Annotated in this window: 57 protein-coding genes (1 of these 57 cut by a window edge); 41 read left to right on the top strand and 16 right to left on the bottom strand. The window is 62.4% G+C overall.

Annotated elements, in window-relative coordinates:
* The first annotated feature begins 396 nt into the window (after positions 1-396).
* Together MA04_RS02930 and MA04_RS02925 are read left to right on the top strand one after the other, a co-directional pair.
* Positions 397-867, top strand: a complete 471-nt coding sequence (locus MA04_RS02930; RefSeq protein ID WP_014993474.1) for a hypothetical protein — start codon at positions 397-399, stop codon at positions 865-867.
* 226 nt (positions 868-1,093) lie between these two features.
* Positions 1,094-1,807, top strand: a complete 714-nt coding sequence (locus MA04_RS02925; RefSeq protein WP_262459389.1) for a TorF family putative porin — start codon at positions 1,094-1,096, stop codon at positions 1,805-1,807.
* A gap of 115 nt (positions 1,808-1,922) precedes the next feature.
* Here MA04_RS02925 and MA04_RS02920 read toward each other — a convergent pair whose 3' ends face one another.
* Genes MA04_RS02920 through MA04_RS02910 form a run of 3 tightly spaced genes read right to left on the bottom strand, consistent with a single transcriptional unit; the run spans position 1,923 to position 3,916 of the window.
* Positions 1,923-2,891 carry an endonuclease/exonuclease/phosphatase family protein gene (locus MA04_RS02920; RefSeq protein ID WP_262459388.1) on the bottom strand — a complete coding sequence of 323 codons (969 nt, stop codon included), beginning with the start codon at positions 2,889-2,891 and terminating at the stop codon, positions 1,923-1,925.
* A 1-nt stretch (position 2,892) separates the two neighbouring features.
* Entirely contained in the window at positions 2,893-3,306 is a 414-nt protein-coding gene (locus tag MA04_RS02915; protein WP_262459387.1) for a copper chaperone PCu(A)C, read from the bottom strand.
* Between the two features lie 16 nt (positions 3,307-3,322).
* Complete coding sequence (locus tag MA04_RS02910; RefSeq protein WP_262459386.1) at positions 3,323-3,916, bottom strand: SCO family protein; 594 nt, start codon at positions 3,914-3,916, stop codon at positions 3,323-3,325.
* A 299-nt stretch (positions 3,917-4,215) separates the two neighbouring features.
* Here MA04_RS02910 and miaB point away from each other — a divergent pair, with 299 nt between their 5' ends.
* The 8 genes from miaB to MA04_RS02870 all read left to right on the top strand — a co-directional run bounded on the left by miaB (position 4,216) and on the right by MA04_RS02870 (position 11,941).
* A complete protein-coding gene (miaB, locus tag MA04_RS02905; RefSeq protein WP_163127795.1) occupies positions 4,216-5,553 on the top strand; it encodes a tRNA (N6-isopentenyl adenosine(37)-C2)-methylthiotransferase MiaB in 1,338 nt (445 codons plus the stop codon).
* 135 nt (positions 5,554-5,688) lie between these two features.
* A complete protein-coding gene (gene cysP, locus MA04_RS02900) occupies positions 5,689-6,690 on the top strand; it encodes a thiosulfate ABC transporter substrate-binding protein CysP (RefSeq protein ID WP_163127793.1) in 1,002 nt (333 codons plus the stop codon).
* Entirely contained in the window at positions 6,691-7,530 is an 840-nt protein-coding gene (gene cysT / locus MA04_RS02895) for a sulfate ABC transporter permease subunit CysT (RefSeq protein ID WP_163127791.1), read from the top strand.
* An 11-nt stretch (positions 7,531-7,541) separates the two neighbouring features.
* The gene (gene cysW, locus MA04_RS02890; RefSeq protein ID WP_163127788.1) at positions 7,542-8,342 is read left to right on the top strand and encodes a sulfate ABC transporter permease subunit CysW; all 801 of its coding nucleotides are present in this window, start codon (positions 7,542-7,544) and stop codon (positions 8,340-8,342) included.
* A gap of 14 nt (positions 8,343-8,356) precedes the next feature.
* Complete coding sequence (locus tag MA04_RS02885; protein ID WP_163127787.1) at positions 8,357-9,451, top strand: sulfate/molybdate ABC transporter ATP-binding protein; 1,095 nt, start codon at positions 8,357-8,359, stop codon at positions 9,449-9,451.
* Positions 9,452-9,568: 117 nt separating this feature from the next.
* Complete coding sequence (locus MA04_RS02880) at positions 9,569-10,558, top strand: PhoH family protein (RefSeq protein WP_262459385.1); 990 nt, start codon at positions 9,569-9,571, stop codon at positions 10,556-10,558.
* Positions 10,530-11,018 carry an rRNA maturation RNase YbeY gene (ybeY, locus tag MA04_RS02875; protein ID WP_163127783.1) on the top strand — a complete coding sequence of 163 codons (489 nt, stop codon included), beginning with the start codon at positions 10,530-10,532 and terminating at the stop codon, positions 11,016-11,018. Before MA04_RS02880 ends, ybeY begins: the two co-directional genes overlap by 29 nt.
* 47 nt (positions 11,019-11,065) lie before the next feature.
* Positions 11,066-11,941, top strand: a complete 876-nt coding sequence (locus MA04_RS02870) for an HlyC/CorC family transporter (RefSeq protein WP_014993462.1) — start codon at positions 11,066-11,068, stop codon at positions 11,939-11,941.
* Between the two features lie 175 nt (positions 11,942-12,116).
* Here the strand turns inward: MA04_RS02870 and cynS are convergent, their stop codons facing one another.
* The gene (gene cynS, locus MA04_RS02865; protein WP_163122206.1) at positions 12,117-12,557 is read right to left on the bottom strand and encodes a cyanase; all 441 of its coding nucleotides are present in this window, start codon (positions 12,555-12,557) and stop codon (positions 12,117-12,119) included.
* Between the two features lie 201 nt (positions 12,558-12,758).
* Here cynS and lnt point away from each other — a divergent pair, with 201 nt between their 5' ends.
* From lnt to MA04_RS02840, 5 genes are all read left to right on the top strand, one after another.
* The gene (lnt, locus tag MA04_RS02860) at positions 12,759-14,228 is read left to right on the top strand and encodes an apolipoprotein N-acyltransferase (RefSeq protein ID WP_262459384.1); all 1,470 of its coding nucleotides are present in this window, start codon (positions 12,759-12,761) and stop codon (positions 14,226-14,228) included.
* 327 nt (positions 14,229-14,555) lie between these two features.
* Positions 14,556-15,422 carry an MBL fold metallo-hydrolase gene (locus MA04_RS02855; RefSeq protein WP_262459383.1) on the top strand — a complete coding sequence of 289 codons (867 nt, stop codon included), beginning with the start codon at positions 14,556-14,558 and terminating at the stop codon, positions 15,420-15,422.
* A 15-nt stretch (positions 15,423-15,437) separates the two neighbouring features.
* Positions 15,438-17,111 carry a bifunctional protein tyrosine phosphatase family protein/NAD(P)/FAD-dependent oxidoreductase gene (locus tag MA04_RS02850; protein ID WP_262459382.1) on the top strand — a complete coding sequence of 558 codons (1,674 nt, stop codon included), beginning with the start codon at positions 15,438-15,440 and terminating at the stop codon, positions 17,109-17,111.
* A gap of 28 nt (positions 17,112-17,139) precedes the next feature.
* Positions 17,140-18,894, top strand: a complete 1,755-nt coding sequence (locus MA04_RS02845; RefSeq protein ID WP_262459381.1) for a SulP family inorganic anion transporter — start codon at positions 17,140-17,142, stop codon at positions 18,892-18,894.
* A gap of 76 nt (positions 18,895-18,970) precedes the next feature.
* Positions 18,971-20,428, top strand: a complete 1,458-nt coding sequence (locus MA04_RS02840; protein WP_262459380.1) for an SLC13 family permease — start codon at positions 18,971-18,973, stop codon at positions 20,426-20,428.
* A gap of 70 nt (positions 20,429-20,498) precedes the next feature.
* Here MA04_RS02840 and MA04_RS02835 read toward each other — a convergent pair whose 3' ends face one another.
* Positions 20,499-21,125, bottom strand: a complete 627-nt coding sequence (locus tag MA04_RS02835; RefSeq protein ID WP_163122218.1) for a YdcF family protein — start codon at positions 21,123-21,125, stop codon at positions 20,499-20,501.
* 159 nt (positions 21,126-21,284) lie between these two features.
* Here MA04_RS02835 and leuS point away from each other — a divergent pair, with 159 nt between their 5' ends.
* The 18 genes from leuS to lipA all read left to right on the top strand — a co-directional run bounded on the left by leuS (position 21,285) and on the right by lipA (position 40,329).
* The gene (gene leuS, locus MA04_RS02830) at positions 21,285-23,732 is read left to right on the top strand and encodes a leucine--tRNA ligase (protein WP_262459379.1); all 2,448 of its coding nucleotides are present in this window, start codon (positions 21,285-21,287) and stop codon (positions 23,730-23,732) included.
* Between the two features lie 70 nt (positions 23,733-23,802).
* Positions 23,803-24,306 carry an LPS-assembly lipoprotein LptE gene (locus tag MA04_RS02825; protein ID WP_163122222.1) on the top strand — a complete coding sequence of 168 codons (504 nt, stop codon included), beginning with the start codon at positions 23,803-23,805 and terminating at the stop codon, positions 24,304-24,306.
* A gap of 5 nt (positions 24,307-24,311) precedes the next feature.
* Complete coding sequence (gene holA, locus MA04_RS02820; RefSeq protein WP_163122225.1) at positions 24,312-25,316, top strand: DNA polymerase III subunit delta; 1,005 nt, start codon at positions 24,312-24,314, stop codon at positions 25,314-25,316.
* A gap of 239 nt (positions 25,317-25,555) precedes the next feature.
* A complete protein-coding gene (locus MA04_RS02815; protein WP_262459378.1) occupies positions 25,556-26,767 on the top strand; it encodes a Fic family protein in 1,212 nt (403 codons plus the stop codon).
* Positions 26,768-26,848: 81 nt separating this feature from the next.
* On the top strand, positions 26,849-27,706 hold the full coding sequence (locus MA04_RS02810; protein ID WP_262459377.1) for a class I SAM-dependent methyltransferase: 858 nt from the start codon (positions 26,849-26,851) through the stop codon (positions 27,704-27,706).
* A 73-nt stretch (positions 27,707-27,779) separates the two neighbouring features.
* On the top strand, positions 27,780-29,036 hold the full coding sequence (locus MA04_RS02805) for a glutamate-5-semialdehyde dehydrogenase (protein ID WP_022996038.1): 1,257 nt from the start codon (positions 27,780-27,782) through the stop codon (positions 29,034-29,036).
* Between the two features lie 79 nt (positions 29,037-29,115).
* On the top strand, positions 29,116-29,898 hold the full coding sequence (gene nadD / locus MA04_RS02800) for a nicotinate-nucleotide adenylyltransferase (RefSeq protein ID WP_163122235.1): 783 nt from the start codon (positions 29,116-29,118) through the stop codon (positions 29,896-29,898).
* Positions 29,888-30,262: a ribosome silencing factor gene (rsfS, locus tag MA04_RS02795; RefSeq protein ID WP_163122238.1), complete on the top strand. Its 375-nt coding sequence runs from the start codon at positions 29,888-29,890 to the stop codon at positions 30,260-30,262. Before nadD ends, rsfS begins: the two co-directional genes overlap by 11 nt.
* Positions 30,263-30,343: 81 nt before the next feature.
* Entirely contained in the window at positions 30,344-30,814 is a 471-nt protein-coding gene (gene rlmH, locus MA04_RS02790) for a 23S rRNA (pseudouridine(1915)-N(3))-methyltransferase RlmH (protein ID WP_262459376.1), read from the top strand.
* Between the two features lie 104 nt (positions 30,815-30,918).
* The gene (gene mrdA, locus MA04_RS02785; RefSeq protein WP_262459375.1) at positions 30,919-32,850 is read left to right on the top strand and encodes a penicillin-binding protein 2; all 1,932 of its coding nucleotides are present in this window, start codon (positions 30,919-30,921) and stop codon (positions 32,848-32,850) included.
* The gene (gene rodA / locus MA04_RS02780) at positions 32,847-33,992 is read left to right on the top strand and encodes a rod shape-determining protein RodA (RefSeq protein WP_205475339.1); all 1,146 of its coding nucleotides are present in this window, start codon (positions 32,847-32,849) and stop codon (positions 33,990-33,992) included. The genes mrdA and rodA overlap by 4 nt, the downstream gene beginning before the upstream one ends.
* A gap of 124 nt (positions 33,993-34,116) precedes the next feature.
* Positions 34,117-35,163 (top strand): lytic murein transglycosylase B, encoded by a 1,047-nt coding sequence (gene mltB, locus MA04_RS02775; protein ID WP_163122244.1) that lies wholly within the window; start codon positions 34,117-34,119, stop codon positions 35,161-35,163.
* Positions 35,163-36,113: a septal ring lytic transglycosylase RlpA family protein gene (locus MA04_RS02770; RefSeq protein ID WP_262459374.1), complete on the top strand. Its 951-nt coding sequence runs from the start codon at positions 35,163-35,165 to the stop codon at positions 36,111-36,113. The genes mltB and MA04_RS02770 overlap by 1 nt, the downstream gene beginning before the upstream one ends.
* Positions 36,114-36,245: 132 nt before the next feature.
* Positions 36,246-37,412, top strand: coding sequence for a D-alanyl-D-alanine carboxypeptidase family protein (locus tag MA04_RS02765; protein WP_163122250.1), 1,167 nt, complete (start codon positions 36,246-36,248; stop codon positions 37,410-37,412).
* Positions 37,412-38,275 (top strand): D-amino acid aminotransferase, encoded by an 864-nt coding sequence (locus MA04_RS02760; protein WP_262459373.1) that lies wholly within the window; start codon positions 37,412-37,414, stop codon positions 38,273-38,275. Before MA04_RS02765 ends, MA04_RS02760 begins: the two co-directional genes overlap by 1 nt.
* A gap of 27 nt (positions 38,276-38,302) precedes the next feature.
* On the top strand, positions 38,303-38,575 hold the full coding sequence (locus tag MA04_RS02755; protein ID WP_163122256.1) for a DUF493 domain-containing protein: 273 nt from the start codon (positions 38,303-38,305) through the stop codon (positions 38,573-38,575).
* A 19-nt stretch (positions 38,576-38,594) separates the two neighbouring features.
* A complete protein-coding gene (lipB, locus tag MA04_RS02750; protein WP_262459372.1) occupies positions 38,595-39,251 on the top strand; it encodes a lipoyl(octanoyl) transferase LipB in 657 nt (218 codons plus the stop codon).
* Positions 39,252-39,324: 73 nt separating this feature from the next.
* A complete protein-coding gene (lipA, locus tag MA04_RS02745; protein WP_262459371.1) occupies positions 39,325-40,329 on the top strand; it encodes a lipoyl synthase in 1,005 nt (334 codons plus the stop codon).
* Positions 40,330-40,410: 81 nt separating this feature from the next.
* On the opposite strand, the gene MA04_RS02740 is transcribed toward lipA, so the two are convergent.
* Complete coding sequence (locus tag MA04_RS02740; protein ID WP_163122265.1) at positions 40,411-40,770, bottom strand: DUF6164 family protein; 360 nt, start codon at positions 40,768-40,770, stop codon at positions 40,411-40,413.
* 643 nt (positions 40,771-41,413) lie between these two features.
* Here MA04_RS02740 and dacB point away from each other — a divergent pair.
* The 7 genes from dacB (at position 41,414) to MA04_RS02705 (ending at position 47,069) form a co-directional block, all read left to right on the top strand.
* Positions 41,414-42,901 carry a D-alanyl-D-alanine carboxypeptidase/D-alanyl-D-alanine endopeptidase gene (dacB, locus tag MA04_RS02735; RefSeq protein WP_240342669.1) on the top strand — a complete coding sequence of 496 codons (1,488 nt, stop codon included), beginning with the start codon at positions 41,414-41,416 and terminating at the stop codon, positions 42,899-42,901.
* A gap of 68 nt (positions 42,902-42,969) precedes the next feature.
* On the top strand, positions 42,970-43,635 hold the full coding sequence (locus tag MA04_RS02730) for a glutathione S-transferase (protein WP_022996022.1): 666 nt from the start codon (positions 42,970-42,972) through the stop codon (positions 43,633-43,635).
* A gap of 384 nt (positions 43,636-44,019) precedes the next feature.
* On the top strand, positions 44,020-44,451 hold the full coding sequence (locus MA04_RS02725) for a copper resistance protein NlpE (RefSeq protein WP_163122274.1): 432 nt from the start codon (positions 44,020-44,022) through the stop codon (positions 44,449-44,451).
* Positions 44,452-44,694: 243 nt separating this feature from the next.
* The gene (locus MA04_RS02720; protein ID WP_262459370.1) at positions 44,695-45,384 is read left to right on the top strand and encodes a MotA/TolQ/ExbB proton channel family protein; all 690 of its coding nucleotides are present in this window, start codon (positions 44,695-44,697) and stop codon (positions 45,382-45,384) included.
* Positions 45,374-45,757: an ExbD/TolR family protein gene (locus MA04_RS02715; RefSeq protein ID WP_022996018.1), complete on the top strand. Its 384-nt coding sequence runs from the start codon at positions 45,374-45,376 to the stop codon at positions 45,755-45,757. The genes MA04_RS02720 and MA04_RS02715 overlap by 11 nt, the downstream gene beginning before the upstream one ends.
* Complete coding sequence (locus MA04_RS02710; RefSeq protein ID WP_163122280.1) at positions 45,754-46,254, top strand: ExbD/TolR family protein; 501 nt, start codon at positions 45,754-45,756, stop codon at positions 46,252-46,254. Before MA04_RS02715 ends, MA04_RS02710 begins: the two co-directional genes overlap by 4 nt.
* Positions 46,251-47,069: an energy transducer TonB gene (locus MA04_RS02705; RefSeq protein WP_262459369.1), complete on the top strand. Its 819-nt coding sequence runs from the start codon at positions 46,251-46,253 to the stop codon at positions 47,067-47,069. Before MA04_RS02710 ends, MA04_RS02705 begins: the two co-directional genes overlap by 4 nt.
* 192 nt (positions 47,070-47,261) lie before the next feature.
* Here the strand turns inward: MA04_RS02705 and MA04_RS02700 are convergent, their stop codons facing one another.
* Both MA04_RS02700 and mpl read right to left on the bottom strand, forming a co-directional pair.
* The gene (locus MA04_RS02700; RefSeq protein WP_022997503.1) at positions 47,262-47,873 is read right to left on the bottom strand and encodes a flavin prenyltransferase UbiX; all 612 of its coding nucleotides are present in this window, start codon (positions 47,871-47,873) and stop codon (positions 47,262-47,264) included.
* 15 nt (positions 47,874-47,888) lie between these two features.
* Complete coding sequence (gene mpl, locus MA04_RS02695) at positions 47,889-49,250, bottom strand: UDP-N-acetylmuramate:L-alanyl-gamma-D-glutamyl-meso-diaminopimelate ligase (protein ID WP_262459368.1); 1,362 nt, start codon at positions 49,248-49,250, stop codon at positions 47,889-47,891.
* A 203-nt stretch (positions 49,251-49,453) separates the two neighbouring features.
* Here mpl and MA04_RS02690 point away from each other — a divergent pair, with 203 nt between their 5' ends.
* Positions 49,454-49,912 carry a MaoC family dehydratase gene (locus tag MA04_RS02690; RefSeq protein ID WP_022997506.1) on the top strand — a complete coding sequence of 153 codons (459 nt, stop codon included), beginning with the start codon at positions 49,454-49,456 and terminating at the stop codon, positions 49,910-49,912.
* A gap of 167 nt (positions 49,913-50,079) precedes the next feature.
* Here the strand turns inward: MA04_RS02690 and MA04_RS02685 are convergent, their stop codons facing one another.
* From MA04_RS02685 to urtB, 8 genes are all read right to left on the bottom strand, one after another.
* Complete coding sequence (locus MA04_RS02685; RefSeq protein WP_262459367.1) at positions 50,080-50,412, bottom strand: FmdB family zinc ribbon protein; 333 nt, start codon at positions 50,410-50,412, stop codon at positions 50,080-50,082.
* A gap of 23 nt (positions 50,413-50,435) precedes the next feature.
* On the bottom strand, positions 50,436-51,665 hold the full coding sequence (gene fmdA / locus MA04_RS02680) for a formamidase (RefSeq protein ID WP_262459366.1): 1,230 nt from the start codon (positions 51,663-51,665) through the stop codon (positions 50,436-50,438).
* Positions 51,666-51,796: 131 nt separating this feature from the next.
* Positions 51,797-52,867 carry an AAA family ATPase gene (locus MA04_RS02675; protein ID WP_163125091.1) on the bottom strand — a complete coding sequence of 357 codons (1,071 nt, stop codon included), beginning with the start codon at positions 52,865-52,867 and terminating at the stop codon, positions 51,797-51,799.
* Positions 52,868-52,873: 6 nt separating this feature from the next.
* Positions 52,874-53,920 (bottom strand): aliphatic amidase, encoded by a 1,047-nt coding sequence (locus MA04_RS02670; protein ID WP_262459365.1) that lies wholly within the window; start codon positions 53,918-53,920, stop codon positions 52,874-52,876.
* A gap of 17 nt (positions 53,921-53,937) precedes the next feature.
* Positions 53,938-54,627, bottom strand: a complete 690-nt coding sequence (gene urtE, locus MA04_RS02665) for an urea ABC transporter ATP-binding subunit UrtE (protein WP_014993417.1) — start codon at positions 54,625-54,627, stop codon at positions 53,938-53,940.
* Positions 54,628-54,629: 2 nt separating this feature from the next.
* The gene (gene urtD / locus MA04_RS02660; RefSeq protein WP_163125095.1) at positions 54,630-55,376 is read right to left on the bottom strand and encodes an urea ABC transporter ATP-binding protein UrtD; all 747 of its coding nucleotides are present in this window, start codon (positions 55,374-55,376) and stop codon (positions 54,630-54,632) included.
* The gene (gene urtC / locus MA04_RS02655; RefSeq protein ID WP_163125097.1) at positions 55,373-56,524 is read right to left on the bottom strand and encodes an urea ABC transporter permease subunit UrtC; all 1,152 of its coding nucleotides are present in this window, start codon (positions 56,522-56,524) and stop codon (positions 55,373-55,375) included. Before urtC ends, urtD begins: the two co-directional genes overlap by 4 nt.
* A 9-nt stretch (positions 56,525-56,533) precedes the next feature.
* Positions 56,534-56,784, bottom strand: the end of a protein-coding gene (urtB, locus tag MA04_RS02650; protein WP_262459364.1) for an urea ABC transporter permease subunit UrtB. The gene runs 676 nt beyond the window's last position; 251 of the gene's 927 nt are visible here — the last part of the coding sequence; its start codon lies beyond the right edge, outside the window; its stop codon occupies positions 56,534-56,536.

The following is a 56,784-nucleotide window of genomic DNA, read 5'->3' as shown; positions in this document are numbered from 1 at the left end:
CCCCCTCCATCAAGCACAGCGGAACCGTGTTACGCCTTTACCGGACCCGGCTCCGCTTCAAGGTAATCGGCAACCATGGATGTCCTTTCAGCCGCTGCAGTCGCGTTACATCCCAAGCCTGTTGCGGGCCTTGGAGACATAAATTCGGAAGCCGCTGTGGGAGCTTGCCTGCAAGCGAATCCTGGGGCCCGGAAGCCCCTTCGCTTGCAGGCAAGCTCCCACAGCGGCTTCGTAGCCCCTTCCGTGCCAGCGGTCGCGAGGTTAACAGGCTGGCCCACAACGTCGGCGTCCTGACCTTTCCGGAGCGTGCGCCAAAGTGGCCCTGGTTTTGCATCATTTTGGGCACGCTTTATATTCGCCTGACGGCTTCGCCCCTATTTGTCATGAGGACCCACCATGAAATACTTGCTTCCCCTTCCCGCCCTTCTGCTCACCGGCTGCCAGATGCTCAGCTACACGGCGCCCACCGATGGGGACGTCGCCACCGTCACTTTCTCCAGCGACAACATCGCCGCCCAACCGGTGGTATGCGTACCGGGCAAGGGCTTTCAGTCCACACCCACTTCCCTGCAGCAGGTTCCCTTCGAGACCAAAGCCTTCGACGAACTGCTGAAAACCATGAAGAAAGCGCCGGAAGTCACCACCACCGTGCGAGCAGACGAGCAGGCGCGCATCGGTGTCATTTACCAGAAAGGTTCGGCGGGGAACCGGGATCTGTGCCGGGTGGCGGTGCAGTTCAATGCTCAACCCGGTGCCAGCTACAACGCCCACTTCACTTACAGCAACGGCCAGTGCGGCCTGGAAGTGGCCGGCGACAACAGCCTTCAGGCCGACGCCGTGGTGACGTCCTGGGAGTGCCCCAAATAAACGCACCAACTCGGTGCGGCGCACCAAGGCGGCGCACCGCTTCTCCACTCCTCGCCCCTATTTCCCCTTCCGCCCCAACGCCCTCATCACAACTTCTTGTTTTTTCTTGGGTTTTCCATTTTGGCACGGACCCTGCTTTGCAAAGTGACAAGCCTCCCAGGCCAGTGCGCCAGGAGCGCATAACAGGACACATTAGAACACTTGCCATTTGCAAAGAGGGTTGCACATGAAACACGCATTCGGGATGAAAAAAACCGTACTGGCCGCGGCGGTCGCCGCCGGCATGATCATGCCGGGCATGGCGGCAGCGGAAATCGGCGGTAGCCTGGGCATTTCCAACATGTACTTCTGGCGTGGTCAGGATATTTCCAACGGCGCGGCTCAAGTTTTCGGTAGCTTGGACTACAGCCACGCCTCCGGCCTCTATGCCGGCGTCTGGGGCAGCTCCGAAACCGATTCCACTGAATACGATTTGTATGTCGGTTACGGCGGCGCCTTTGGTGACCTCACCTACGACCTGTCCTACATCGACTACAACTACCCGAACGACACCGACTCCGATCTGGCCGAAATCGTTGCCAGCCTCGGTTACGCCGGGGTCACGTTCACCGGTTACTTCGGTGTGGGTGACTACGGCCACGGTAACGACGCTACCGATAACAAGGACCGCTACTACACCCTGGGCTACAGCTACGACAAATACGGCATTCTGGTCGGCACCTGGGACAACGACGCCGATGACACCAACTACACTCACTTGGACTTGAGCTACGCGCTCACCGACAACCTGAGCTTCACCGTGTCCAAAGTGATCTCCGCTGACGACTGCGCCATCAACAACAACGATGACGCTCTGTTCCTGAATGGGGAGTGTGTCGGCGACAAGGACGATGTGGACGACGATCTGCTGTTCGTCGTGTCCTACGCCTTCGAGATCTAACCGAACCGCGCTGGTTCCCGGGCGGCAACGCCGCCCACCGTTTTTCACCGTGGGGCCTTCCCTGGTCCTCGCAAACAACGCAAGCAGGCCCCACGGTGCTTTTCATTCTCTTCCGTTAATCCGCCAACGCCCCGGCTTTCAGATAAATCCCCAGCACATCATGATCGGACACCACCCGGGTACCGTCGTGATCGTAGAGCACATCGTAGCGTCCGGCATTGCCGCGGCTGACCGCCACTCTCTGGACATGCTGCTTTAGCGACGGGGAGAAAAAGATGTGATCCAACGCCTGCGGACGGCACTGATGCCGGAAGGAATAACGTTCTTTCTCGGGCAATCGCGACCAGGCACTGATCAGGTCCCCGTTCTCGAATTGCTCCAACGGCTCACTGAAGCGGCCACTGTCCGGCGCACTGTTGAAGTCCCCCGCCACCACCACGGGCCCAGCCTGATCCGCCGCCCAGCCAGCGATGGCCGCGGCCTGGCGCCGGCGCTTCGGCGCCACCCAGTCCTTCTGATTCAGATCCCGGGCACTGCGCAGATGAACCACCACCAGATCGAAGGCCACCGGGGTGCGCACCTCGACCTGCAAGGGAGGCCGGGTGAACAACGGCTGCCGCTGAAAACGGTCGTCGCCGAACAAGGCCTGGTGACCTCCCAGCGTGACCGGCGCCCGGTACAACAGGCCCACATCCATGCCCGCCGGGTCGTGCCCTTCCAGCAGCACCACCTTGTAGTCCGGCCCGCCCGCCGTGGAAATAGCCCGGCTCAGCGCCTTCAGCACCGTGGCGCTTTCCACTTCCTGCACCGCCAGCAAAGCCGGCGCCCGCAGCTCCCGGGTAATGTACCGGGCCACTGCCTCGAGGCGGGCCTGGTACACGGCTTTCGATAAGGGACGGTCGAGCGAGCTGTCCTTTCTGGCATCCCGCAGACGCCAGAGATTGAACGTGGCCAGACTGATCTGGCCGTCCTCCGCCGAGGGCAACGGGCGCGCCGGCGCCAGATCACGACAGTCCGCGAGTACCGGTCCGGTGACCAGTACCGCCGCGGCCAGAAGCCAGCACCGCCAGTATTGGCCGGTCATGTCAGGGCTCGTTGTGGCGCACCTGGAAGGCACCACACAGGTCAGCATGATTCTGGAAGGCCAGACACACCTTCGGGGTCTCTCCCGCCTCCGGCACCGGGTCCATTTTCATCAGCATCAGATGACGGCCACCGGGGGTAAAGGCCAGACTCTCACCGGCCGGGATGGTGACCTCCTTCAGATGGGACATGCTGCGGCGGCCCTCACCATCGGTGCTGGTGTCGTGCAACATGGCCATGCCGGCGAATTCCGCGCGGGCGCCGGTCAGCACCACCGGCTCATCGGTATCGTTCACCAGCACGAAATAACCGGCCATGGACGGCGATACCGGCGGTACCGCGCGCAGCCAGGCCTGCTCGATACGTACATCCGCCACGGCGCCGGCGCTGGCGGCCACCAACAGCACGGCACTCACGGTACGACTCACGGCACTAAAGAAGCGTTTTAACATCGGCTACCACCTCGTCGATATTGAAATCCGCCGGATACACCTTGCGCACCCGGCCCTGCTGGTCCAACAGGTAGATATAGTCACTGTGGGTAAAGTCCGCTTCCCCGCTGTCTCCATCCTCTTTGATGAACACCACCCCGTACTGTTCCGCCACCTTCTGGATCGCCGGCACGTCACCGGTCAGACCAATAATGTCCGCTTTGAACCAGGGCAGGTACTCGCGCAGATGTTCCGCGGTATCCCGTTCCGGGTCGAAGGTCACGAACACCGGCTGCACCCGATCCGCCTCCCCCTGCTCTTTCAGATTCCGGTACACCTGGGACACGCGGGCCAGCACCGCCGGACAAATATCCGGGCAGTGGGTATAGCCGAAAAACAGAATCACCACCTCGCCGTTCAGGGATGACAGACTGAACCGCTCCCCATTGTGGTCGGTCAGAGTGAAATCGCCGCCCAGACGGGTGTTGACCGGTAATTCCTTGGCCGGCTCGGAACAGGCCACCAGTAACAGCGCGGCGCCGGCGACCAGAATGCGGAAAAGGAATGCGCTTGTGAAACCGTCTTTATTGTTCATACCTGTTAGAGCCTGTTTATGATCTATACGCCGCCCGGGCCGATTTGCCCGGCTTTGCGGTGACGCCCAGGGACCATACCCCCGCGACCCGGCCGTTACCAAGCCCCGGCCCGACATTTTTGCCGCCACCATCTTTACAGCCGCGATGGTTCGCAGTTTGACCAGGGCGGCGGTATAATTCGCGCCCATTTTCCCGGAGTGCCGGTGGCGGCCCGTTGTAGTCCATTACGGCGCCCGGCACACCCCGATGCGGCAAAATGACGCACCGGAACCGATCCACAACCACGGTTGAGCGACCCATGGCACGCAAGCTGTTTATTCAGACCCACGGCTGCCAGATGAACGAGTACGACTCGTCGCGCATGGCGGATTTGCTGGAATCCAGTCATGGCCTGGAGCCCACCGACAACGCGGACGAAGCGGATGTGCTGCTGCTCAATACCTGCTCGATCCGCGAGAAGGCCCAGGAAAAGGTGTTCCACCAACTGGGCCGCTGGAAACAGCTCAAGGAGCACAAGCCGGACCTGATCATCGGCGTCGGCGGCTGCGTGGCTAGCCAGGAAGGCGAGGCGATCCGTGATCGCGCGCCCTATGTGGATGTGGTCTTCGGCCCGCAGACCCTGCATCGGCTGCCCGGGTTGATCCAGCAGGCGGCCACCACGCGGGAACTGGCCATCGATGTGACCTTCCCGGAGATCGAAAAGTTCGACCGTCTGCCCGAGCCCAGCGTGGACGGCCCCTCGGCGTTCGTCTCGATCATGGAAGGCTGCTCCAAATACTGCTCGTTCTGTGTCGTGCCCTATACCCGTGGCGAGGAAGTCAGCCGTCCAGTGCGTCCGGTGCTGGATGAGATCCGTCATCTGGCGGATCTGGGCGTGCGCGAAGTCAACCTGCTGGGCCAGAACGTCAACGCCTATCGGGGCCAGGGCGCCAATGGTGAAATCCTGGACTTCGCCGACTTGCTGCTGTTGATCCGGGATATCGACGGCATCGATCGTATTCGCTACACCACCAGCCATCCGGTGGAGTTCTCCGACGCCCTGATCCAGGTGTACGAGGAGGTGCCGGAACTGGTCAGCCACCTGCATCTGCCGGTGCAATCCGGTTCCGACCGCATCCTGGCGCTGATGAAACGCAATCACACGGTGCTGGAGTACAAGGCCAAGCTGCGCAAATTACGGCGTATCCGCCCGGATATCTCCTACAGCTCGGATTTCATCATCGGCTTCCCCGGCGAAACCGACGACGACTTCGAAGCCACCATGAATCTGATCGCGGATATCGGCTTCGACAATTCCTTCAGCTTCATCTACAGCGCCCGCCCCGGCACGCCCGCGGCGGATCTGCCCGATGATGTGCCCATGGCGGTGAAGAAGGAGCGCCTGCGCCTCCTGCAACAGCGGATCGCCCAGAATACCCAGGATATCTCCCGCAAGATGGTGGGCAGCACCCAGCGTATCCTGGTGGACGGCTTCTCCAAGAAGGATCCCGGCCAGCTCAAGGGCCGTACCGAAAACAATCGGGTGGTGAACTTCCAGACCGATGAGCTGGACCTGATCGGCCAGTTCGTGGACCTGACCATCCAGGAAGCGCTGCCCAACTCCCTGCGCGGCATCGACTATCGGCGGGTGGAGTGATCCCCGGGGGCTGAACGGCACCGGATACGATTAAACGCATATGCGAATGGCAATTTGGTATAACCAACCCTCTTTAACCTCAGGATTGGTTATATAAAATGAGCCCTTTATGACTCACCATTCAAGGAGCCCGAGATGCGCGTCTTGCTGACCGCCGTCCTGCTGTCCCTGGCCTCGCTGGGAACCGCGCAACAAACCCTGTTGAACAGTTCCTACGACATCGCCCGGGAACTGTTCGCCGCCATCAACCCGAAATTCCAGGAGCACTGGAAGGCGGAGACCGGCGAGGACGTCACCATCAAGCAGTCCCATGCCGGTTCCTCCAAGCAGGCCCGCGCCATCCTGCAGGGCCTGAAGGCCGATGTGGTGACCTTCAACCAGGTCACCGACGTCAATGTCCTGCACGATCTGGGCAATCTGATTCCGGCGGACTGGAATCAGCGACTGCCGAACAATTCCAGCCCTTACTACTCCACCACCGCCTTTCTGGTGCGCAAGGGCAACCCGAAGAACATCCAGGGCTGGGCCGATCTGGCCCGGGACAACGTCGATGTGGTGTTCCCCAACCCGAAAACCTCCGGCAACGGCCGCTACACCTATCTGGCCGCCTGGATGAGCGCGGTGGAACGTTTTGACGGTGACGAGGAGAAGGTCAAGGACTATATGGCCCGCTTCCTGTCCAATGTGTCGGTGTTCGACTCCGGTGGCCGCGCCGCCACCGTCACCTTCGCCGAACGGGAAATCGGCGACGTACTGATCAGCTTCGAGTCCGAGGTGAACAACATCCGCAAGGAATACGGCACCGGCGACTACGAAGTGGTGGTACCGAAGACCTCGGTTCTGGCCGAATTCCCGGTCACCGTGGTGGACAAGGTGGTGGACGAGAAAGGTACCCGCAAGGTGGCCACCGCCTACCTGGACTACCTCTACAGCGAAGAGATCCAGCGGCTGCTGGCGTCCTTCAACTACCGTGTGCACAACGAGAAAGTGGTGGAGGAAACCGCCGACCGCTTCCCGCCGGTGAAATTGTTGAAGGTGGAAGACTACTTCGGCTCCTGGGAAAAAGTGACCGATCAGCATTTCGCCTCCGGCGGCATCCTCGACAAGCTGCAAGCCCAGGCGCGGAGCCTGCGTTAATTGACCGCTCTGCTGCGCACCCGCCACTCGGTTCTGCCAGGTTTCACGCTCAGCTTTTCGCTGAGCGTGCTGTTTATCTGCCTGGTGATCCTGCTGCCCCTGTCCGGTCTGGCGGTACATGTGTCCGGCATGGGCTGGGATACCTACTGGAATGTGATCACCGATCCGCGCAGCATCGCCAGTTTCAAGGTCACAGTGCTTTCCGCCGCTGGCGCCAGTGTCATCAACGCCATTGTCGGCCTGCTGCTGGCCTGGGTGATCACCCGCTATCGCTTTCCCGGCCGGCGGCTGATGGAAGCGCTGGTGGATCTACCGTTCGCTTTGCCCACGGCGGTGGCCGGCCTGACCCTGGCCGCCCTGTTCGCCGATAACGGCTGGCTCGGTCAATGGTTTAGCCTGGCCGGCATCCAGGTGTCCTATACCTGGGTCGGTATCATGATTGCCATGAGCTTCACCAGCCTGCCCTTTGTGGTGCGGGCGGTACAACCGGTACTGGAAGACCTTACCCCGGATCTGGAAGAGGCCGCCGCCACCCTGGGCGCCTCACCGCTGGCGTCGTTCCGCAAGGTGATACTGGCCCAGGTGATGCCGGCTCTGCTCACCGGCACCGGCCTGGCCTTTACCCGCAGCCTGGGTGAATACGGCGGCGTCATCTTCATTGCCGGTAACCTGCCGTACGAGACCGAGATCGTGTCGCTGCTGGTGAATATCCGCCTGGAAGAGTACGACTTCGCCGCCGCCAGCGCCCTCGCCTCGATAATCCTGCTGGCCTCCCTGGTATTGCTGTTCGGCATTCAGGGATTGCAGGCCCGCTTGGTGAAACGCTGGCACGGACTGTGACGGGAACTCGCATGCCACGATACGCACATCAATGGCTATTGATCGCCGCCGCCTTCGCCACCGTCATTCTGATGCTGGTATTGCCGCTGCTGTTGATTCTGCATCAGGCCTTCGCCCATGGTCTGGCCCCGGTCATGGAGGCGTTGACCAGCAACGACATGGGTCATGCGATCCGTCTCACCGTGGTGGTGGCACTGATTACCGTGCCGGTCAATCTGGTGTTCGGCATCCTGTTGGCCTGGTGCGTAACCCGCTTTGAATTCCGCGGCCGCAAGCTATTGACCACCCTGATTGATATCCCCTTCGCCATGTCGCCGGTGGTGGCCGGCCTCTGTTACCTGGTGGTGTATGGCAGTCAGGGACTGCTCGGGGGATGGCTCGCGGACATCGACGTGCAACTGATGTTCGCCCTTCCGGGTATGGTCATGGTCACTATTTTTGTGTCCTGCCCCTATGTGGCCCGGGTATTGATTCCCCTGATGCAGTCCCAGGGCCCGGAGGAAGAGGAAGCCGCGGTGCTGATGGGCGCCTCCGGCTGGCAGGTGTTCTGGTACGTTACCCTGCCGAAGATCCGTTGGGCGCTGCTGTACGGGGTGATCTTGACCAACGCCCGGGCGGTGGGGGAATTCGGCGCGGTCAGCGTGGTGTCCGGCCTGATTCGCGGCGAGACCTTGACCCTGCCGCTGTTGATCCAGATGCTGCACGAGGACTACAACACCGTCGGCGCCTTCACCGCCGCCGGACTGCTGGCCGCCATGGCCCTGGTCACATTGTTACTGAAAACCGTGCTGGAATGGCGTCAACGCGTTTAAAGGAAAGCCAGAAAGTGAGCATTCAGGTCGAGAACATCCGCAAATCCTTCGGCGCCTTCACCGCCTTGCACGACATCTCCCTGGACGTGCCCACCAACCAATTGGTGGGGCTGCTGGGACCGTCCGGTTCCGGCAAGACCACGCTGCTGCGGATCATCGCCGGCCTGGAACGGGCGGACGGCGGGCGGGTGCTGTTCAACAATGAGGACGTCACTCATCTGGACGCACGCCGCCGCCGCGTCGGATTCGTATTCCAGCAATACGCCCTGTTCCGGCACCTCACCGTGGCCGACAATATTGCCTTCGGACTGCGCCTGTTACCGCGCGCCGAGCGCCCCTCCCGCAGGGACATTCGTGACCGGGTGCGGGAATTGCTGAGTCTGGTACAACTGGACAATCTGGCCGGGCGTTACCCCGCGCAACTGTCCGGCGGCCAGAAGCAGAGAGTGGCGCTGGCCCGGGCGCTGGCGCTGAAACCGGAGGTGCTGCTGCTGGACGAGCCGTTCGGCGCGCTGGACGCCAAGGTGCGCAAGGATTTGCGCCGTTGGCTGCGGCGTCTGCATGAGCAGATCTCGGTGACCAGCATCTTCGTCACCCATGACCAGGAAGAGGCCATGGAGGTCTCCGACAAGGTGGTGGTGATGAGCCAGGGCCGGGTGGAACAGATGGGGTCGCCGCTGCAGGTGTACGAGCAGCCGGCCAGCCGCTTCGTGTTTGATTTCCTCGGCCACATCAACAGCCTGGAAGGGCTCTACGATGGCCATAACTGGCGCTCCGGCGACGCTTTTCTGCGTCTCGATACCCAGGGCGCCTGCCCGGACGGCGCCCTCACGCTCTATCTGCGCCCCCACGAAGCGGAACTGGCGGCGGCGCCCACCGAAGCCGCTCATTTGCCGGTACGAGTGGCCGGACGCAGCGTGTTCGGCGGCACCGTGACGGTGGAGCTGGAACCCCAGGGCTGGGGCGCTGAAGTGCTTGAAGTGGAGCTGGACCGGGTGCGCTGGGACGCGCTCCAGCCTGACCGGCAGCCCGCCTTGTACCTGCTGCCCCGGCGGCTGCAAACGGTCACCTGCGACGGTGATCTGGGCCCCCAGGTGGCGCCGGCCTGAGTCCCTCTTGCCTGCCCCCCGGCGGGCAGGCTACAGTGCCGGGAAATCTTCCCCCGAAAGCGCTTTTCGGGGTATGCTGAATCCATCGCAACCGCCCGCGGGGCCTCGCTTCCCAACTTGGACACACCACTCGCTTCCCAGAAACTCCGTCTCGAACCCTACGATTCCCAGCGGCTCGCCAATCTCTGTGGCCGGCTGGACGAGCACATCAAGCAGATCGCCAAACGTCTGAGCGTGGATATCCACAATCGTGGCAATGAATTTCATCTGTCCGGTGACGAGCGTTCGGTAAAGGCCGCCAGTTCCGTTCTGCACGATCTTTACGATCAAACCGTGGACGGCACCGACATCACGCCGGAGCTGGTCCATTTGCATCTGCAGCAATCCGGTCTGACCGACAAGCTGGACAATACCGTGGCCTTCCCCAGTGACGAGATGGTGATCCGCACCAAACGCACTCGTATCCGGCCGCGTGGTGCCCATCAACGGGAATACGTGCGCAATATCCGCCGTCACGACATCAATTTCGGTATTGGACCGGCCGGCACCGGCAAGACCTGGCTGGCGGTGGCCTGCGCCGTGGACGCCATGGAGCGTGCCGAGATCCAGCGTATTCTGCTGGTACGGCCGGCGGTGGAGGCGGGCGAGAAACTGGGTTTTCTGCCCGGGGATCTGGCGGAGAAAATCGATCCTTACCTGCGCCCGCTTTACGACGCGCTCTATGAAATGCTGGGATTCGAAAACGTGGCCAAACTGATGGATCGCAACGTCATCGAAGTGGCGCCACTGGCGTACATGCGCGGACGCACCCTGAACGGCAGTTTCGTGATCCTGGACGAAGCCCAGAACACCACACCGGAACAAATGAAAATGTTCCTGACCCGGATCGGCTTCGGTTCCCGGGCGGTGATCACCGGTGACGTCACCCAGGTGGACCTGCCGCGCCACCAGCGCTCGGGGCTGGTCAACGCCCTCGAAGTGCTGGCCGATGAACAGGACATCGGCGTCACCCGTTTCGATAGCCGCGACGTGGTTCGCCACCCGCTGGTTCAACGTATCGTGGAAGCTTACGACCGTCATGAACGGAATACCGACCCCAACCGTTGATATCCAGTGGGCCACGGATGCCCCGGACGCACCGGACGAGAGCGACCTGCAACGCTGGGCTCTGGCCGCGGCGGAAGCGGCCGGCGGTGTCGTCGGGGATATCACTCTGCGGATCGTCGACGACGAGGAAATCCGCGTTCTCAACCGTGACTACCGGGGCAAGGACAAACCCACCAATGTGCTGTCCTTCCCCTTCGACATGCCCGAAGGCCTGCCCGATGACGCCATCGCCCCGCTGCTGGGGGATATCATTATTTGCGCGGACGTGGTCCGGCGCGAGGCCGCCGAACAAAACAAAACCGTGGAAGCGCACTGGGCGCATATGGTCGTCCACGGCGTACTCCATCTGCTGGGTTACGATCATATCGACGATGACGACGCCGAACAGATGGAATCCCTGGAAATTCTCGCTCTTGCCGGCCAGGGCTTTCCGGATCCGTATAACTCGTTGCCCCCATAATTCACAAACCGATAACATCGAAACCATAACATGGAGCATTACCCCTGATGTCGGACGACTATTCAGACCAGAACAACGGTCGAAGTTGGTTGGAGCGCGTTGGCCAGTTCTTCACTTCCACTCCCGGCTCCCGGGAGGAATTGCTGGATCTGATGCGCTCCATGCGCGACAGTCACGTCATTGACGGCGACACGCTTGGCATCATCGAAGGCGCTATCGGCGTCAGCGACATGCAGGTCCGGGAAATTCTCATCCCTCGCACGCAGATGGTCAGCATCCGTGCCAGCAGCGACCCCCGCGATTTCCTGCCCACCATCATCGAATGCGCCCACAGCCGCTTCCCGGTCATCGGCGACGATCCGGACGAAGTCATTGGTATCCTGCTGGCCAAGGATCTGCTGGCGTTGATTCTGGAGCCGGCCCGCATGGAGCGCTTCCAGATCAAGGATCATGTGCGCTCCGCCATGGTGGTCCCCGAGTCCAAGCGCCTGGATTCACTACTGCGGGAATTCCGTATCACCAAGAATCACATGGCCATCGTGGTCAACGAGTACGGCGGTATCGCCGGCCTGGTCACCATCGAGGACGTGCTGGAACAGATCGTCGGCGAGATCGAGGATGAGCACGACATCGAGGAAGACGATTACCTGATCAAGGATCTGGAGAACGGCGAGCACACGGTCAAGGCCCTGACGCCAATCGAGGATTTCAACGAACACTTTCAGTGCGAGCTCAGCGACGAGGAGTTCGACACCATCGGCGGTCTGGTGATGCACGCCTTCGGCCGCCTGCCCGGACGCGAAGAGTCCATCGATCTGGGGCCGTTCCAGTTCACCGTGCTAAGCGCGGACGGCCGCACAATCCGTTTGCTGCGGGTGACTCACCGGCAGGATGATCCGGCTCTGGACGCCTCACCGGAGTAATCCCCCCGCGCTCTTCCGGAACAAAGCGGAGCCACTGTGGGAGCTTGCCTGCAAGCGAATCTTGGGGCCCGAAAGCCCATTCGCTTGCAGGCAAGCTCCCACAGTGGCTTCGTAGCCCCGCCTCCGACGGAAAACCCCACCACCAGGCTCTTTCTTCGCCGACCGCGCCCCCTTATCACCAGTGCTTGTACGGCAGAAACTTCCCGTTCATGGTCACCACTACGCGGTCCCCCTTGGGGTCTTCCTGTTTGTCCACTTCCATGGTGAAGTCGATGGCGCTCATGATGCCGTCACCGAATTTTTCCTGGATCACTTCCTTCAGCGTGGTGCCATACACACCGGCGATTTCATAGAACCGGTAAATCAACGGGTCAGTGGGCACGGTCTGATCCCAGACCTTGGTGGGAAAGGCTTCCAGCGCCTTGGCCACGTCCTGATCCAGGCCCAGATACTCGGTGATCGCCCTGGCTTTTTCCGGCGGCGCGCCGTTCATGCCGAGGCAGGCGGACGCCAGCCACACCGGCGACATCCCCAGGTCCTCGCCCATTTTTTCCCATGTCAGGCCCCGGCCGGCTTTGGTGGTCACGATGATGCCCGTCATTTGCTGCTTATCCACGGTTCTCTCTCCTGTTAATTGAAAGCCCCTGTTAAATAAAATCGAGGTGCCCAACTCAATGACAAGCTTTCTCCCAAACTAAGCATTGCAAGCTCCATACCAACTCAGAGATATGAGCCCATGGCGCAAGGCGGTTAATTTGCGTATAACGTGGCGTCATCATGCTTGCCCTATGACCTTAGCCGGGAACCACGGATAGCCATGCCCAACCTGCTGCTCGCCCTGATCGCGGGGCTACTGTTTCCCCTCGCCTTTGCCCCCTACGATCTGTGGCCGCTGGTGTTGGTCAGCGCCGCTCTGGGTTATACGGCTCTGGTACGGTCGCCAACCCCGGGCCGCGCTTTCACCGCTGGCTGGCTGTATGGCGTCGGCATGTTCGGGTTTGGCATCAGCTGGCTGCACGTCTCGATGACCGACTACGGCTTCATGCCGTTGTCGATGTCGATTCCGTTCACCGCTTTGTTCGCCATGGGATTGGCGCTGTTTTATGGGCTGGCTTTCTGGTTCACCAAGCGGCGCGGCACCCGCGCCATGGTCTTCGCCGGTACCTGGTTGGTGCTGGACTGGGTGCGTGGCGGGCTGCTGACCGGCTTCCCCTGGCTCTATGCCGGTTACGCCGCCATTGATACGCCACTGGCCGGGCTGGCGCCACTGGGCGGCGTCTGGCTCCTGACTCTGACACTGGTACTGGCCGCCGCCACGGCGGTGGATCTGGCGCGGCCACGGGTAAGCGCCGGGGCGGCTCTGGCGGTGGTACTGATCCTGGTGACCGCGGGCCTGCTGGCCGGGCGCCATGCCTTCACCCACCCTTCCGGCCCTCGCCAACAGGTGGCGTTGGTACAGGGCAATATTCCGCAGGATCTGAAGTGGCTGGTCACCATGCGTGACGAGACCCAGGAGATTTATCACTCGCTCACCGCCAACCTGCCGGAGGACACCCTGGTGATCTGGCCGGAATCGGCGATGATCGAGTTCTATCAGGATATTCGCGGCTTCGTGGATGGCGAAGGCGAACGGATCGCCGCCAAAGGCGGGGCCCTGATCAGCGGTCTGCCCTGGCGCGACGCCAGCACCTATCCGCCGCGCTACCACAACAGCGTGGCGGTGGTGGGCTCCGGTCACGACGGTGTTTACCACAAACAGAAGCTGGTACCGTTCGGTGAATATGTGCCGCTGGAGAGCCTGATTCGCGGATGGATTCCGTTCTTCGATCTGCCCATGTCCAGCTTCACGCCCGGCAGCCCCGACCAGCCCAACCTTTTCGCCCTGGGCCAGGAGATCGCGCCGGCGATCTGCTACGAGATGCTCTATCCAGCCCAGGTAGCGCAGCGCACCGGCAATGCGGACGTGCTGCTGACCATCAGTAACGATGCCTGGTTCGGCCACTCCGCCGGACCCCTGCAGCATTTTCAGATGACCCGTTTGCGCGCCCTGGAAACCGGACGCTGGCTGTTGCGCGGCACTAATAACGGTGTCACCGCCGTAGTGGACGCGCGCGGGCAGGTACGCGACCGGTTGCCGCAATTTGAGCGTGGCGTCCTGATCAGCGAATACCAGCCGCGCCGGGGCCAGACTCCGTTCATGGTGGCCGGCGTCTGGCCCACGTTGCTGCTGGCGCTGGCCATGGCGGTGCTGGCTGGGGGGAAGGGAGGAAGACGGTCGGGTATCTGACGTCTTGCTGTCTCATCGTCGGGGGCAACCTGCTTGCACGCAACACGCAACACGCTTACACGCTTACACGCCATGCTTGCCGACCCAGTAGCGAGACGGAAAGGGCTGATTGTTCGGGAAGTCAGTCATCGTCGGTCGCAAACACGATCGCATGCTATTCTCTGCCGACGATCAGGCTTCGGGTTTAGCGTGCTAGCGTGTTGCGTGTAAGCGTGGATGCGAACCCCCCACATATTCCTTTATCGAATAACCATATAACCAATTTGACTTTTCTTTGTTCGCCCCCTATAACAACGCCATCCCGCAACGTTTTGGATGGATAGGGTCATGGCCGGTCCGCAAGTGGAAAGCTTCTTCGACACCGATACCAACACCGTCAGTTACGTGGTGATCGACCCCGACACCCGCCACTGCGCGGTGGTGGATTCGGTACTGGACTACGATCCGGCCGCCGGGCGCACCCGATACCACAGCGCCCAGCGGCTGGTGGATTACGTTCGCAAGCACGATCTCATCGTGGAATGGCTGTTGGAGACCCACGTCCACGCCGATCATCTGTCGGCGGCGCCCTGGATTCAGCAACAGGTGGGCGGTCAGCTCGCCATCGGTTCCCATATCCAAACGGTACAGAGCACCTTCGGCAAAATCTTCAACGCCGGTTCCGAATTCGCCCGTGACGGCAGCCAGTTCGACCATCTGTTCGAAGACGGCGAACACTATCGGGTCGGTAATCTGGAGGCCGTGGCGTTGCACACTCCGGGCCACACTCCGGCCTGTATGAGCCACCTGATCGGCGACGCGGTGTTCGTCGGCGACACCCTGTTCATGCCCGACTACGGCACCGCCCGCTGTGACTTCCCCGGCGGCGATGCCCGCACCCTTTATCGCTCGGTTCGCAAACTTCTCGCCCTGCCCGGCTCCACCCGCATGTTTTTGTGCCACGATTACCTGCCGGAAGGACGCGACCAGTATCATTGGGAAACCACGGTGGAGGAGCAACGGCGCGCCAACATTCATGTTCACGACGGTGTCGACGAAGAGCAATTCGTCGCCATGCGCGAAAAACGCGATGCCGGACTGGATATGCCGCGCCTGATCCTGCCGTCGGTACAGGTCAACATGCGCGCCGGCCATCTGCCCCCGGCGGAGGACAACGGCGTCCACTATCTGAAGATTCCACTGAATTCGATTTGAACCAACGGGAGCGCAATGAACGACTACAAGACTCTGACCCCGGCCATTTCGGTGGCCGGTCAGTTGCAGCCCGAGGACATGAAAGCCCTGGCCGAAGCCGGTTTTCATACCGTCATCAACAATCGCCCGGACGGCGAAGGCGAGGACCAGCCGACCAGCGAGGCGCTGGCCGGAGCCGCCGCCGAAGCCGGCCTGCGATATCACTATCTGCCGATCACCCCCGGCGAGATCAGCGATGATCAGATCCAGCGCTTCGGGCAACTGCTGGCGGACAACCGCGCCCCGGTCATGGCTTTCTGCCGCACCGGCAACCGTTCCAGTACGCTGTGGGCATTGTCGCAATCCTCACAGCTGGATCCGCAAACGGTTCTCGCCACCACTTCCACCGCCGGTTACGACCTGGAAAAACAGCGTCCTCGCCTGGAACAGCGCTGGCAGCAGGGGCAAAGCACCGACGCCTCACGCCGCTCGCCGGCCAACGATTGGGACGTACTGATCATCGGCGGTGGCGCCGGTGGTCTGGCCGCCGCCGCCAGCCTGCTGAAGCGGCGTCCGTCCCTGAACGTGGCGGTGGTGGAGCCCCGCGACACGCACTATTACCAACCCGCCTGGACTCTGGTGGGAGCCGGCGCCTTCCGCCGCCGCGACACCGCCCGGCCGATGACCCAGGTGATGCCTCGGGGCAGCAAGTGGATCCGGGCCCGGGTCGCCGGTTTCGATCCGGAGCGCAACCAGGTGATCCTGGATGACGGTGATCGCCTCGGCTATCGCGCGCTGATCGTCGCCCCAGGGCTGGAACTGAATCTGGACGCGGTGGAAGGCCTGCGCGACAGCCTCGGTCACAACGGCGTGACCAGTAATTATCTGTTCGAGCACGCGCCCTATACTTGGGAATGCGTACAGAACCTGAAACACGGCCGCGCCCTGTTCACGCAACCGCCAATGCCGATCAAATGCGCCGGCGCGCCACAGAAAGCCCTGTACCTGTCCTGTCATCACTGGGAGCAACGCGGTGTGCTGAAGAACATCGACGTGCACTTCCACAATGCCGGAGAGGCCCTGTTCGGCGTTGCCGACTTCGTGCCGCCGCTGATGGAATACATACGCCGTTATAACGCCACCCTGAACTTCCGCAGCACTCTGCAAGCGGTGGACGCGGGCCATCGCAAAGCCTGGTTCGTGGACAGGGATCAGGACGGCAACGCGCGGGAGCGGGAAGAAAGCTTTGATCTGCTGCACGTAACGCCGCCGCAAAAAGCCCCGGCGTTTGTCGCCGACAGCCCGCTGGCCAACAGCGCCGGCTGGGTCGATCTGGATCCGGCCAGCCTGCAACATCCGCGCTTCGCCAACGTCTTCGCGCTCGGCGACGTGGCCGGCACCAGCAACGCCAAAACCGCCGCGGCGATACGGAAGCAGGCGCCGGTACTGGCGGAAAATCTGCTGTCGGTACTCGATGGCCGCCCCCCCTCCGCCGCCTATGATGGCTACGGCGCCTGCCCGCTGACGGTGGAGAAAGGCAAGGTGATCCTGGCGGAATTCGGTTACCAGGGCGTGCTGCAACCCACCTTTCCGCTGGCGCCCACCCAGGCCCGCTCGTTGTATTGGTGGCTCAAGGCCAAGGCCATGCCACGTATCTATTTCGATCTGATGTTGAAAGGCCACGAATGGCTCACCGGTCCAGCCAAATGAGCCTGTTCCCCCACCGGACTCACCAGCGGTGAGTCCGGCCTCCCCTCGCCGTCGCCTGCCGCTGCCGTCCTGGCTGCCGGCGTCACGCTGGCTGGCGGATTATCAGCGCCGGGATCTCAGCGCCGACGGTCTGGCGGCGGTGATCGTCACCCTCATGCTGATCCCGCAGAGCCTGGCCTACGCGCTGCTGGCCGGCGTTCCGGCCCAGATGGGCCTCTATGCCAGCATACTGCCGCTGGTGGCCTATGCGCTGTTCGGTTCCAGCCGCACCCTGGCCGTGGGGCCGGTGGCGGTGATCTCTCTGATGACCGCGGCGGCGGCCGGCCAGGTGGCCGGCGGCGACAGCGCTACTTTCCTGCTCGCCACCACGGTGCTGGCCCTACTCTCCGGACTCATGCTGGTCGGCATGGGCCTGCTGCGTCTCGGCTGGGTGGCGAATCTGCTCAGCCATTCGGTGATCGGCGGTTTTATTTCCGCTTCCGGCCTGCTGATCGCCGCCAGCCAGCTTAAACATCTGCTGGGGATTCCTCTGCACGGTGACACGCTGTGGGCCCTGGGCGCTTCCCTGCTGGCGCAAACCGGCCGGATTCAATGGACCACGGTGATCCTGGGCCTGCTCACTCTGGCGTTCTTGTTCTGGGCCCGCTCAGGTTTGAAATCCCTTCTCGCCCGCACTCGTCTTTCCGCATCGGCGGCGGATCTTGTCAGCAAAGCGGCGCCGGTACTGGCGGTGATCCTCACCACCCTGGCGGTGGAAGGCCTGGATCTGCGGCGGGCCGGGGTGGCCACGGTGGGAGCCATTCCCGGCGGCCTGCCGGCCCTGAGTCTGCCTGCTTTCGATGCCGAACTGTGGCGGGCTCTGCTGTTACCGGCTTTGCTGATCAGCCTGATCGGCTTCGTCGAGTCGGTGTCGGTGGCCCAGACCCTGGCCGCCAAACGCCGGCAACGCATCGACAGCAATGCGGAGCTGACCGGTCTGGGCATGGCCAACCTGGCCTCGGCGGTCAGCGGCGGCTTCCCGGTTACCGGCGGCTTCTCCCGTTCGGTGGTGAATTTCGATGCCGGCGCCCGCAGCCCCCTGGCCGGCATTCTCACCGCCGTGGGGATCGCCTTGACCGCGCTGTTCTTCACACCCTGGTTCCAGTCCCTGCCGAAGGCCACACTGGCCGCCACCATCATGGTCGCCGTGCTCAGCCTGGTGGATCTCGGCGCCCTGGTCCGCACCTGGCGCTACGCCCGCGCGGACGGCCTGGCCATGGCCGTGACCATAGCCGGCGTGTTGCTGATGGGCGTGGAGGTGGGCGTGATCGCCGGGGTGCTATCGTCGCTGGTGCTGTTTCTGTGGCGCACCGGCCAGCCCCATGTGGCGGAACTGGGCCAGGTGCCCGGCACCGAGCATTTCCGCAATGTGCAACGGCATCAGGTGCTGGTCTCCGCCACCGTGCTGTCGCTGCGGGTGGACGAATCCCTTTACTTCGCCAACGCCCGCCATCTGCAAGATCAGATCTACGACTGCGTCATGCAGCGGCCACAAATCCGCCATGTGGTGCTGTTGTGCTCGGCGGTGAATCAGATCGACGCCAGCGCCCTGGACAGCCTGGAGAGTCTCAATCAACGGCTGGGAGACGCCGGCGTCACGCTGCATTTATCCGAGGTCAAGGGACCGGTGATGGATCGCTTGCGCCGTTCACCGTTCCCGGAACACCTGCACGGCCGGATCTTTCTGACTCATTTCGACGCCCTGCGGGCTCTGGATCCGGCGAGTCTCGCCCCGCCGCGCTAGCGATAAGTCTAATTTCCCACGCCCGGATCCGAGGGCACACTTGTTTGTTTTTCGTTATGCGCCTCAGGAGTCGTCAATGACCGACGCTGCCCGGCACCAGGCCGAAATCAAGAAAGACACCGATCTCGCCGCCTGGATCGGCCTGTTCCTCGGACCTCTATTGCTGCTGGCCTGCCTGCTGACCGATCCGCCCGGCACCTTGAGTGAAGCGGGTTGGCGCACCGTGGGCCTGACCTTGTTAATGGCCACCTGGTGGTCCACCGAGGCAATCCCGATCCCGGTCACGTCGCTGTTGCCGATTCTAATGGCTCCGGCGCTGGGCATCAGCACCGTGGACAAGGCGTCCGCGCCCTACGCCAATCCGGCGATTTTTCTTTTTCTCGGCGGCTTCATGCTGGGGCTGGCCATGGAACGCTGGAATCTGCACAAGCGTATCGCTTTGATGACATTGCGCGCCGTCGGCAGCCAGCCCGCTTACCAGGTGGGTGGTTTCATGCTCGCCACCGCCTTCCTCAGCATGTGGGTCAGCAACACCGCCACCTCGATCATGATGCTGCCCATCGGCATGTCGGTGATCACTTTGCTCGGCGATGACAACCCGCACAGCGAGCGTCTCTCCACCGGATTGCTGCTGGGTATCGCCTACGCCGCCAGCATCGGCGGCATCGCCACCCTGATCGGCACGCCGCCCAACGCGCTGTTGATTGCCTTTCTGAAGGACAACTACGACATCCACATCGGCTTCGGACAATGGATGCTGGTAGGGGTGCCGGTGTCGGTGGTGATGCTGGGCGTCACCTGGCTGTGGCTGACTCGGGGCGGCCTGCGCAAAGCGGAAAAGCTGGCCGACAGCGACGCCCTGATCAACGACGAACTCAAGGCGATGGGGCCGTTGTCCCGGGGCGAGAAAGGGGTCGCGGTAGTGTTTGTGTGCGCCGCCTTCGCCTGGGTATTCCAGCCCCTGATCGCCAAAATCGTGCTGGGAATCAACGACACCAGCATTGCCATGGCGGCGGCCATCGCCTTGTTCCTGGTGCCGGTGAGCATCAAAAACCGGGATTTCCTGATGAGCTGGGGCCACGCCGGCAAGCTGCCCTGGGGCGTGCTGCTGCTGTTCGGCGGCGGTCTGTCCCTGGCCGCCCAGATCCGCGCCACCGGCCTCGCCGACTGGATCGCCCAGGGCATGGGCGCGCTTGGCTTCCTGCCGTTGATCCTGTTGATCGGCATGGTGGTGATGGTGATCATCTTCCTCACCGAGGTGACCTCCAACACCGCCACCGCCGCCGCTTTTCTGCCACTGCTTGGCGCCCTGGCGGTATCCCAGGGCATGTCACCGGAACTGCTGGCGATTCCCGCCGCCATCGCCGCCAGTTGCGCCTTCATGATGCCGGTGGCGACGCCACCCAACGCCATCGTTTTCGGCACCGGCCATCTGCGCATCGGCGACATGATCCGCGCCGGCTTCTTCCTGAACCTGGTGGGCATCGTGGTGGTGACCCTGCTCAGCTATGTGCTGGTGAGGACCATCTGGTAAACCTTTACCCCGTTAGCCGCTGTAGGAGCTTCGAAGTGCGGTCTGAGGGAAGCTGTTTTTACCGCGATTATCACAACGGGTATTTGCAGTGATACCAGATCAGCGCCAGCCATTCGCGCCAGATCAACGGCATCTGTGACAATGCCCCGGCGGAAGGCATCCAGGGGCGGCGTGGCAGGGAAATCACCGCATGGGGTGTCACCTCAAGGCGCTGGGCTTGAAAACAAAGCGTGGCCCGGCACAGATGGGCCTGGTCAGTGACCAGCACCAGACTCTCGATACCGCGAAGACGCAGAACCCGGGCCGCCATCACCGCGTTTTCCCAGGTATTGCGGCTCTCCGCTTCCAGCATCAGGGGCGCATCCGGCCAGGCCCGGCGCACCACCTCGGCCATCAGCGCGGCCTCGGATTGCTCCGCAAGCAGCGGCTCGGCGCCGGGGGCGCCACCGCAAAGCAATAATGGCAATTGCCGCTCGCGGGCCAGTTCCAGCGCCACCCGCAACCGCTTCAGGCCCAGCGTGTTGAGACGGTAACCATCGCCATCACGGCGCCGGCCTGCCCCCAGCACCACCACCGCCCGCGGCGGCGACGAGCCACGCCGCGGCGGCACCGGCGGGTAAAACAGAGCGACCACCGCCGGCAGGGTGGCACCGGCCATCACCAGCGCCACCATGCCCAGAATCATTACCTCGTCCATTCGCTGTCTGCCCGCGCCCCGCTCATGTATCCTATGTTCCCTTCATGTGTCCGCATGTGCCCGACCCGTGCACCGCCGTCGGCCGTGCGCCATGACTTACGCGACAACACACTGACAGACACCGACTGACCAAACACTAACCAAGCACTAAGAGAACCGATGGACGCACAGTATCGCCCTGACCAGGTAGAACGGGAAGCCCAGGAATACTGGGAAAATCAGGAGACCTTCAAAGTCACCGAGCAACCGGGCAAGGAAAAATTCTATTGCCTGAGCATGTTCCCCTATCCCTCAGGTCGACTACACATGGGCCATGTGCGCAACTACACCATCGGCGACGTGATCAGCCGGTACCAGCGCTTGCAGGGCAAGAACGTGATGCAGCCGATGGGCTGGGACGCTTTTGGTCTGCCCGCCGAGAACGCCGCCATCAAGAACAAGGTGGCCCCGGCCAAGTGGACCTTCGAGAACATCGACTACATGAAGGGCCAGCTCAAACGTCTGGGCTTCGGCTACGACTGGGATCGGGAACTGGCCACCTGCACCCCGGAATACTATCGCTGGGAGCAATGGTTTTTCACCAGGCTGTACGAAAAGGGCCTGGTGTACCGCAAGATGTCCACGGTGAACTGGGACCCGGAAGACCAGACCGTACTGGCCAACGAACAGGTCATCGATGGCCGGGGCTGGCGCTCCGGCGCCCTGGTGGAACAGAAAGAGATTCCCCAGTGGTTCATCAAGATCACCGACTACGCCGACGAACTGCTCAGTGATCTGGACCAGCTGGACGGCTGGCCGGAGCAGGTCAAGACCATGCAGCGCAACTGGATCGGCCGCTCCGAAGGGGTGGAGATGGCCTTCGCCATCGACGGTGAAGAGCCGCTGCGCGTTTATACCACCCGCCCGGACACGCTGATGGGCGTGAGCTACGTGGCCGTGGCCGCGGCCCACCCGCTGGCGAAAAAGGCGGCGGCCGCCAACCACCAAGTGGCCGACTTCGTGGAGGAGTGCCTGCATAACAAGGTGGCCGAAGCCGACATGGCCACCATGGAAAAGAAAGGCATCTTTACCGGTCTCCACGCCACTCATCCGATCAGCGGTGAGCAAGTGCCGGTGTGGGTCGCCAACTTCGTCCTGATGAGCTACGGCACCGGTGCCGTCATGGCCGTGCCCGCCCACGATCAGCGCGATTTCGAGTTTGCCCGCAAGTACGACCTGCCCATCAAGCAGGTGATCGAACCGGCAAACGGTGAAGCGATTGATCTGGAAAAGGAAGCCTTCACCGGAAAAGGCAGGCTGGTGAACTCCGCCGAGTTCAGCGGCAAAACCTCCGCCGAGGCCTTCGACGCTATTGCCGCCTGGTTGAACGAACGCAACCTGGGCGAGAAAAAAGTAAACTACCGTCTGCGCGACTGGGGCGTGTCCCGTCAGCGTTATTGGGGCGCCCCCATCCCCATGGTGGAAACCGAAGACGGCGAGCTGCACCCCGCCCCGGAAGACCAACTGCCGGTGGAACTGCCCACCGACGTGGAAATGGATGGCGTAAAGAGCCCCATCAAAGCGGACCCCGAATGGGCCAAAACCACCTGGAATGGTCAGCCCGCCCTGCGTGAGACCGACACCTTCGACACCTTCATGGAGTCCAGTTGGTATTACGCCCGTTACTGCTGCCCGCAGAACGACCAGGCCATGCTGGACCCGGCCGCCGCCAATTACTGGCTGCCTGTGGACCAGTACGTGGGCGGTATCGAACACGCTATTCTGCACCTGCTGTACTCACGCTTCTTCCACAAGCTGATGCGTGACGCCGGCCTGCTCGACAGTGATGAGCCGTTCAAGCGGCTGTTGTGCCAGGGCATGGTGCTCAAGGACGGCGCCAAGATGTCCAAGTCCAAGGGCAACACCGTGGACCCGCAACAGATGATCGAGCAGTACGGCGCCGACACCGTGCGGCTGTTCATGATGTTCGCGGCACCGCCGGAGCAGTCCCTGGAATGGAACGACGCCGGCGTCGAAGGCGCCCACCGCTTTATCAAGCGGTTGTGGCGGATGGTCGCCGAGCATGTCGAAGGCGGCGCCGCGCCGGCACTGGATCCGAGCGCGCTGAGCGCCGACGCCAAGGCCGTGCGCCGCAAGACCCATGAGACCATTCAGAAGGTCAGCGATGACTTCAGTCGCCGTTACACCTTCAATACCGCCATCGCCGCGGTGATGGAACTGATCAACGACACCGGCCGCCTTGCCGCCGATGGTGAGCAGGCCAGCGCGGTCCGCCAGGAGGCACTGGAAGCCGCGGTACTGTTGCTGTCACCCATTATTCCCCACGCCTCCCATCAGCTGTGGCGGGCACTGGGCCATGATGACGCAGTGATCGACGCCACTTGGCCCGAAGTGGACGAAAGCGCCCTGGTCAAGGACAGTGTGGAACTGGTGGTGCAGGTGAATGGCAAGGTGCGCGCCAAACTGGAAGCACCGGCGGACGCCGACAACGCTGCCCTGGAAGCGCTGGCCATGGCCGAAGAGAACGTGCGCAAGTTCATCGACGGCAAGACCGTGCGCAAGGTCATCGTGGTGCCCGGCAAACTGGTTAATATTGTTGCCAACTAATGGTTGCCAACTTAAGGGTCGCCAACTGACTTTGTCGCCAACTCAAGACCGGCAGCTCACGGAGATCTTCATGACGCTCGTCCCGCATCGCACGCTGTTGCTTGTTCTCGCCACGCTCCTGCTGACAGCGTGCAGCGGCTGGCAGCTACGCGGCCAGACCCACACGCCGCAGTTCGAGAGCGTGACCCTGGCTGGCGGAGCGGCCCAGTTGCGGTACACCCTGGAACGGGAACTGACGCCGCTGGGCGTGCTGCTGCACAACGAGTCGCCCTACGTGATCAAGGTCATCGACGAACGTTGGGACCGGCGCACGGCGGCGGTGGACGAGCGCGGGCGGATCGCCGAACTGGAACTGCATTACGAGCTGGTGTGGCAGTTGATCGACCGCGACACCCAGGCGCCGCTCAACCCGCCCCGCCACATCAGGGCACTGCGTAACCTGGCCTACTACCCGGACAACATCACCGCCTCTTCCGATGAGGAAGAGATGATCCGCCAGGACCTGTACGACGACATTGTCTACCGCCTGATCAACCAGCTGGCGGACGCTTCCCGCAAAGTACAACAGGACTGACCGCCATGCGGCTGCGCGCGGACCAACTGGGCAAACACCTCAAGGGCGAAGAGCTGCTGCCGGTCTACCTGGTGGCCGGCGACGAGCCCCTGCAACAGGACGAGGCCCTTGATGCCTTGCGCGCCGCGGCCCGCCAGCGCGGTTTCGAGGAGCGGCAACGTTTCAGCGCCGACACCGGCATCGACTGGAATGCCCTGCTCAACGAAGCGCAAAGCCTGAGCCTGTTTGGCGGCCGCCGGATCCTCGAGGTGGTGCTCCACGACAAGCGCCCGGACAAAGCCGGCAGCCAGATCCTGCGGGACCTGATGGCCACCCCGTCCCCCGACACCCTGCTACTGATCCGCTGTTCACGGCTGGACCGCCGCAAGGACTGGGGCAGTGCCTGGATCAAAGCGCTGGATGGCTGCGGCGCGGTCATCGAGATCTGGCCAGTGGAAGGACGCCAGCTCTACCCCTGGTTGCGGGACCGTCTGGCCAGCCGTGGCCTCAACGCGGACGAAGACGCCCTGGAACTGCTGATCCAGCGCAGCGAAGGCAATCTGCTGGCCGCCGCCCAGGAGGTGGACAAACTGGCCCTGCTGGCCGAGGACGGCCACATCACACCGGAAACCGTGCAACAGTCGGTGGGCGATTCCAGCCGTTACACGCCTTTCGATCTCACCGACGCCACCGCCCAGGGTGATCCCGCCCGCGCCCTGCGGATCCTGCGAACACTGCGGGCCGAGGGCGTGGAACCGCCGGTGATCCTGTGGGCCCTGAGCCGCCACCTGCGCGGCCTGGACGCCCTGCTCACCGGCGGCAACCCGCCACGCATGCCCCCCGCCCGGATGCGCGCCATGGAGACCCAGGCTTCGCGCCTGCGGCCGCGCCAGTTGCATCAGGCCCAGGCCCTGGCGATCCGCGCCGACCGCACCGTCAAGGGCATGGCTCCCGGCGATCCCTGGAAACACCTCGGCAGCCTGGTGCTGCGTCTTACCGGCCAGCCTCTGCCGCCGATTCTGGAAAGGTAAGGCCGACCGCTGGCACGCTTACACGCAACACGCCGACACGCCAAACCCAAAGCCTGAAAGCGTCGTGCCGGACTTGATCCGGCATCTCGTGACTGCCGTCCATGCTGTTCCTGACGGAACCGGCCAACAAACCGGCCATAACCACACCTTAAAAATAGAAATAATCGGCAAAAACTCTTTGACTACGCGGGCTAAGGGACCATATGATCCGGCCAATAAACCGGCCAAAGGCGGCCCCTATGACAACCAGTATTCTGGATCTAGCCCCTTTCTTGCCCAGCCATGATGCGCTTGAAAAGTCGGATCTGCCTGACAAGGCATTGGATCTCAAGGGACTGGCCGCGGGGCTGGCAGGACAGCTTCACCCGATAACCGCCGCCACAGTCCGCGCCCACATGGCGGTGATCAACTCCTATTACTCCAACCTCATTGAGGGCAACCGGACCCGCCCCTATGAAATACGCCAGGCTCAGCGCGGCGACTTCAGCACGGATCCGGCAGCACGAGACCTGCAGCAGGAGTCACTTGCTCATGTCCAGACACAGGAACTCCTGTCCGAACGACACCCCAGTGTGGAAGAATCCTTTTCCCCCGCGATCCTGCGATGGCTTCACGAGCGGTTCTATGCGGAGCTTCCCGAACGTCGTCGCATAGTGCGCGACGAAAAGAGCGGCGAAGAGGAAATCGTTGAACCCGGGCACTACCGTCAGCGGACCGTTCAGGTTGGCCAGCATATTCCTCCGGCCGCGGAGGACCTTGCCGGGTTGCTCGACCGCTTCTTCGACACCTACCAACCCGGGCGCCATTCCGGCACCAACAAGATCATCGCCGTGATGGCCGCTCACCACCGCCTGGTCTGGATCCACCCTTTTCTCGATGGCAATGGGCGCGTAACCCGGCTGTGGACGGACCAGGCTCTGAAAGCGATCGGATTGGACAGCGTCGGCGTCTGGTGTCTGAACAGGGGGCTGGCTCGTAGCGCGGATCGCTACAAACTGTTGTTACATCAGGCGGACCAACCCAGACAAGGAACCCGGGACGGCCGAGGCCCTCTTTCCGAGACCGCCTTGATCGGGTTTTGCGACTACATGTTGGATCAAGCACTGGATCAGGTTGGTTACATCCGTGACCTGCTCAAGCTCCCCTCTCTGCAACAACGCATTCAAGGCTATGTGCAAGCCCGCAATGATGGACGAGTCCCCACCCGCCCGGAGCCGCTGAAACCCGCCGCCGCCCGCGTCCTGTTCGCCGCCTTCCAGGCCGGGGAACTGGAGCGCTCGGAAGCTTTGGAACTAACCGGGCAGCACTCTGATCGCAATGCCCGACGCCTGCTCAGTCAACTGCGCGACGACGGCTTGTTGAGCGAAACCAGCAATCGCTCCCCGCTGCGCTGGCAAATTCCTGAACACGCGGAGTCCTGGTATTTCCCGGAACTGGCGCCAGGCCTTTAAGTCTGGCCGGATTGGCCCGCTCGGAGTCCGCCACTCTGCTAGGGTCCGTGAACCGGATTCAATCGTCGCCAGGAAAGAACTATGCCGCAGCGTCTGGACACCTCTTCGATCAGTTTCACCGCCCTCTACACCGGTCAGGTGTGGGTTCGGAACGGGCTTTCCTCGGCGGATTTCCAGACCCCCGCCGGGGCCTTGCTATACCATGCGATGACGCCCTTCGAGGCGGCGGGCAAACAGCTGCTCGGCGGTAATATCCGCACTTTCCTGTTGCAACGCCATTACCTCATCGACGCCCGCCTGCAGTCACTGATCCAACGCTATCCGGACTTGCAGATTCTGGAAATCGCCTGTGGTCTGAGCCCGCGCGGCCATCGCTTTCGTCAGCAGCACTCCGGCATCACCTATGTGGAGGCGGATCTGCCGGACATGGCCCGGCGCAAACGGCGGCTGCTGGCACGGCTGGGGGCGCTTGGTGACCGGCACCGGGTGGAAACGGTGAACATCCTGCTGGAGCAGGGCGAGGACAGCGTGCCCGCCCTGCTGGCCCGCTTCGACCCGGACAAGCCGGTGGCGGTGGTCACCGAAGGCCTGATCAATTATTTCTCGCTGACCTCGATCAGCCCGTTCTGGCAACGGCTGGCGGCGTCACTGGCCGGCTTTCCCGATGGCCGTTATCTCACCGACAATTATCCGCTCTACGCCAACCGCCGTTTCCAGCGGACCCTGAAAACCCTGGGCGGTCTGCTCGGTGTCCTGTCCCGCAGTCAGGTCAGCTTCCATTTCGATTCCGACGAGGAGAGCCGGGCCCATTTTCGCGCCCTCGGTTTCCAGGGCCTCGATATTCACGACCCGGCGGATTACTACCAGCGGCTGCCCATTCCGCGCACCCGCCGCACCCCGATGGTACGGGTCCTGGAAGCCCGTACCGGGCCGGCGTGACGGCGCCGGTTTCGCCGCTGTCGTCCTGCACCTATACTATGGGGCTTCCGATCGACACGGCATGACAGAACACATGGATATCCAGCAGTACATGGCCAACGTGGGCGAGCACGCCCGCGACGCCGCCCGGGCCATGGCCCGGGCCAGCGCCGGTGACAAGAACAACGCCCTGATGGCCATCGCCGGGGCGTTGCGCGAGCACCGTGACACCATTCTCGCCGCCAACCAGGGCGACCTGGCACGGGGCCGCGACAATGGCCTGGACGCGGCCTTGCTGGATCGCCTGGAACTGACCCCGGCGCGCTTCGAGGGCATGGTGGAAGGGCTCGAGCAGGTCATCGCGCTGGCCGATCCGGTGGGGGAAATCACCGATCTGAACTATCGCCCCTCCGGCATCCAGGTGGGCCGCATGCGCGTGCCCCTGGGCGTGATCGGCATCATTTACGAATCCCGTCCCAACGTCACCATCGACGCGGCGGCCCTGTGTCTGAAATCCGGCAACGCGGCGATTCTGCGTGGCGGCTCCGAAGCCATTGATTCCAATCAGGCCATCGCCGCCTGCCTGCGCCAGGGTCTGGCCGCCGCCGGCCTGCCGGAAACCGCGGTACAGGTGCTGGAAACCACCGACCGCGCCGCGGTGGGTGAGTTGATCACCCATCCCGAGTATGTGGACGTGATCGTCCCCCGTGGCGGCAAGGGCCTGATCGAGCGCATCAGCCGGGAAGCCCGGGTGCCGGTTATCAAGCATCTGGACGGCAACTGCCACACCTACATCGATGTGGACGCCGATGCCGACAAGGCGATCAAAGTCGCCTACAACGCCAAGACCCAGCGCTATGGCACCTGCAACACCATGGAAACGCTGCTGGTGCACCGGGATATCGCCGCCACCGTGTTGCCGGAGCTGGCCCGGATGTACCGGGAAGAGGGTGTGGAGTTGCGTGGCTGCGAACGCACCCGGGCGCTGCTGAAAGACATCAACGCCGCCACTGAAAGTGACTGGGAAGAAGAGTATCTGGCACCGATTCTGGCCATTCGCATCGTCGATGATCTGGATCAGGCCATGGATCATATCCATCGCTACAGTTCCCAACACAGCGAGGCGATCATTACCGAGAACTACACCCGGGCACGGCGCTTTCTCGCCGAAGTGGATTCCAGCTCGGTGATGGTCAATGCTTCCACCCGCTTCGCCGACGGCTTTGAATACGGTCTTGGCGCGGAGATCGGCATTTCCACCGATAAGCTCCATGCCCGGGGCCCGGTGGGTCTGGAAGGACTGACCAGTCAAAAATGGGTGGTACTGGGCGACGGGCATGTGCGCCAGTAACGGGAGCGGATTCTGAATCTCCAGCCTCATCGCCAGACGCCAGACGCTGGACGCCAGACGCTAAAACCAGGAGGTTTCCATGGTTAGCGTCCAGCGTCCGGCGTCCGGCGTCCGGCCTCTCATTCTTTTCGGTGGCACCTTCGATCCGGTTCATGGCGCTCATGTGCGCGCCGCCCTGGCCGTGTCCCAGGTGCTCGGTAACGCGCCGGTGCGCTTGCTCCCCAATGCAGTGCCGCCACACCGGCCCCAGCCCCTGGCGGACGCCAGCGAGCGCCTGGCCATGGTGCGCCTGGCCTGCGCCGGACATCCGGCCCTGCAGGCGGATGATTGGGAGTTACGCCAGGCCGGCCCGTCCTATACTCATCTGACGTTGCAACACTTTCGTCGTCTTATTGGCCGGCGGCGGCCATTGGTGTTCATGATCGGCGCCGACAGCTTCGCCAGCCTGCATCAATGGCATGGCTGGCGCCGCTTCGCCGCCCTGTGCCATCTGGCGGTGGTGCCCCGCCCCGGCGCGCCGGCACCGCTGCCGGCGGTGGAAAAGGCCTTTCCGCGAGGCCGGCCACGCCTGCTGCAGGCCCTTCCGGCGGGGCGCCGGCTGATGCTGACGCATCCGCATATGGACATTTCCGCCACCGCCATCCGCGAGGCACTGGAACATCGGGGGCAATGCCGTGCCCTGACCCCGGTGGTGGAAGCGCATATCCGCCGCCATGGTTTGTATAATGTGCGGACATCCGCTGCCCCGGCGGCGCCCCGAATCACCGAACCCGGCTCCGACACCGACGCCACTACAAACATCGACGTCACCACCAACACCGACGCCAATACAATGGAAACAATGAGGCCCCATGAGTTCTGATACCTCTCTGCTGGATCTGGCACTCGACGCGCTCGAAGAGCTGAAAGCACGGAACGTCACTCACCTGGATGTTCGCGAGCTCACCAGTGTGGCGGACGATATGGTCATCGCCAGCGGCACCTCCAACCGTCACGTCAAAGCACTGGCGGACAACGTGGTGGAACGGGCCAAACAGGCCGGTTATCGCCCGCTGGGCACCGAAGGCGAAAAAGGCGCCGAGTGGATCCTGGTGGATCTCGGTGACGTCATCGTCCACTTGATGCTGCCCGCCACCCGCGAGTTCTACGATCTGGAACGTCTGTGGCGGAATCCGGATCACCATCCCGAACGGACCGGCACGCCGGCCAACAAGGATCCGGGCTGAACCGGCGAGCCGTTTCGCAGTCCCACTTGCCTGAGCCGGCATCACTCAGGGCCGGGTCAGGGGGGCGCCGCAGGAGAGTCTATGCGCATCCATCTGTTTGCCGTCGGCACTCGTATGCCGGCCTGGGTCGAGCAGGGCTTCCAGGAATACCAGAAGCGGCTGCCCCCGGACATGCGCCTGCTGCTGGAGGAAATCCCACTGCCCAAACGGGCCAAGGGCGACGTCGCCGCTTTGGTGCGGGCCGAGGGTGAGGCCATCCGCAAACGGCTGGAGAAGCTGCCCGGCGCCCGCGTAGTGGCCCTGGAAGTCACCGGCAAAGCGGTGGATACGCCGATGTTGTCACAACGTCTCGGCGAGTTGCGGGATTTGGGGCAGGATCTGGCGCTGCTGGTGGGAGGTCCGGATGGCCTGTGTTCGAGGTTGTCCGCCGACGCCGACGAGCGCTGGTCGCTGTCGGCATTGACGCTGCCGCATCCGCTGGTACGGGTATTACTCGCCGAACAGCTGTATCGCGGCTGGACGCTGCTTGCCGGCCACCCCTATCATCGCTGAGCAAAACCACCCGATAATCTGGCAGCCATGCGCGATCCACATTCACATTTCGTTCCGATCACCGTGCCGCGGCGACCGGGCGCGGAACCGATCACAGGATCCACATGCGCCAACCGCTGACCCTCAAGGACCACCATCACGAGCACCGTCTGTTCAGCCTGCGTCTGCTGGTGGCGGTGGCGCTGGTGCTGGTGTTGTCACTGGTACTGGTCGGGCGCATGGCCTGGCTGCAGATTGCCCAGCACAGCCGGTTCACCACTCTTAGCGACAACAACCGGGTACTGACTCAGGCAATGTCACCGCCGCGTGGCCTGATCACTGACCGCAACGGGGAAATCCTGGCGGTGAACCGACCGGATTTCACCCTGGAACTGGCGGTGGAACAAAGCGCGGACCTGAACGAGACCCTGAATCGCATCCGCCAGTTGGTCCCGCTGACCGACGATGACCTGGAGCGGTTCGAGCGGCGCCGCACCAGCGCCCGCCGCCCGTGGGAACCGATCCCGCTGCGTGGCCGCCTCACCGAAGAGGAAATCGCCCGCATCGCGGTGCACCAACACGAGCTGCCCGGGGCCCGGGTCACGGCCTCGCCGGTGCGCTACTATCCTCACAGCCATTTGTTTTCCCATGCGCTCGGTTACGTCAACCGCCTCAGTGCCGAGGATCTGGATAACATGACCCTGGCCGAGCAGCGCAACTACAGCGGTACTCATTATTACGGCCGCACCGGCGTGGAACGCTATTACGAGCATCGTCTGCACGGCCAGGTCGGCTATCGTCAGGTGGAAACCAACGCCCGCGGCCGGATCCTGCGCGTTCTGGAAGAACAGCCGCCGATACCCGGTGACGATCTGCGCCTGTCCCTGGATCTGAAAGTACAGCAGGCTGCCTATGACGCGCTTGGCGAGCGGCGCGGCGCGGTGGTCGCCATTGATCCCCGTGACGGCAGCGTGCTCGCCTTCGTCAGCCGCCCCGGTTTCGATCCCAACCTGTTCGTCACCGGCATTTCCCACAAAGACTATGCCCGTTATCAGCAGGATCACGATCACCCGCTGTTCAACCGCGCCCTGCAGGGCCGTTATCCACCGGGCTCCACGGTGAAACCCATGCTCGGTCTGGCCGGCCTGGATGCCGGCGTCACCAACTGGGAGAGGACCATCTACGATCCCGGCTATTTCAGCCTCGAGGGCAATCCGCACCGCTACCGGGACTGGAAGCGCTGGGGGCATGGTCAGGTGGATATGGAAAAAGCGGTGGTGCAATCCTGTGACACCTATTTCTACGATATGGGGTTCCGGCTCGGTATCGATCGCATGCATGATTTCATGGTCGGCTTCTCCATCGGCGAGGCCACCGGCATCGACCTGCTCAACGAATCCGAAGGGAATATGCCTTCCCGGGAATGGAAACGGGCCGCCCGTAACGCGCCCTGGTTCCACGGCGATACCATCAATACCAGTATCGGCCAGGGGTTCATGCTCACCACCCCGCTGCAACTGGCGGTGGCCACGGCGATCCTGGCCAACGATGGCCACCAGGTGGTGCCCACCCTGGCCGCCGATGAAACCCATCCGCCGCGCCGGCCGGATATCGCGCTCAAGGACCCTCGGAACTGGGAGCGCATGAAACACGCCATGGAAGCCGTGGTCCACAGCAACCGTGGCACCGGCCGTGTCATGGCCAAGGACGCCCGCTACCATATGGGCGCCAAAAGCGGCACCGCTCAGGTGTTTTCGGTTGGCCAGGAAGAAACCTATAACGAGGAAGAATTGGCGGAACGCATGCTCGACCATGCCCTGATCGTATCCTTCGCACCGGTGGAGAACCCGGCCATCGCCGTGGCGGTGATGGTGGAAAACGGCCGCCACGGCGGCTCCGTGGCCGGCCCGGTGGCCCGCCAGGTGATGGATGCCTGGCTGCTGGACCAGGACGGTAACCTGAATGTTCCGGAACCTCTGGCGCGTCCCCCCATACAGAATGCGTTGCCGACACCGGCCAATACCACCGCCCACTCGACCAGGACGGCCGCCCCATGAGTCAAGTCGATCCTGTCAGAACCACCGATAACGGTGGCCATGCCATCTTCCGCACCCCGGTGGCCACACGTCTGCATCTGGACCCCCCGCTGCTGGCGGCCCTTCTGCTGACCATGCTGGGCGGCCTGGCGGTCCTCTACAGCGCCAGCGGCGGCAGCCTGGACACGGTGATCCGCCAGGCCATCCGCTTCGGTGGCGGTTTGCTGGTGATGCTGGTGTTGGCGCAACTGCCGCCGAGGACGTTCCGTTTCTGGGCTCCCCTGGTGTACGGCGTCGGCCTGGTCCTGCTGGCACTGGTGATTCTGGTAGGCACCGAGGCCAAGGGCGCCCAGCGCTGGCTGAGCCTGCCCGGCATCGGCCGTTTCCAACCCGCGGAGCTGATGAAACTGGCGGTGCCGGCCATGGTCGCCTGGTTCTTCAGCGACCGTACTCTGCCACCGTCAAAACGCAATGTGCTCGGATCACTGGTGCTCATCTTTCTGCCGACGGTCCTGATCGCCATGCAGCCGGATCTGGGCACCGCCATTTTGATTGCCGCCGCCGGCCTGGTGGTTCTGTTCATGGCGGGGCTGTCCTGGCGGCTGATCGGACTAGCGGTGCTGGTGCTGGTGGTGGCCGCGCCACTAATGTATTTCTTCGTTCTGCACGATTACCAGCGCACCCGGGTGGATACCTTTCTGAATCCGGAAGCGGACCCACGCGGGGCCGGCTGGAACATCATCCAGTCGAAGACCGCCATCGGCTCCGGCGGCATCGGCGGCAAGGGCTGGCAGGACGGCACCCAGTCGCGACTGGATTTCCTGCCGGAGTCCCACACCGATTTCATTCTCGCCGTGCTTGGTGAAGAGTTCGGGCTGATCGGATTCCTGCTATTACTGGCGGTCTATCTGGTGATCATCGGGCGAGGCTTTTTTATCAGCTGGCAAGCTCAGGAGACTTTCAGCCGATTGTTGGCGGCGGCGCTGACCATGACTTTTTTCATCTACGTGTTTGTCAACGTGGGCATGGTGTCCGGCCTGCTGCCGGTGGTGGGGGTACCGCTGCCGCTGGTCAGTTATGGCGGTACCTCGATCGTCACCCTGCTGGCCAGTTTCGGCATGCTGATGTCGATCCATACCCATCGGCGCTTCATCAACTTCTGAACCGGTGACGGATTCCATGGTCTGCACTTGGGATCGGTCGCCGGCGCGGCGCGATCATGGTTTAACCTCGCCGACCCCGATATTATGGCCCCAGCCCCATCCCCCTGTTTTTATGGAGAAACTCATGGGTGTAAGACTGTCCGCCCTGCTCACCCCCTTTGCTTTCCTCGCCGCTGTTTTCCCCGCGGCCGCGGCCTTCGCCGAAGAGCAAGGTTATGCCGATCACCCCCAGGCGGAAGCCCTGATCCAGGAAGTGGTGAAAAAAGGCGTGGACGAAAAACGGGCCCGGGAGCTGCTGTCCCAGGCCCGGCGGCAGGACAAGATTCTCGAATCCATCGCGCGCCCGGCGGAACACACCATGACCTGGGCCCGTTATCAGAAAATCTTTTTACAGCAGGAACGAGTCGACGCCGGTGTCGCCTTCGCCAGGGAAAACCAGCAAGAACTGGCCCGGGCCGAAGCCGAATATGGCGTACCCCGTGAAGTCATCCTCGCCATCATCGGCGTGGAGACCTACTACGGCCGTCATAAAGGCACTTACCGGGTGTTGGACGCCTTGACCACCCTGGGCTTCGATTATCCGCCACGGGCGTCTTTCTTCCGCGGCCAGTTGGTGGCCCTGATGGAGATGGAAAACCAGGCCCATATCGACGCCAGCGAGATCACCGGCTCCTACGCCGGCGCCATGGGCCTGGCGCAGTTCATTCCCACCAGTTACCAGGCCTACGCGGTGGACTATGATCAGGATGGCGTGACCGATCTGGTCAACAGCCCCGCCGATGCCATCGGCAGTGTTGCAAATTATTTCCACCGCCATCATTGGCAGCCGGGCTTCCCGGTGGCCGCCCGCGCCAGAATCGAAGGTCAGGGCTATCAGGCATTGGCGAAAAAAGGCTACAAGCCGTCCTTCAGTCTTGCCACGGCCCGGAAAAACGGCGTAGTGGCAGTGAGCTGCCAGGATGATACCCTCGGCAGCGAATACTGCTTTGATCTGGCGGATGACACTCAGGTGGCGCTGCTGGACCTGACCGGTGAAAAAGGACACGAATTCTGGATGGTGACGCGCAACTTTTACGTGATCACTCGATACAATCACAGCGAGCTTTACGCCATGGCGGTGCTGCAGCTGTCCCGGCAGCTGGCCCATGCGCTGGAAGAGGACCGGTCTTGATGCGTGCCCTTCTGATCAGTGCGTTGGCCCTGGCTCTGGGGGCCTGTAGCCTGGCCCCTCCGGCGACCACACAGGACGCTCCAGCCGGCCCCCCGAAAAAGAGTACCGGTGATGCCTCCCCGACCCAGCCCCCTGCCCGCGACCCCGCCGGCGCGCCGGGCTCGGACCGTTATGCCCATAGCACCGACAGTCCGCCACCCGCCGAGGATCGCAGCAGTATAGAGCGGATACCGGAGCCGGTTCCCAAATCCGAGCCGCCGAGCCGTTACGGCAATCCGGCCACCTACTCCGTGTGGGGGCGGACCTATCATGTGCTGCCCTCCTCCGAGGGCTATGAGGAGGAAGGGCTGGCGTCCTGGTATGGCCGCAAATTTCATGGCTATCGGACCTCCAGCGGCGAACCTTATGACATGTACCGGTTCACCGCCGCCCACCGCACCCTGCCGCTGCCCACTTATGTGCGCGTCACCAATCTGGATAACAACAAGCAGCTGGTGGTACGGGTGAACGACCGCGGCCCTTTCCATTCCAACCGCATCATCGATCTATCCTGGGCCGCCGCGGTTCGTCTCGGCATCGAGCAGAACGGCACCGGTCACGTGCGGGTGGAAGCCCTGACACCGGAGGAACGCCCTGGCGGCCGCCGTCAGGGCACCGTGCCCACCGCGGTGCGGGCGGCACTGGACAGCCCGCCACCGGAGGCCGGTAAGAGTCAGGCCCGGTCCGGAGATCTCTATCTCCAGGCCGGCGCCTTCCGTGCCCTGGATGGCGCCCGTGATCTGGAGCGCCAGTTGCGCAACCGGCTGAAGTTGCCGGTGACCGTGCGCAAATTGGAGGACAGCGCCTACTACAAGGTGTGGTTGGGCCCCTTCGCCAGTCTGGACGACCAGGAACAGGCGCGTCAGGCATGCCAGCAGGCCGGCTTCGGCAACCCGATGCCGGTTCGCTAAGGCCAGATATTTCAGGCCCTGTGATTTTTTTCCAAGGTCCGCGCCTCACGGCTGCGTTGACGTTGGAGGCAGGCCATCACGGTATCCGGACCCGAGCCGGATTCGACAAGAAGTACTAACAGGCAGGAAACCATGACCCAGAGAATTGCCCTTCGCGATATCTTCTTTTTATTCGCCGCCGCCTGTCTGGCGCTGCTGCCGCTGACCGGGCAGGCCCAGAGCACCGTGCCACGCGCGCCCTCGGTGGAAGCCCGCAGCTATATTTTGATGGACGCCCGCAGCGGCCACATCATCGTCCAGCACAACGCCGACCAGACCATGCCCCCGGCCAGTCTGACCAAGATGATGACCGCCTATATCGCCGAGCGGGAGATTCAGTCCGGTAATATTTCGCTTCAGGATCAGGCGCCGGTCAGCGTCAAGGCCTGGCGCATGGGCGGTTCACGCACCTTTCTCAAGGAAGGTACCCAGGTCGCCATCGATGACCTGCTGCGCGGCATCATCATCCAGTCCGGGAACGACGCCAGTGTCGCCATGGCCGAGTATATCGCCGGCTCCGAGGACGCCTTCGCCGACCTGATGAACCAACAGGCGCGAGCCCTGAACATGAACGATACCCACTTCATGAATGCCACCGGCTGGCCGGCGGAGAATCACCACAGTACCGCCCATGACATGGCACGGCTGGCCCGGGCCATCATTAACGACTATCCGGAACACTACGATATCTACGCCGAGAAGGAATTCACCTACAACGGCATCACCCAGACCAACCGCAACCTGCTGTTGTGGCGCGACGCCACCGTCGATGGCCTGAAAACCGGACACACCGACGAAGCCGGTTATTGCCTGGTGGCTTCCGCCAAGCGCGACGAGATGCGCCTGATCAGCGTGGTCATGGGCACCGCCTCCGAAACGGCGCGCGCTCAGGAAACGCAAAAGCTGCTGACCTACGGGTTCCGTTTCTTCGAATCCTACAAGGCCTACAGCGCCAACGACGTCCTCGCCAACCCGGATGTCTGGCTCGGCGCCGCCGACACCGTGCGCCTGGGTCCGGAAAAAGACGTGCAACTGACCGTGCCGCGGGACAGCGCCGACCGTCTGCAGGCAGAGATGACGATCAACCCGCAACTGCGTGCTCCGATCGAGAAAGGTCAGCAATACGGCACGGTCACCATCCGGCTGGACGACGAGGTGATCAGCGAAACGCCGCTGGTGGCGCTGGAAAGCGTGGAAGAAGGCGGCTTCTTCTCTCGCCTGTGGGACCACATCATGCTGTTCTTCAAAGGCCTGTTCTGATGAGCACGGTCTACCTCAACGGCGCCTTCATGGCCATGGAGCAGGCCCGCATCTCGCCGATGGATCGCGGTTTCCTGTTCGCCGATGGGGTATACGAGGTGATCCCCGCCTTCAATGGGGTGCTGTTCCGCTTCGAGGAACACCTGCGCCGGCTGGAACGCTCCCTATCGGCGCTGTACCTGATCAACCCGCACGACCGCGCCGGTTGGCGCCGCCGCTGCGAGGAACTGATCCAGCGCAATGGCGGCGGCAATCTGTCGCTGTATCTGCAAATCACCCGCGGTGCCGCCGACAAGCGTGATCACGCCTTTCCTGATCCTCCGGTATCGCCCACGGTGTTCATGAGCACCGCGCTGCTGACGGTGCCGACAGAGGACAGCCCGGACCGGATCACCGGCGCCGCGGCCATCACTCTGGACGATATCCGCTGGGCCCGTTGCGACATCAAGTCCATATCATTGCTGCCCAATATTTTGCTGCGGCAGCAGGCGATCGCTTCCGGTGCCCGCGAGGCGATACTGATCCACGACGGCTTCGTCACCGAAGGCGCCGCCAGCAACGTCTTTATCGTCAAGGACGGCGAAATCGCCACCCCTCCGGCCAGCCATGCCATTCTCGGCGGCATCACTCGCGATCTGATCATCGAGCTGTGCCGGGAACAGGACCTGCCGCTGCGCGAACGGGAAATCAGCGAGGCCGAACTGGGCGATGCCGACGAGGTGTGGATCTCCAGTTCCACCCGAGACGTGGTGCCGGTGGTCTCCCTGGACGGCCGCCCGGTGGGCGATGGCCGCCCCGGCGAGACTTGGAAAATCCTCGCCCGCCACTATATAGCGTTCAAGCGCCGCCTTTGCGGCGTGTAAGTATCCGCCACCGCAGCGAGAATCGACATGGCCATCCGTGAAGAGCTTTGGGAATTCCCCCACACCATGCATTTGAAAGTGATGGGCGCCGTGGACGCGCCGCTGGAAGAGGCCGTGGTGGACATCATCGAGCGTGTGCTGGAGCAGGCATTCGACCGTCCGCGCAACCTCAGCGCCCGTCCCAGCAGCCGTGGCAATTTCATTGCCCTCACCGCCCGCATCACGGTTCAGGACAAGGAGCAGGTGGAAGCCCTGTATCGGGAACTGAACGCCTGCCCCCATGTGAAAATCACCCTGTAACGCGAACCGGAGCGTACCGATGAACCTGCTCGTCCGCTATCTGCCACAGGCGGATTACGATACCTGCTGGCGGGCCATGCGGGATTTCACCGAACAACGGGATGACAGCACGCTGGATGAACTGTGGGTTCTGGAACACCCTCCGGTGTACACCCTGGGCCAGGCCGGCAAGCCCGAACACGTGCTCAATCCCGGCAATATCCCGGTGGTGCGCAGCGATCGCGGCGGCCAGGTCACCTACCACGGGCCCGGCCAGACCGTGGTCTATCTGATGCTTGACGTGCGGCGTCTGGGACTGGGCAGCCGTGGACTGGTCAACGCCATCGAACAGGCCGTGGTGGACTACCTGGCGGCACAGGGCATCGATGCCGTCAATCGCGAGGACGCCCCCGGCGTCTATGTGAACGGCGCCAAGATCGCGTCACTGGGCCTGCGTATCCGCCGCAAGGGCAGCTATCATGGCCTGGCCCTGAATCGGGACGCGGACGCCACGCCCTGGCAGCGCATCAACCCGTGCGGCTACGCCGGCCAGCCGATGACCAGTCTGGCCGCCGAAGGCCTGACACTGACCCGGCAACAGGTGGAAGAGGATCTGGTTACGATTCTCGCCCAGCGCCTGGGGCTTGAGCTCCGGACAGCACCGCCACCGGACTGGTACACTTTACCCCAGCGGTAACGGAGGCCTATCCGGCCCCGATAACATTGAGCAAGCGCCCAAAAGGCGCTTACACGCCAAGGCGAGAGAACAGATGAACGAAGCACAGGCGAAACGTCCGGCAAAACAGAAAGTCCGCATCGGCGACAAGCTGCGTGGCGCCGACAAGGTCCGCACCATTCCCATGGTTAATGAGGAAGCGCCGGTACGCGAGCGCAAGCCGGACTGGATCCGGGTGCGAGTGCCCGCCAACGGCGAGATTCAGCGCATCAAGAGCATGCTGCGCCGGCAGAAACTGCACACCGTCTGTGAAGAGGCGTCCTGCCCCAACCTGCCGGAGTGTTTTGGCGGCGGCACCGCCACCTTCATGATCATGGGCGATATCTGCACCCGCCGCTGTTCGTTTTGCGACGTGGGCTTCGGACGTCCCAATGGGCTGGACCCGGAAGAACCCCTTCACCTGGCCGAGTCGGTGGCCGATCTGGCCCTGAAATACGTGGTCATCACCTCGGTGGACCGGGATGATCTGGCCGACGGTGGCGCCGGCCACTTCGCCGACTGTATTCGCGAAGTCCGCGCCACCAGCCCGGACACCAAGATCGAGATTCTGACGCCGGATTTCCGTCCGTGCCTGGAAGAGGCGCTCGACATCCTGGATGCGACGCCGCCGGATGTGTTCAACCACAACATCGAAACCGTGCCGCACCTGTACAAGAAAGCCCGGCCAGGAGCCCGTTACGAGCATTCCCTGAAGCTGCTGCGGCAATTCGGCGCCCGCCGCCCGGATGTCCCCACCAAATCCGGCATCATGGTGGGCCTGGGAGAAACCAACCAGCAGGTACTGGAAACCCTGCGGGATCTGCGCGACCACGATGTGGACATGATCACCATCGGCCAGTACCTGCAGCCGAGCCGCTTCCACGCTCCGGTGGAACGCTACGTGCACCCGGACGATTTCAAGATGTTCGCCGAGGAAGGCCGCAAGATGGGCTTCACCTCCATCGCTTCCGGCCCGATGGTGCGCAGTTCCTACCACGCCGATCTGCAGCACAAAGGCGTCAATGTCGGCGACCCCGACGATCTGGCCCACCCGGCCTGAGAGAACGCCGCTCCCCTATAGTTGCGAGGCGATACCAGGCACTGGTCAATCGTGGCTCGTGAACCGTGGTAACTGTACTGTCTAAAAGGTCAAAAACGGCAACAGCGTGATCAGCAACAACGCGATCACCGCCAGCAGCATGGCCAGCGCCTGTACCGGCTGTTCCCGCAATCGGCGCCATAGGGTCGGTGCGGTACCCAGACGGCGGGCTTCCTCATAGGCGGCCCGTTGCCGCTGGCCCCGGTCCTGCTGGTACTCCGCCATCAGCGCCTGTGCCCGCTGCCGATCCTCGGGGCGGGTCAGCCAGATTCCACCGGCGGAAACGCCCCAAAGACTGGGCCTGGTTTCATAGAAGGGAATGTCATGCCGCTCCAGCAACGCACGGACTTCGTCCGCCTCGTCGTCCGGTACCCGGCGCAGATTCAACAGCAAGGTGGTCATAAGGTCATCAGGTCGTGATTCCGGTTGCGCGGTGTGGTCATTCTACATGAACACGCGTAATCACGGTTTGGCGGGAATGAGTCTCTCCATCGGGGCACGGGTCTGTACGGAGGTCTTCCGGGATCCCGGTTCCAATAACGTCGAGCGCTGGCACGGAAGGGGCCACGAAGCCGCCGTGGGAGCTTGCCTGCAAGCGAACTGACTTTCGGCGCCAAAAAAATTCGCTTGCAGGCAAGCTCCCACAGCGGCTTCGTAGCTACTTAAGTCTCCAAGGCCAGAAGAACTCCTGCGCCAGCCGTTTCCCTCGAATCCGCGATGAACCGAAAGAAAGCGAGGCCCGGCCCTTTGGGTCGCACAGTGACGTGAAGGTCCCAAACAGGCTCTAAGGTTTTACAAAGTACGGCCCGGCTCGCCACTGACCGTGACCGGCAATTCGTTTAGTCTAATATTGCCCAAAACGGCGCGCGGCTCTGCTACCGGAACTTCCCGGCATTGACTCCGCATCCGCCGTTATCAGGCCAAGTTTATACCAATCCGAATTTCGCGGTCGCAGCGATTCTTCCTGCCGCCGTGCCAAGGAAGCCCCGATCCGCTGCCATGACAGCGGATCCGTATGCAGTATTCAAGGGAGCCCGCATTGACCATGACTTGCCGTCCGTTCTGGTTGTCACTGTTTCTGATGTTTGTCGCCATATCCCCGGCCAGCGCCGAATCCTGGGCCGACAGCATCTATGAGAGCCTGCAGGAACGGAAATTGCCGGAAGAATCCCTGTCACTGGCGGCGATTCCCCTGGACGGCCCCGGCGAGCCCCGTTTCGTCAATGCCGATGAGCAGATGAATCCGGGTTCCACCATGAAGCTGGTCACCACTTACGCCGCTCTGGAACTGCTTGGCCCCAACTTCCAGTGGCACACCCGGCTATACACCGACGGAGAACAGAAGGGCGATACGCTCAAAGGTAACCTTTACTACGTCGGTGTCGGCGATCCCAAACTGACCCTGGAACGTATGTGGCTGCTGCTGCGTGATTTGCGCGCCATGGGCATCAAGCATATTCGCGGTGATCTGGTGCTCGACGGCAGCTACTTCCATCTGCCCAACGGCATCCCCCATTTCAATGACGATGGCGACAATCCCTACGCGCCCTATCTGGTGGAGCCCAGTGCCCTGCTCACCAATCTGAATGTGTTCCGCATTCGCATGATGAGCCGGGATGGCAAAGTGCATGTCAGCACCGAGCCGCCGGTCAGCAAGATCGTTATCGACAATCAAGTCACCGCACCCGAGCGGGGCCGTTGTCCGGTGCACAATTCCAAGGCGCTACAGTATGAGCCGGACTTTTCCGACCGCCGCAAGATCACAGTTACCATCACCGGCGCCTTGCCGGAGAACTGCCGCGCCGACCGCTACCTGTCGCTGATGTCCCAGGAAGACTACACCGCCAATCTGATCCGCGGCCTGTGGCGGGAAATGGGCGGTACCCTGTCCGGCCGCGACCGCACCGGCCGGCTGGCACGGGGCGCCAAGCTGCTGGTGACCACCTCCTCGCCGGATCTGGTCACCATGGTGCGCGACATCAATAAATGGAGCAGTAACATCATGGCCCGCCAGTTGTTCCTGACCATCGGCGCCGAGAACCGGCTGGCCGGGGACAAGGACGACCTGGCGGCGGCCGACCGGGCCATCCTAGAATGGATGCGGCTGAAGGGTATCGACATCAGTCAAGTGGTGTTGGAAAACGGCTCGGGATTGTCCCGTGTGGAGCGTATCACCGCTCACCAACAGGCCCTGATGCTGCAACAGGCCTGGCGCAGCCCGTTCGCCGCCGAGTTGATCGCCTCGCTGCCGCTGGTGGCCATGGATGGCACCATGCGTAACCGGCTGCGCAATACCGCTCTGGTGGGCGAGGGCCATATCAAGACCGGCACGCTAAGGAATGTGCGGTCCATCGCCGGCTTTACCCGCGACCAGAACAATACCACCTGGGCGGTGGCGGCCATGATCAACGATCGCAGCGCCTGGAAGTCCCGAGCGGTACTGGATGAGGTGCTGAAAGCCGTGCACACCCTGGTGGAACCAGGCACCGACGCCAGCCGGGTCACCGCGGCTTCCGCCGGCGGCGGCCGATAACCCCGTTCACCCCGTCTCTGCTATGCTCCGGGCTTTGACATTGTCACGCCACGGTCCGGAGCATCCCAATGATCACTGTTCACCACCTGGAAAACTCCCGCTCCCTGCGGGTTCTCTGGCTTCTGGAAGAACTCGGCCTCCCCTACGAAATCATCCATTACAAGCGCGACCCCGTCACCATGCTGGCACCGGAAAGCCTGCGCGAAATTCATCCCCTGGGTAAAGCGCCGATACTGCAGGACGATGACCGGGTGGTGGCCGAATCCGGCGCCATTCTTGAATACCTGCTGGACCATTACGGCCAGGGCCGCTTCCGTCCGGAACCGGGCGCTCCCGGCCGCGAAGCCTACCAATACTGGCTGCACTACGCCGAGGGGTCATTGATGCCGCTGCTGGTGATGAAGCTGGTGTTCTCCCGGGTGCCACAATCACCGATGCCGTTCTTTATCCGCCCGGTGGCCAGGAAAATCAGCCAGGGACTGAATCAGGGCTTCCTGGACCCTCGCCTCAGCGATCATCTGGGCTTCGTCGAGCGCCATCTTGGCGAACATGTCTGGTTCGCCGGCGACGAGTTCAGCGCCGCCGATATCCAGATGAGCTTCCCGCTGCAGGCGGCGCTGGCCCGGGCTCCCGGAAACATGCCCAACATCCGGGCATTCATTGAACGGCTGGAAAACCGCCCCGCCTACCGCAAGGCGGAGGAACGTGGCGGGTCTCTGAAACCGCTCGGTTGATCGTCCCTGGGGGAATGTGCTCCAGTGCCCATTCCCCGCACTTTGCTATGGCCATCCAGACATAAGACGTTATGCTTAGTTTTGGTCACACCCTAACATCCTATTCAGGTCAGTTCCTGACCAGGGGGTGTATTCCGGCCATAGCCATGAAGTGGGGATCCATGATTCTGCTGTATTTTTTCATCGCCCTGGCGGTGGCCATCGCGGTCATCGAAGTGGCCCAGAGAATCCATGCCCGCCGCCGCGATTAGCCGGCGCTGCCGACTGTTCGTTTCCGCCCGGTCCCGCCCCGGTTAAAGACTGTTAAAAGCGTGAACGTGTTCACACCCGCCGCCTCCAATGGATTAGCATCTGACATTGCTTGGTCTATATGGAGATAGAAGCATGAAAAAGATTTTGCTTACCCTGGGTCTGGCTTCCGGTCTGGTACTGGCGGGCTGTTCTTCCACGCCCTCCAACCCTCAGGCGGACAAGGTCTTGTACAGCGGCATGCTGCCTTGCGCGGACTGCTCCGGGATCCGTACTTCCCTGACGCTGTACAGCGACGAGAAAGACCGTCCAACCCAATATGAGTTGCGTGAAGAGTACATGGACAGCTCCCGCGTGGGCCGTACCGAAGTCGAGCGCGGCCAGTGGGCCTACGGTAATAAGGAAATGGACGGTACCGCTTACCGCACCGTGGTGCTGAATCCCGAATCCGAGGATGTGGAAAGCCAGCTGCGCTATCTGGAAACCGCACTGAACGCGCTGGAAATGCTGGACATCAACGGCACTCGTATCGAGTCCGAACTCAACTACACGCTGATCAAGCAGTAACCTCACGGGGAGGCACCCACCGGGCGCCTCCTTCCCTCTTTTCCGCGTCTCCCGCGCTGATTGAACCAGCCTATCCATCGTCACATTCCTGTAAATAGGAATGACTTGCATTCACTGTGCGAAGTGCTAGACTCGCCCGCACACTGAGATATCGTCCCGTCACGGTGCCCCCAGGTGCCGTTATCCGCTTTAGTACGTCCCGGCCGACGGCGATATCCGCCTTTTCCACGATGGAGTTCGGCGATGACCTCTTCTCTGCAGTTTCACCTCCCCGAGTGGTTCGTTTCCGGTGGTATCACCATGTGGGTACTTGGCCTGATGTCGGTGATCGGCCTGGCCACCCTGATTTCCAAGATGCTGCAGTTCGCCCGTGTACGCCCCAAGGCAAGCCGTCAGGCGGACGCCCTGCTGGCGAGCCTGGAGCGCGGTGAAATTCCGGCCCAGCAAAAGCCGGGCCGCACCCCCATCGATCAGGTGGTGCTGACCTCCTGGAACCAGCGCGACATGGACGAGCAAAGCTGGGAAGAAGACAGCCTGCGCCGCGCTCGTGAGTCCCTGGATGAGTTGCGCGGCGGGCTGCGGATTCTTGAGGTGATTAGCGCACTGGCACCGCTGCTGGGGCTGCTCGGTACCGTATTCGGCATGATCGGCGCTTTCCAGGCTCTGGAGCAGGCCGGCTCCCAGGTGGATCCCGCGATTCTCTCCGGCGGTATCTGGGAAGCACTGCTGACCACCGCCGCGGGTCTGACCGTGGCGATTCCCGCCCTGGCCGCCTTCCACTGGGCGGACCGCACCATTGAGGTGTGCCGGGAAAAACTGCAGGACCGCCTGTCCCAGCTGAAAGTACAACGCCGCCGCCTCGACCAGGACAGCAGCGCTCCGACCCGGGACAGCGTTCCCAGCAGCGAGGCCCGCATCGCCCATGTATCTTGAGCCCGAACGTCACCGTTCGCCGGCTATCAGTCTCACCCCACTGATCGATGTGGTTTTTATTCTGTTGGTGTTCTTCATGCTGGCCACCCGCTTCGGGGCCTGGAAGGACCTGCCGGTGAGTGTGGTGCCCAGCGAAGCCGTGGAACGGCAGGACGACAAGACCTGGCTGGAGTTGCACGTCAACGCGGAAGGCAAGGTGGACTGGAACGGCGAAGCATTGTCCCTTGAACAACTGGGTGAAAGACTGGCCGGCCATGACGAAGCCGTGCTGATCACCGGCGATCCGGACGCGCCTCTGCAGGCCGCCCTCGCCGCCGTTGACGTGGCCCGGGCCGCCGGCCTCAAGGAAGTGCAGTTGGAGCTGCTGCCATGAATCTGGAAGACAACAGCCCCCGCCGGCCACCGCTGGAGCCGGTGCTGCCGCTGATCAACGTGGTGTTTCTTCTATTGATCTTCTTCATGGTGGCCGGCCAGCTGGCGCCACGCCCCACCGTGGATGTGACCGCGCCGAACAGCGCCGAGGCCGCCACCGAGGAAGACCCCAGCCAGTTGATGCTGATCCTGGACAAGCAGGGCGTGCTGTTCCATGACGGCGAGCCGGTGGCCGAAGCCAGCCTCGCCACGCTGATCGCCGAACATCAGGCGGAACGGGAAAAAGAAGCGGCTGACAAGGCGGCTCAAAACGACGCTGGAGAAAGCCCGGCGGCTCCCGTCACCGCCGACAGCGGACAAGAAACGAAGTTACCGCTGGTGCGCCTGCTGGCTGATGCCGGCGTGCCACTCAGTGTATTGCGCGAAAACCTGGGCAAACTGCGGGACCTGGGTGTGGAAGAAGTTCGTTTGGTAACCCAGAGCGAGAACACTCCGTGAGGCGAAGTATACGACTGATCATTAGTTGGGCCCTCGCGATCCTGGTTCACGGCAGTCTGCTGGTGACGGTGAATTCGCTCACCCTGGCCGGCGGCCGTGTGGGCATTCAGGGTGGTCAGCAGGCCATGACGTTGTCGCTGGCGCCCAATCCGGCACCGCCGGCACCAGCGCCTCAAGTGGCTCAGGCGGAACCCAAACCGCAACCGAAGCCCGAGCCTAAACCCAAGCCGGAACCCAAACCCGAGCCCAAACCGAAGCCGAAACCAAAGCCCAAACCCAAGCCGGAGCCCAAACCCGAACCGAAACCGGAACCCAAGCCCGAGCCCGAACCGAAGCCTGTCCCCAAACCGGAGCCGAAGCCCGAGCCGGAACCCGCCCCTGAGCCACCGGCCGAACCCGCCGGTTCTCCCGAAGCGGAACCGGACGCGGAGCCAACCGAACAGGTGGCGGGCGGTGCGCCCCAACCCAAGGGCCAGAAAGGCATCGCCGGGGAAATCGGCAAGGGCGTCCACCGCAGCGGTGACAACGACAACGCTCTGAACCGCTATCTCGGCAAGGTGCGGGATACCATCGAGTACAACAAGGTCTACCCGGCCCGGGCGCGTATGCGCCGGCAGCAGGGTGAAGTGGAAGTCAGTTTTCGGGTCAACGCCCAGGGCCGTGCGGAAAATGTGGAACTGGTGGGCAGTTCCAACAGCCGCATTCTCGATCAGCAATCCCTGGAACTGGTGCGCCGGCTGCGCTTCCCGCCGCCCCCGGCCCAGTTGGGAAGTGATCCGGTAGCGGTGCGGATTCCGATCAACTACACGCTGTAAGGACAACTGACACGCCAGCAGGCTGGCTCCCACGGATCACGCTACGAAGCCGCTGTGGGAGCTTGCCCGCAAGCGAAGAGGGCTTGCCAGGCGTTCGCAATATTCGCTTGCGGGCAAGCTCCCACAGCGGCTTCGTGGCACCCTATCTCCCGAGCAGAAACCGATAAACAAGCTGCGTGCCAGCGAACTGTCCTATTCCCCTTTCTCTCCCCAGCGCGCCACCAGCGTCTGCGGCACGCCCAGATGATCCAGCAGACGCGCCACCACGAAGTCCACCAGATCCTCCACCCGCCGCGGGCGATGGTAGAAGCCCGGCGCCGCCGGCAGGATGGTGACGCCCAGCCGCGCCAGCTTCAGCATGTTTTCCAAGTGCAAAGCCGATAACGGCGCTTCCCGGGGCACCAGGATCAGGTGGCGGCGTTCCTTGATGGCCACATCCGCGGCCCGTTCGATCAGATTATCGCTGGCGCCATTGGCAATGGCGGACAGCGTGCCGGTGGAGCAAGGACAAACCACCATGGCCGCCGGCGCGCCGCTACCGGACGCCACCGGCGCGGTCCACTGCTCCAGGCCACAGACCACCAGACGGCCTTTATCGGTACCGCTCCAGTCCCGCAACGCGGTCTCGGCGGCACCGGTGCCGGCGGGCAGCTTGAGATCGGTCTCGGTACCGATCACCACCCGCGCCGCCTTCGACAGCAATACATAGACCTCGCAGTCCGCTTCCAGCAGACATTGCAGCAAGCGCAACCCGTAAGGGGCACCGGAGGCGCCGGTAAACGCCAGAGTGATCCGTTGTCGCATCACGCTCTCTCCCATTCAGGACCGCACCGCGTCCAGCGCGTCCAGCAGCTTGCCGTGAATACCGCCAAAACCGCCGTTGCTCATCACCACCAGATGGCAGGGGCCGCGCTCGCTGGCGGCCAACGCCGCCACCAGCGCATCAAGATCCTGCTCCACCCGTGCCGGTACCGGTGACTGCGCCACTACGTCATCCAGGGACCAGTCCAGACCCGGCGGCTGATACCAGATCACCTGGTCGGCAGCGGCGGTGCTTTGTGCCAGCGTATCGCGATGACGGCCCAGGCGCATGGTATTGGAACGCGGTTCGATGATCGCCACGATGCGCTGCTCACCGACCTTGCGCCGAAGCCCGTCGAGCGTCGTGGCGATGGCGGTGGGATGATGGGCGAAATCATCGTAAACGTGCACGCCCGCAATCTCGCCACGCAGTTCCATGCGGCGCTTCACGCCCTGGAACTCACTCAACGCCTCCGCCCCCTGGGCCAGCGTCACGCCCACATGCCGCGCCGCCAACAACGCCGCCATGCCGTTGTTGACACTATGGCGGCCGGTTTGCGGCCAGTTCACCCGGCCCACCACCCGGCCGTTTTCCAGCACCTCGAAGGCGGAGCCGTCCGCCGCCAGCAGACGGTAGCCGGGATCGGCGTCTTCGCCGAAGCGCTCCAGCTCGCTCCAGCACCCTTTTTCCAGGGTCTCCTCCAGAGCCGGCTCTCCTTGCGGCAGGATGATCCTGCCCTGGGAGGGTATGGTGCGGATCAGATGATGGAATTGAGTCTGGATCGCGGCCAGATCGGCGAAGATATCGGCGTGGTCGAACTCCAGATTATTGAGAATGGCGGTGCGCGGCCGGTAATGAACGAATTTGCTGCGCTTGTCGAAAAACGCGGTGTCGTACTCGTCCGCCTCGACCACGAAGAACGGACTCTCGCCCAGACGGGCGGAAACGCCGAAGTTGGCCGGCACGCCACCGATCAGATAACCGGGATTCAATCCCGCGTGTTCCAGAATCCAGGCCAGCATGCTGCTGGTGGTGGTCTTGCCGTGGGTACCGGCCACCGCCAACACCCAGCGTCCCGGCAACACCACTTCCGCCAGCATCTGTGCCCCGGAGGTGTACGGCAAGCCACGATCCAGCACCGCCTCCACCGCCGGATTGCCACGGCTCAGGGCATTGCCGATCACCACCAGATCCGGCGCCGGCTCCAGTTGCGACGGGTCATAGCCCTCGGTGATGTCGATACCGGCGGCGGCCAGTTGATCGCTCATCGGCGGATAGACGTTCTCATCGGCACCAGTGACCCGGTGCCCTTGGCCCCGGGCCAGCTGCGCCAGCGACCCCATGAAGGTACCGCAAATACCCAGAATATGAATGTGCATCGAGTGTCTCATTCCAAACCTGACTGAAGGATACAGGAACACAACCGGATGGCGTACCGCCGCCCAGGCTATTCCGATGGTGCGCGAAAGGTCCCGGATTGCTATGTTAATGACTCTCCGAATCGCCCCTGGTCCTTTTCCGGTACCGATCCGGTCACCGGGGCGATTTTTTGGAGCTTTATACAACTGTCTTGGGAGAGACCATGCTGACAATTAAAAGTCCCGAAGAACTACAAAGCTGGGAAGGTAAAGAGCTTGGCGTTTCCGAATGGGAAACCATCAGCCAGGAACGTATCAATCAATTCGCCGAAGCCACCGGCGACCACCAGTGGATCCACGTGGACGTGGAACGGGCCAACAAGGAATCCCCCATGGGCGGCCCCATCGCCCACGGTTACCTGACGCTGTCCCTGATCCCCATGTTCAAGGATCAGATCTACGCCATCGAAGGCGTCAAAGCCGGCATCAACTACGGCCTCAACGGCTGCCGCTTCCTCGCCCCGGTCCCCGCCGGTGCCCGTGTCCGCGCCCGCTTCGTGATGAAATCCGTCACCCAGAAAGGCGAAGGCCGCTACCTGCTCTGCAACGAGGTCACCATCGAACTGGAAGGCAGCGACAAACCCGCCTGCGTGGCGGAAAGCCTGGGGATGGTACTCTTTTAGGGAATAGTTAAGAGTTAAGAGTGAATAGTCGCGCGAACAACGTTCGCGGGAACTGAAAGCAAAGAGGCCGCGTACCAAGCTTGGGCGCGGCCTCTAACGTTTCAGGATGGCGAGTTATGTCCTCGCGCAACTATTCTCTATTCACTTTTCACTCTTAACTGCCTCTCCTAGTGGCTAATCATCCAGGGCCGCGCCGAGGGGAACATTTTCTTGCCGTCGGCGGTGTAGAACACTTTCGGCGAGGGTTTGGCGTGGTGGCAGCAGCCTTGCTCCTTTTCACTGTGGTCGTTGCCTCGCCGGGGTTCATGGGCGGCGCGTTCGTTGCGTTCCATGGCCTGACGGCGGGCCGGGGCCATGTCGAGCACTTCCGGCGGCACCATGAGCACCCGCGGCGCCAGTTCGCCACATTGCGGGCAGGCGTGGGCGATACCGGATTCCGCCACCGCCACCAGCGCATGGAACAGTCCATGGTTCGCGCATTTATAGTCGTATAACGGCATCGCCGTTCTCCTCTATCCGGGCCTTACTTGTCTTTCGCCAGTGGCACATCCATGGATCCGGCCACGCTGTGCTGAGGGCCATCCACGCCGGGTTTGAGGTCAAACTCGAAAATGTCGGTAGGCAACCACAAAGTGGCACAAGCGTTCGGCACGTCCACCACGCCGCTGATGTGCCCCTGCACCGGCGCGCATCCCAGCAGTGAATAGGCCTGGGCACCGGAATAGCCGAATTTCTTCAGGTACTCGATGGCGTTGAGGCAAGCCTGACGATACGCAATATGCACGTCCAGGTAGTGCTGCTTGCCCTCCTCGTCCACGGAAATACCCTCAAAGATCAGATAGTCATCGTACTTCGGCGCCATCGGGCTGGGTTTGAAGATCGGGTTCTTGATCGCGTATTTTTCCATGCCGCCTTTGATCAGATTCACCCTCATGTGAATCCAGCCGGCCATTTCAATGGCGCCGCAGAAGGTGATCTCGCCATCCCCCTGGCTGAAGTGCAGGTCGCCCACGGACAGCCCCGCGTCCTTCACATACACCGGGAAGTAGATTTGCGAACCACGGGAAAGGTCCTTGATGTCACAGTTACCGCCATGCTCCCTCGGTGGCACCGTACGCGCGCCTTCCGCCGCGGCGGCATTACGGGCATCCCCGTTCAGCTTGCCCATGTGGGCGGTATCGGCGAACGGCAGATTGACCAGGCCGGGCACCCGCTCCGGGTCGGTATCGTAGAGGTCTTTTTCCCGCTTGTTCCATTCATCCAGCATGCCCTTGGACGGCAGGCAGCCAATCAGCCCCGGGTGAATCAGACCGGCGAACTCCACGCCGGGAATATGGCGGGACTTGGTGAACATGCCATTGAAATCCCAGATGGTTTTCTGCGCTTCGGGAAAGTGCTCAGTAAGAAAGCCGCCGCCATTCTGTTTGGAAAAGAAGCCGTTGAAGCCCCACTGGCTTTCCTCGAAGGTGCCGATATCGAGAATATCCACCACCAGCAGATCGCCGGGTTCGGCGCCTTCCACGCCCACCGGACCTGACAGAAAATGCACCTGTGTCAGGTCCACGTCGCGAACGTCCTCGGCGTTGTCGTCGTTGTTGATTTGCCCGCCGGTCCAGTCATGGCATTCCACGATGAAGTCATCACCGGGTTTCACCATGGCGGCCATGGGAATATCCGGATGCCACCGGTTATGCACTTTCTCGTTCTCGTACGGGGACTTGTTCAGATCAATTTTAATGATGGTCTCAGCCATGGTGTGCTTCCCTCCGCTCAATGTCGTCATCCCATGCCTCGGCAGGGATCATGAATCAGAGCCTGCCGGGCAGGCCCTGACACTATCGCGCCGGCCACCGGCCGGCGCCATTGGTGAAAACACCCCGGCGCCTACGTTGTATGACGTAGTGCGTCGTGGGGTTCGGTATCCATCACCGGCACGACCTCCAAGGTACCACCGGAGGCTCGCACCAGAAACTGACGAGTGCCGGGATGGCCGAACATGGCCGCGGCCACCTTCGGTTCCAGTTCGTTGCGCAGACGCCGCCGCAGATCACGGGCGCCGTAGCGGATATCCTGCCCGGCGCATAACCGGGCCCGTGCCGCCGGTTGCCAGGACAGATGGACTTCCCGTCCTTGCAGGCGGTCCGCCAGACGATCCAGTTCGATATCCAGCAGCGCATCGGCCCGTTGCGGCTCCAACGGCTGAAAGTAATGAATCCGGTCGATACGATTAATGAACTCCGGATCAAAGTGCTCGAGCACCGCTTGTTCCGGAATACGCTCCACCTCCCCCGGACGCAATCCCAGCCAACGGCGCCAGCCGCCGCGATAGAGGGACAATCTGGCCTGAGCCTCACGGGCGCCGAGATTGCTGGTCATGAAGATCAGGCTGTTGCGGAAATCCAGCTCCCGGGTGCCGGCGGACAATGGCAAACGGCCATGATCCAGCACATTCATCAAAGCTCTTATGACCCGGGCATCGGCCTTCTCAATTTCGTCGAACAGCACCACTGCTGGCTTGCGGAAAGTGCCACGCAGCCGTTCCTCATCCAGCAGGGTATGGCCTTCCTTACTGCCCACATAGCCGGGTGGTGCGCCGGTCAAGGCGGCGGCGTAGTGCTCCTGGGCCAGAGTGTTCATATCGACCCGGCACAGGGCGTCGGCGCGACCGTGCAGCGCCTCGGCCAGCAGGCGCGCGGTTTCGGTCTTGCCAACACCGGTGGGACCAACAAAGAGGTGCACCGCCAGCGGCCGTTCCGGATCGGAAATATCCGCTTTGATCCGCGTCAGCATCGCCTCCAGGTCCGTCAGCACCGGATCCTGGCCGACGATGCGGGCGCTCAGCCGGGCCATCACCTGGTCCGGCTCGAACTGGAAGCGGGAAACGCGGGCTCCCGGCGTCACCGGCGGTGGCCGGGACTCCGCCTGTTCCATCAGGCGATCGTTGATGAAGGGCACCGGCGTCTACTCCCCGGCAGCCCTTTCCTTGTCCGGCACCGGTAAATCGCCCACCGGACAGTCCGCCACACCAACCGTATCGCGGGTCATGGCTTCCACCTGTTGCTGGGCTTTCTGCGCATCCAGCACCCAGGTTCGATAAAAATCGAACGGACAATCGGCCATGCCCTTGTCACCGTCACCGGAGTTGTGCACACCGGTGTAACCGCGATGCAGCAACTTGAACAAATGGTTCTGGGACTGATCGTTGGCGCGGGCATCACGGATCTGGCTGACCGAGAGCTGGGCGTATTGCACGCCCATCTCCTCTTCGCCGCATTCCCCCAGGGTACGGCCATCGAAGCCGACCAGAGCGGAGTGTCCGAAGTAGGAATAGACACCGTCGAAACCGGTGGCGTTGGCCACCGCCACGTAGCAGTTGTTGGCCCAGGCCATGGTCTTGGCCATCATGATCTGCTGTTCCTTGGCCGGGTACATATAGCCCTGGCAACGCACGATCAGCTCGGCGCCCTTCATGGCACAATCCCGCCAGATCTCCGGATAGTTACCGTCGTCACAGATAATCAGGCTGATCTTCAGCCCTTTCGGCCCATCGGTAACGTAGGTGCTGTCACCGGGGTACCAGCCCTCGATCGGGCACCAGGGAATGCACTTGCGGTATTTCTGCACGATACGGCCCTGATTATCGATCAGCACCAGGGTGTTGTACGGCGCCTTGTGGGGGTGTTCTTCATGGCGCTCGCCGGTGAGCGAGAACACCCCCCAGGTGTTCGCCTCACGGCAGGCGGCGGCGAAAATATCGGTTTCATCGCCCGGCACGGTGGCGGCGGTGGCCATCATTTCATCGGGGTCATACATGATCCCCATGGTGCTGTATTCGGGGAATACCACCAGGTCCATGCCCGGCAATCCGAGCTTCATGCCTTTGATCATTTCGGCGATGTGGCGCGCGTTATCCAGCACCTCCTCACGGGTGTGCAGACGCGGCATTTTATAGTTCACCACCGCCACGCCGACGGTGTCGGCACTGCTGGAAATATCACCATGACGCATTGCTTGTCTCCTCGAATTCAGACCGCCAGATAAGCGGCGATTTTTTCCTGGTTCGCGCCTTCGCGTTCTTCCTGATGCACGAAGCGCCCTTTCTCGATCACCAGAATCCGGTCCGCCACGTTCATGACGAAACTCAGTACCTGCTCGGAAACCAGAATGGAGAGTCCCCGCGTGTCGCGAATTTTGCGCAGCGTTCGCGCCAGCTCCTGGATGATGGAAGGCTGGATCCCCTCGGTGGGTTCATCGAGAATCAGCACCTTGGGATCAGTGGCCAGGGCGCGGGCGATAGCCAGTTGCTGCTGCTGCCCACCGGACAGATTGCCGCCCTTGCGCGACGCCATATCCTTAAGTACTGGAAACAGCTCGTAGAGGTCGGCGGGAATCCCCTTGCGCCCGGACGCGGCCAGGCCGGTCTCGATATTTTCCTTCACCGTCAAAGTGGGAAAAATCATCCGTCCCTGCGGTACGAAACCGAGCCCGGCCTTGACCCTTTGATGGCTTTTCAGCGGCATCAGATCGACGCCCTGCATGGACAACACGCCTTCTCTGGCCGGCACCATGCCCACCATGGATTTCATCAACGTGGTCTTGCCCATGCCGTTGCGGCCGACCACGGCGACAATCTCGTTCTCACCCACGTCCAGTTGCAAGTCATGGATCACCTTGCTCTGCCCATAGGCTACGGAGTAGTTCTGCAATTTCAGCATGATCAGTGCCCCAGATAGACCTCGACCACTTTCGGGTCGGCTTTGACGTGGGCCAGGGAACCTTCGGACAACACCTGGCCCTGGTGCATCACGGTGACACGATCGGCGATATCGCCGACGAACTGCATGTCGTGCTCGATCACCAGCACCGTATGATTGCGGGTTATCACTTTGAGCAGCTCGGCGGTTTTCTTTCGCTCCGCCACCGACATGCCCGCCACCGGTTCGTCCAGCATCAGCAGATCCGGCTTCTGGATCAGCAACATACCGATCTCCAGCCACTGCTTTTGTCCATGACTGAGCAGGTCGGCACGGCAATCGAGTTGATCCGCCAGAAAGATGGTTTCCGCCACTTCGTGTACCGCATCGAGGACCTGTTGATCGCGGCGAAACGCCAAGGCGCCCATCACCGAGCGTCCGCGTGGATAGGACACCTCAAGGTTCTCGAACACGGTAAGGTCGTCATAAATGGACGGGTTCTGGAACTTTCGGCCCACTCCGGAGCGGACGATCTGGTGCTCCTTCATGCGCGTCAGTTCCTGACCCTTGAAACGGATGGCGCCGTCGGTGGCGCGGGTCTTGCCGCAGATCAGGTCCAGCACCGTGGTCTTACCGGCGCCGTTAGGGCCAATAATGACGCGGATTTCGTTGTGCTCCAGGTACAGGGACAGATCATTGACCGCCTTGAAGCCATCGAAGGACACGGTCAGCCCTTCCACGGTGAGGATAAAATCCCGGGACGTGCTCATGGGGTTTCCTCCATCCGGCGGGCCGCGGCCGTGGGCCGCGTGTTGGCGGCTTTACCCAAACCACCCAGCATTTTTTTCTCCAACGGCATCAGATAGCGCTGATACAGACCGGCAATGCCGTTGGGGAACGCCAACACCACGGCGATGAACAGCGCGCCCATGGCGTACAGCCAGAGTTCCGGAAAGGATTCGGAAAACCCGGTTTTCGCCGCGTTCACCAACAGCGCGCCATACACCGCGCCGAGCAGTGAATGACGTCCGCCCACGGCGCAGAAGATCACCATTTCAATGGACGGCACGATGCCGACGAAGGAAGGCGACATGAACCCCACCTGCAAGGTGAACAGGGCACCGCCGATACCGGACAGCGCCGCCGCCAGACAGAACACGAACACCTTGAACGAGGCCACGTCGTAGCCGGAAAAGCGAACCCGGTCTTCCTGGTCCCGCATCGCCACCAGAATGCGGCCGAGTTTGCTGCCCAGCACATGGCGGGCCAGCAACACGCAGGCCAACAGCAAACCGGAGGTAACGAAGTACAGCACTGTCTTGGCTTCGTTGCTGCGGATATCCCAGCCCATCAGCGTGCGCAGGTCGGTGATGCCATTGGCGCCGCCGGTAAAGCCCTGCTGCCCGATGATCAGGATGGTGAGAATGGCGGCGATCGCCTGGGTAATGATGGCGAAGTAGACGCCGCCAACGCGCCGTTTGAACATGGCCACGCCGATGATGAAGGCAAGGATCACCGGCACCATCACCACCGCGATCAGAGTGAAGGAGAAGCTGTGGAACGGCTGCCAGAACCAGGGCAGTTCGGTGACCTGATTCCAGTCCATGAAGTCGGGAATGCCCGGCGTGGACTGACTGGCGGTGGCCTCGGGGCTGGATGCTTCCAGTTTCAGGAACATGGCCATGCAATAGCCGCCCAGTCCGAAGAAGACACCCTGCCCGAGACTGAGAATGCCGCCCTTGCCCCAGCACAGCACCAGCCCCACGGCAACGAAGGCGTAGGTCAGGTACTTGCCCACCAGATTGAGACGGAAGGCATCCAGTAGCACGGGAAACACCAGCAACAGCAGCGCCGCCAGCACCAGGAAATAGAGGTTCTCCCGGGACATCAATGAAGATGCGGATGGAGTTGTTTTCATCACGGCCTCCTAACGGCGAACCTTGAGAGCGAACAAACCCTGAGGACGCAACATGAGAATGCCCACCACCACCAACAGCGTCAGTACCTTGGCCATGGAGCCGCTGAGGAAGAATTCCATGGTCGACTGGGCCTGGGAAATGGTGAACGCGGATGCGATGGTGCCGAGCAGGCTCTGAGCGCCGCCGAACACCACCACCAGGAAGGTGTCGACAATGTAGAGCTGTCCGGAAGTGGGGCCGGTGGATCCGATCATGGTAA

This window comes from Alloalcanivorax balearicus MACL04, assembly GCF_025532145.1.
GTDB lineage: Bacteria > Pseudomonadota > Gammaproteobacteria > Pseudomonadales > Alcanivoracaceae > Alloalcanivorax > Alloalcanivorax balearicus.
This window is presented reverse-complemented; position numbering and strand designations above follow the sequence as displayed.

Excerpts from the sequence above, each read along its gene's own strand:
- cysW (WP_163127788.1), top strand. The coding sequence starts at position 7,542 with ATGCCACGATACGCACATCAATGGCTATTGATCGCCGCCGCCTTCGCC.
- nadD (WP_163122235.1), top strand. The coding sequence starts at position 29,116 with ATGGTTAGCGTCCAGCGTCCGGCGTCCGGCGTCCGGCCTCTCATTCTT.
- urtC (WP_163125097.1), bottom strand. The coding sequence starts at position 56,524 with ATGAAAACAACTCCATCCGCATCTTCATTGATGTCCCGGGAGAACCTC.
- MA04_RS02685 (WP_262459367.1), bottom strand. The coding sequence starts at position 50,412 with ATGCCGTTATACGACTATAAATGCGCGAACCATGGACTGTTCCATGCG.
- MA04_RS02910 (WP_262459386.1), bottom strand. The coding sequence starts at position 3,916 with ATGAACAATAAAGACGGTTTCACAAGCGCATTCCTTTTCCGCATTCTG.
- MA04_RS02670 (WP_262459365.1), bottom strand. The coding sequence starts at position 53,920 with ATGCGTCATGGTGATATTTCCAGCAGTGCCGACACCGTCGGCGTGGCG.
- MA04_RS02850 (WP_262459382.1), top strand. The coding sequence starts at position 15,438 with ATGAACGACTACAAGACTCTGACCCCGGCCATTTCGGTGGCCGGTCAG.
- MA04_RS02765 (WP_163122250.1), top strand. The coding sequence starts at position 36,246 with ATGACCCAGAGAATTGCCCTTCGCGATATCTTCTTTTTATTCGCCGCC.
- rlmH (WP_262459376.1), top strand. The coding sequence starts at position 30,344 with ATGCGCATCCATCTGTTTGCCGTCGGCACTCGTATGCCGGCCTGGGTC.
- fmdA (WP_262459366.1), bottom strand. The coding sequence starts at position 51,665 with ATGGCTGAGACCATCATTAAAATTGATCTGAACAAGTCCCCGTACGAG.
- MA04_RS02810 (WP_262459377.1), top strand. The coding sequence starts at position 26,849 with ATGCCGCAGCGTCTGGACACCTCTTCGATCAGTTTCACCGCCCTCTAC.
- MA04_RS02760 (WP_262459373.1), top strand. The coding sequence starts at position 37,412 with ATGAGCACGGTCTACCTCAACGGCGCCTTCATGGCCATGGAGCAGGCC.
- MA04_RS02700 (WP_022997503.1), bottom strand. The coding sequence starts at position 47,873 with ATGCGACAACGGATCACTCTGGCGTTTACCGGCGCCTCCGGTGCCCCT.
- MA04_RS02725 (WP_163122274.1), top strand. The coding sequence starts at position 44,020 with ATGAAAAAGATTTTGCTTACCCTGGGTCTGGCTTCCGGTCTGGTACTG.
- rsfS (WP_163122238.1), top strand. The coding sequence starts at position 29,888 with ATGAGTTCTGATACCTCTCTGCTGGATCTGGCACTCGACGCGCTCGAA.
- rodA (WP_205475339.1), top strand. The coding sequence starts at position 32,847 with ATGAGTCAAGTCGATCCTGTCAGAACCACCGATAACGGTGGCCATGCC.
- lipA (WP_262459371.1), top strand. The coding sequence starts at position 39,325 with ATGAACGAAGCACAGGCGAAACGTCCGGCAAAACAGAAAGTCCGCATC.
- MA04_RS02690 (WP_022997506.1), top strand. The coding sequence starts at position 49,454 with ATGCTGACAATTAAAAGTCCCGAAGAACTACAAAGCTGGGAAGGTAAA.
- MA04_RS02720 (WP_262459370.1), top strand. The coding sequence starts at position 44,695 with ATGACCTCTTCTCTGCAGTTTCACCTCCCCGAGTGGTTCGTTTCCGGT.
- leuS (WP_262459379.1), top strand. The coding sequence starts at position 21,285 with ATGGACGCACAGTATCGCCCTGACCAGGTAGAACGGGAAGCCCAGGAA.
- urtE (WP_014993417.1), bottom strand. The coding sequence starts at position 54,627 with ATGCTGAAATTGCAGAACTACTCCGTAGCCTATGGGCAGAGCAAGGTG.
- ybeY (WP_163127783.1), top strand. The coding sequence starts at position 10,530 with ATGAACGGAATACCGACCCCAACCGTTGATATCCAGTGGGCCACGGAT.
- mrdA (WP_262459375.1), top strand. The coding sequence starts at position 30,919 with ATGCGCCAACCGCTGACCCTCAAGGACCACCATCACGAGCACCGTCTG.
- lipB (WP_262459372.1), top strand. The coding sequence starts at position 38,595 with ATGAACCTGCTCGTCCGCTATCTGCCACAGGCGGATTACGATACCTGC.
- MA04_RS02870 (WP_014993462.1), top strand. The coding sequence starts at position 11,066 with ATGTCGGACGACTATTCAGACCAGAACAACGGTCGAAGTTGGTTGGAG.
- MA04_RS02755 (WP_163122256.1), top strand. The coding sequence starts at position 38,303 with ATGGCCATCCGTGAAGAGCTTTGGGAATTCCCCCACACCATGCATTTG.
- MA04_RS02740 (WP_163122265.1), bottom strand. The coding sequence starts at position 40,770 with ATGACCACCTTGCTGTTGAATCTGCGCCGGGTACCGGACGACGAGGCG.
- lnt (WP_262459384.1), top strand. The coding sequence starts at position 12,759 with ATGCCCAACCTGCTGCTCGCCCTGATCGCGGGGCTACTGTTTCCCCTC.
- mltB (WP_163122244.1), top strand. The coding sequence starts at position 34,117 with ATGGGTGTAAGACTGTCCGCCCTGCTCACCCCCTTTGCTTTCCTCGCC.
- MA04_RS02925 (WP_262459389.1), top strand. The coding sequence starts at position 1,094 with ATGAAACACGCATTCGGGATGAAAAAAACCGTACTGGCCGCGGCGGTC.
- MA04_RS02825 (WP_163122222.1), top strand. The coding sequence starts at position 23,803 with ATGACGCTCGTCCCGCATCGCACGCTGTTGCTTGTTCTCGCCACGCTC.
- MA04_RS02835 (WP_163122218.1), bottom strand. The coding sequence starts at position 21,125 with ATGGACGAGGTAATGATTCTGGGCATGGTGGCGCTGGTGATGGCCGGT.
- MA04_RS02840 (WP_262459380.1), top strand. The coding sequence starts at position 18,971 with ATGACCGACGCTGCCCGGCACCAGGCCGAAATCAAGAAAGACACCGAT.
- MA04_RS02710 (WP_163122280.1), top strand. The coding sequence starts at position 45,754 with ATGAATCTGGAAGACAACAGCCCCCGCCGGCCACCGCTGGAGCCGGTG.
- cysP (WP_163127793.1), top strand. The coding sequence starts at position 5,689 with ATGCGCGTCTTGCTGACCGCCGTCCTGCTGTCCCTGGCCTCGCTGGGA.
- MA04_RS02715 (WP_022996018.1), top strand. The coding sequence starts at position 45,374 with ATGTATCTTGAGCCCGAACGTCACCGTTCGCCGGCTATCAGTCTCACC.
- MA04_RS02770 (WP_262459374.1), top strand. The coding sequence starts at position 35,163 with ATGCGTGCCCTTCTGATCAGTGCGTTGGCCCTGGCTCTGGGGGCCTGT.
- MA04_RS02815 (WP_262459378.1), top strand. The coding sequence starts at position 25,556 with ATGACAACCAGTATTCTGGATCTAGCCCCTTTCTTGCCCAGCCATGAT.
- MA04_RS02855 (WP_262459383.1), top strand. The coding sequence starts at position 14,556 with ATGGCCGGTCCGCAAGTGGAAAGCTTCTTCGACACCGATACCAACACC.
- mpl (WP_262459368.1), bottom strand. The coding sequence starts at position 49,250 with ATGCACATTCATATTCTGGGTATTTGCGGTACCTTCATGGGGTCGCTG.
- urtD (WP_163125095.1), bottom strand. The coding sequence starts at position 55,376 with ATGAGCACGTCCCGGGATTTTATCCTCACCGTGGAAGGGCTGACCGTG.
- miaB (WP_163127795.1), top strand. The coding sequence starts at position 4,216 with ATGGCACGCAAGCTGTTTATTCAGACCCACGGCTGCCAGATGAACGAG.
- holA (WP_163122225.1), top strand. The coding sequence starts at position 24,312 with ATGCGGCTGCGCGCGGACCAACTGGGCAAACACCTCAAGGGCGAAGAG.
- MA04_RS02805 (WP_022996038.1), top strand. The coding sequence starts at position 27,780 with ATGGATATCCAGCAGTACATGGCCAACGTGGGCGAGCACGCCCGCGAC.
- MA04_RS02930 (WP_014993474.1), top strand. The coding sequence starts at position 397 with ATGAAATACTTGCTTCCCCTTCCCGCCCTTCTGCTCACCGGCTGCCAG.
- dacB (WP_240342669.1), top strand. The coding sequence starts at position 41,414 with ATGACTTGCCGTCCGTTCTGGTTGTCACTGTTTCTGATGTTTGTCGCC.
- MA04_RS02920 (WP_262459388.1), bottom strand. The coding sequence starts at position 2,891 with ATGACCGGCCAATACTGGCGGTGCTGGCTTCTGGCCGCGGCGGTACTG.
- MA04_RS02730 (WP_022996022.1), top strand. The coding sequence starts at position 42,970 with ATGATCACTGTTCACCACCTGGAAAACTCCCGCTCCCTGCGGGTTCTC.